The sequence below is a fragment of the Amycolatopsis sp. MJM2582 genome, from assembly GCF_000754115.1.
In the GTDB taxonomy this organism is placed as follows: Bacteria; Actinomycetota; Actinomycetes; order Mycobacteriales; family Pseudonocardiaceae; genus Amycolatopsis; species Amycolatopsis japonica.
The window spans coordinates 1,715,824-1,773,494 of record NZ_JPLW01000002.1 but is presented as its reverse complement, the minus strand read 5'-3'; the positions used below and the strand labels follow the sequence as shown (position 1 = coordinate 1,773,494).

Here is a 57,671-nt window from a genome sequence, read left to right as displayed (position 1 = left end):
CCCGTACGAACTGGTCGCGGACACGCTGGTGCCCGCTCGTGCCTACGAGAGCCAGCTGTACGTCGCGTACGCGAACCGGTGTGACACCGAACAGGAGCTGACCTACTGCGGCCGCTCCTGTGTCGTCGCCCCGACCGGCGAGGTGCTCGCCCGGGCGGGCGCCGGCCCGGAGCTGATCAGCGCCGATGTGACCCGTGACGCGCTCGCCGCGTCGCGGCTGGAGAACACCCACCTGGCCGACCGACGGCCCGATCTGTACCGAGGACTTTCCGCATGACCTCCGCCCTCCCGACCGCGATCCACCACGACGAACCGGCGGGCCGCCCGATCACCATGTTCGGCCCCGACTTCCCGTTCGCCTACGACGATTTCCTCGCGCACCCCGCCGGGCTCGGCAGCCTTCCGGCCGAGCGGCACGGCACCGAGGTGGCGGTGATCGGCGGCGGCCTCTCGGGGATCGTCACCGCGTACGAGCTGATGAAACTCGGGTTGCGCCCGGTCGTGTACGAGATCGCCGAGATCGGCGGCCGCCTGCGCACGGTGAACTTCCCCGGCTGCCCGGACGACGTCGTCGCGGAGATGGGCGCGATGCGCTTCCCGCCGGCCTCGACCGCGCTGTTCCACTACATCGACAAGGTCGGCCTGGAGACCACGCCGTTCCCGAACCCGCTGGCGCCGGGCACGCCGAGCACCGTCGTCGATCTCAAGGGGGAGAGCCACTACGCGCGCACGGCGGACGAACTCCCCGCCGTCTTCGGCAAGGTCGCGGCCGCGTGGGACAGCACGCTGTCCGAGCAGGCCGCGTTCACCGAGATGCAGAAGGCGATCCGCGACCGCGACGTGAAGACGATCAAGCGGCTGTGGAACGAGCTCGTCCCGAAGCTGGACAACCAGACCTTCTACGGTTTCCTCTGCGATTCGCCCGCGTTCGCCTCCTTCCGCGACCGCGAGATCTTCGGCCAGGTCGGCTTCGGCACCGGCGGCTGGGACACCGACTTCCCGAACTCCATCCTGGAGATCCTGCGGGTGGTCTACACCGGCGCCGACGACGAGCACCGCAGCATCGTCGGCGGCAGCAGGCGGCTTCCGTTGCGACTGTGGGAACACGCGCCCGAGGACATCGCTTTCTGGCCCGCCGGAACGAGTTTGAGCTCGCTGCACGGCGGGAGCCCGAACCCCGGCGTCGCCCGGCTGCACCGGACCGCGCCGAACAACATCACCGTGACCGACACCGAAGGCCGCATCCGCACCTATCCGGCGGCGGTGTTCACCGCGCAGAGCTGGATGCTGCTGTCGAAGATCGAATGCGACGAGGCGCTGTTCCCGATCGACCACTGGACGGCGATCGAGCGCACGCACTACATGGAGTCCTCGAAGGTCTTCGTCCCGGTGGACCGGCCGTTCTGGCTGGACAAGGACCCGGAGACCGGGCGCGACACGATGAGCATGACGCTGACCGACCGCATGCCGCGCGGCACCTACCTGCTCGGCGACGACCCGGACGCGCCCGCGGTGATCTGCCTGTCCTACACCTGGGCCGACGATTCGCTGAAGTGGCTGCCGCTTTCGGTGTCCGAGCGGGTCGAGGTGATGCTGCAGTCGCTGAAGGAGATCTACCCGGGCGTCGACGTCCGGCGGCACATCATCGGCGACCCGGTGACCGTGTCCTGGGAGGCCGAACCGCATTTCATGGGCGCGTTCAAGGCCAACCTGCCCGGTCACTACCGCTACCAGCACCGGCTGTTCACCCACTTCAAGCAGGACCGGCTGGAGGAGCGTTACCGCGGCCTCTTCCTGGCGGGCGACGACGTCTCCTGGACGGCGGGCTGGGCCGAAGGCGCGGTGCAGACGGCGCTCAACGCGGTCTGGGGCGTCCTGCACCACTTCGGTGGCGAGACGGATCCGGCGAACCCGGGGCCCGGCGACGTCTACGACGAGATCGCGCCCGTGGAACTGCCCGACTGAGCCCGGCGGCCCACCAGCCACGCCATACCCGCCGCGAGGAGGGCGCCGATGGTGTTCATCAGCCAGTCGTTGGTGTCGCAGGCGCGGCCGATCGCGGGCACGAACGCCTGCAGCGCCTCGATCACCGCGGACAGCGCCGAGCCTGCCGCGAACATCGTCACGGGCCGCCGGGACGCCAGTGCGGCGAAGTAGACCGGCGGCAGGAACAGCGCGACGTTGGCCAGGAGTTCCACCGAGCCGAGCGTGGGCAGGGAGAACTGGACCGTGCACAGGATCTCGTCGATCGTGTGCCGGGTGGGCACCAGCGTCAGCGCGACGACCGGCACCAGCGCCACTCCCGCGAGCGTCCAGAGGACTCGATGCCTGCCCGCGAACAGCTGGCCCAGGACGGCGCAGACGAGCGCGACCAGCAGGATCGCCGCCGGCACGAGGGCGGAGTGGTCGAGCAGGAAGTTCGTGATCATGGCGGGCCGATCCTACGAGGCGTCCGCCTGATCACCGGTGCCTAGGGCAGCGCGGCGGGTGACTCGGCCTCCGGGATGAGCAGCCGCGGCGCGCCCGAGCCGTCGGCGGAGACGGCCCAGACGTCGGAGTGTCCTTGAGTGCGGGGGAGGGCGTAGGCGACGGTGTGGTCGTCGAGCCACGCGGGCTGGTCGTCGACGTTCCTGGTCTCCGCCAGCGGCGTCACGGTGCCGCTCGCGAGGTCGAGCACCGACACCCGCCAGCCCTTCGCGGGATCGCCGTTGATGGCGGCCTTGTAGGCGACGCGGGTCTCGTCGGGGGAGAGGGACGGGCATTCGACGTTGTCCCGCAAGGTCTTCACGGTCCGGGCTGCCGAGTCGCCTTCGACGAGGTACCGGTGGGAGCCGGTCGACATGGTGGCGTAGAACCGGCCAGACTGACGGGTGAAGGTGACACCCCAGAAGTTGAAGTCGGCCGCCTTGTACGGCTTGCCGTCCACGGTCACGGCGAAGTCCTCCAGCGTGCCCTCGACGTTGTCGGTGGTGAGGTCGAGGGTGCCGGCGCGGGTCGAGAACCGGCCGCCGTTGTAGGAATCGCCGGTGACGAACACCGTCCACGCCAGCCGCTTCCCGTCGGGCGAGACCCGTGCCCGGTTGGGCAGGCCGACCAGCGGGATCTCCTGTGTGACCGCGAGACGGTCGTCGAGCACGGCCAGCTGATACGTGGTGAGCCCGGTTTCCGGCCGCAGGCAGATCCCCGTGCCGCCCGCCGCGTAGACCCGGCTGCAGGAGACGGTCGACACCGCCCGTGCGCCGCCGGGGTCGGCGGCGCTGACACTGGACACGTGCCCGCGGTCGGCGTCGGCGGTGCTGCGGAAGAGCAACCGCCCGCCTTCGAGGGTGACGGCGCCGCTGGTGCCCGCCGACGCGGTGTCCTGGTTGCGCGCGCCCGCCACCCCGACGTAGATCACGGCGGCCGCGGCCAGCGTGAGTACTCCGGTGACGGCGATCAGAACGCGGGTGCGGGTGTTCACGGTCGTGCCTTCCTGCGGGGAACCAAGAGAACGAAGGTGGCGGCGACGGCGGCGAGCACCGTCCCGGCGGCGATCGTGATCGCCGTGGTCGCGCCCCAGAACTGCCATGAGAGTCCGAAAAGGACGGACGAGACGAAGTACGCCAGCGCCTGCCCGCTCTGCACGATCGCGATACCGGTGGTGCGCAACGCCTCGGGCAGCAGCGGTCCGGCGAGCGCCATCAGCACACCGTCGGTCGCCGCGTAGAACACGCCGTACAGCCCGAGGGTGAGCGCGAACAACGCCCAGCCGGTGAGCGGGCTGAGCAGCAGCAGGTAGACGGCGATCAGGGCGCCGTAACCGCCGAGCATCACCGGCAGCCTGCCGATACGGTCGGCCAGCGCGCCGAGCGGCGCGGCCAGCAGCAGATAGCCCAGGTTGGTCCCGACGGCCAGCAGCGGGAACCAGCCGGTGGCGATGTCCTCCTTGTCCTGCAACAGGAGATAGACGAAGCCGTCCCCGATGGTGGCCAGGCCGAGGACGCACGCGGCGATCAGCAGCCGCCGTACGCCGGCGCCCCGCAGGAGCCCCGCCGCCGCTCGCAAGGACACGGTGCCGGACGGCGGTTTGGGCGCGCGGTGGTCGCGGACGAACAACGCCAGCAGCAGCACTCCGGCGGTGGCGATGCAGAAGCTGGTCACGAAGACCGCGTCGAAGCCCTCGATCCCGGTCGCCGAGCCCGCCACGGCCAGCACCGCGACCGCGGCGAGCGGGCCGAGGAACGCGCCGACGCTGTCCATCGCCCGGTGCACGCCGAACGCGCGGCCCAGCATGTGCTCGGGGGCCGACAGGGTGATCAGCGCGTCGCGGGGCGCGGTCCGCAGCCCCTTGCCCGTGCGGTCCGCGGTCAGCACCACGCCGATCGCGGTCGCCGACGACCCCGCGGCCACGAGCCCCAGTTTCGCCACGGCCGACATCGCGTAGCCCAGCCCGGCGACCGCCTTGCGCCGTCGCACCCGGTCGGCGACGTAGCCGCCGACCAGGCGCAGCAGCGCGGTCGCGCCGGTGTAAAGGCCGTCCACCACGCCGTACGCCGCCGGGCCGAGGTGCAGCCCGAGCACCAGGTACACCGGCAGCACGGCCGTCACCATCTCGGAGGAGACGTCCGTGACGAGGCTGACGGTGCCCAGGGCGAAGACGTTCCCGCCCAGCAGGGCGAAAGACTTCTTGGACACGCCACCGGGATGCTCCCGGCGGCCGATCGTGGACAGGTACACGCGACGAACCACCCTTCTCCGCCCGCGGGCGTGTCCACAGTGGACACGCCCGCGGGATTCACCCGATTACTGCCACACGCTGGTGATCGGCGCCTTGTTGGCCGCGTTGGCGATGCCCGGCAGGCCGAACGACGCCTCCATCGTGCGGAGGATCGAGTAGTGGTTGATGGATTCGCTGTAACTGCCCGGCTTCACGTGGGCGCCGACGAACGTCGTGAAGATCTGGTTCACCGACGTCCCGCTGTCCTCGTCGAAATTGACGATCAGCAGGCTGTTGTGCGTCTTGGCCCACTGCGCGTACGCGTCGAGGTTCTTCTTCAGCCATTTGTCGCCGGTGTCGACCGAACAGTCGTGCATGTCGCTGCACAGGTCCGGGGTCACGAAAGCGACGTGGGGGAGCTTGGTGAAGTCGCTCGGGAACGACGAGAACCTTTTGTTCGCCGACGACGGCACATTGCTGAAGCTGACCCAGCTGTTGTGCTTGCGGGCGTAATTGCCCTTCGTGCAGCCGGTGTAGCCGTCGGAAGGCATGCTTTCCGCGTAACCGACGAACTTCTTGCCGATCCCCGCCAGCTGGGACGCGATGTTCTCCTTGTTCCCGAGATCCTGGCATTTGTTGCTGTCGACCCCGTGCGTCGAACCCGCGAACTGGGCGATGTAGTTCGGCTGGCTGGGGTGCGTCGTCCCGTACGCCTTGGTGAACTTGGCGCCCTGTGAGGCGAGCTTGTTGAAGTACGGCGCCTTGGAGCTGCCGCTGATCTCCTTGTAGTCCTTGTTCTCGAACATCACGAGGACGATGTGGTCGAACGCGGGCACTTTCGCCGCGGCGGGCTCTATCGCGGCGGCGGGAGTGTCCTGATGGGACACCACCAGCGCCGTGGCCAAACCGGTCGCGGCCACGGCCGCGACCGCGATCCGTTTCCAGAACATGGAAACCTCCTGGGAAAAGGTTGAAACTTTGACGACCAACCATCGGGTTCAGCGGCGCTCCGCGGGCGTCGACAGAGTTGAGACATCGGATGTCTCTGGTGCATTTAAACGGCAAAGAAGTCCTCGGCCCATCAAGATCGCCTGACTGGAGTAACCGGGGGTGGTGGAACGCCCCAAATCCGGCATTGCTTGGCACGAAACCATGTAAACCGGCCGCCGACCTTGCGTTCGTTGCCGGGAACCGATGAACTTATGGCAACTCGCTGATTCAGCCGGTTGACAGTGGCGCTGCCATTGCCCCGGCTCTGTGGTGTACTCATCCGACCATTGGTTAAGCTGTCGGCGTGAAGCCCTTTTCGTCGAGGCCGGCCGGATACACGATCGAAGAACTTTCCACGATCGTCGGCATGTCGGCGCGCAATATCCGGGCCCATCAGACGCGGGGCCTGCTCGCCCCGCCGGTCCGGCACGGCAGGTCCGCCTACTACGGCCCGGCCCATCTGCGGCGTCTGCGACGCATCACGATGCTGCAGAAACAGGGCTTCAACCTGGTGTCCATCGCCGCGATGCTCGGAACGACCACAGTGGACCGTGCCGAGCGGCTGGACGAGGCGATGGCGGACATCGCCCGCGACCAGCCCGCCGTCGCCCTGTGCCTGGAACGCCACGGCGTGCTCGGCAGGGACGAGACGGGAGCCCCGGCGGTCGTGCGTCCGTCCGTTTCGCGCGTGGTGACGGACCTCGCCGTGGCCGGGATCCCGCCCGTCGCCGCCCTGCGCTTCCTCGGGCAGTTCATGGACCGTGTGGCGCCCTTGGCCGGCGAACAGCTGGGCGCGCTGAAAGCTCAGACGGGAGGGGGCTCGGCGGCTCCCCGAGCCTGTTTCGCGGACCTCCTTGTAAGCGCTTTCAAGATCGCTGTGGAAAACGCGGCCGAAGTCACTTTCCCAGTCGTGGAGCCAGGGACCTGGCCGCCGAAGTGACTGCCGCCGTCGCCGCGTCGAGACCGGTCCCCTCGGCGGAACCGGACAGGATGACGACGATGTAGCGGTCGCCTTCACCGACGAGCCCCGTCGTGTGCGCGTCCACCGAACCCCGTCCGGCCGCCCAGCCCTGTTTCACGGCCCACGGTCGGTCGCCGAAGGCCGTAGGGATGCCGAAGTGCTGGTCGAACCCGTCGGCAGCGGTGCGGCTCGCCTGGCGCAAGGGCGCGAGGATGACGTCCCGCTTGGCCTTCGGCAGCTTGAGGACGCGCCGGTACACCGCGGCGATGTCGTCCGCGGTGGACAATGTGTCGCCCCAGCGGCCCGCGTCGGCGGGCGGGGTGGTGTTCTTCAGACCCGCGGCCGCCACCGTCCTGGCGACGATCGCGGGGCCGCCGTTCCTGGTCCAGAGCGTGTTGGCGACGGCGTCGTCGCTTTTCGCCAGCATCCGGTGGAGCTGGGCTTCGTCGGCCTTGCTCGTCTTGCGGGTGACGGCGTCCAGCGCGATGAACAGTTTCACCACCGACGCCGTGCGGAACCTCTCCGAGCCTCGCTCCTCGATCACCTGCTCGCCCGCGGCGCGGTCGAAGACCACGGTCGCGACGCGTCTTTCCGGAGCAGGCCGGCTTTCCGCGACGGACTGGAAGATCACGTAGCCGAGGATCGCGACGATGACCGGGACGGCGATCACGATCGTCACGCGGAGTCGTGATCGCCGGTTCGCGCCGGGCACTGCGATGGGCCTGGTTCGTTCGTCGAACATGGTGCCGATGTTCAGAGACGATCATCGTGGCCCCGTCTTGTTCGTGTCATGACTCTGTAACGAGAGGAACAGCCGCCGGTCAGGAACGCTGCACGATGATCTGGTCGACGAGGGTGCCGTCGGCGCTGATCGCGCGAACGTCCATTTTGGGCGGTGTGGTGCCCGTCCCCGCGACGACGTCGACCGCGACGAGGCTGTAGCCGCGGAACCGGACCCGGGACCAGGTGACCTTCTTGGTGCGGTCCTGGCCGTCGCGTTCCGAGTACTTCATCGGGACGGGGGAGTCGTTGCTCGTCTCGTGGCCGAGGTACGTGTCGGGCGCCGGGAACTCGGAGACGCTGCCGCCACCGCCGCCCGCGGTGATGTAGGTGGTGCCGTCCTTGACCGGGTTGGTGGTCCCGCGGGAGGGCACCTTCTTGACGGCCTTGCCCGCCCGGATCGGGTCGGTGCGTTCGTAGATGTGGTTGTGGCCGTTGAGCACCAGGTCGACCTGGTACTTGTCGAACAACGGTGCCCAGTCCTTCTGCGCGCCGAGTTCGGCGCCGTTGGAATGGCAGGTGGAATACGTGCACTGGTGGCAGTAGACGACGATGAAGTCGATCGTGGGGTCGGCGCGGAAGGCGGCGAGCGTCTTGCCGAGCCATTTGAGCTGCTTGCCCTTGGTGTAGTCCAGATTGGACGGACTGTTGTAGCAGACGTCGTTGCCGTCCAGGCTGATCATGTCGACGTTCTGGTAGCGCCACGAGTAGATGCAGGTGGAGCCGTCCCAGGCGTTGTCCGGCATGGTGAAGCGCGCCCGCACGCCGCCGTAACCGTCCTCGGAGTACCAGCCCTCCATTTCGTGGTTGCCGAGCGCCATCATCCACGGGATCCCGGCGGTGACCGGTTCGTTCTGCACGAAGAAGGAGTCCCAGAGCCGCGCGTCGTACTGGTCTTCCTCCGGATGCCCGCCCTCGCCTTCGAGCGCGTAGCTCAGGTCGCCCATGGCGAGGTGGAAGGCCGGATCGAGGCCCGCGATCAGGCTGCTGGTCGCGACGGCGTTGTAGCCGACGCCCTGGTCGCCGAAAGCGGTGAAGGTGAACGTGCCGTCGCCTCCCGGTGCGGGGGCGGTGCGGAAGCTCGCCATCTCGCCGAGCCGGGCGGCGGGGTCGTAGCCCTCGTGGCCGACGACGTAGTAGTACGTGGTGTTGGGCAGGAGGCGGTCGATCCGGGCGTGGAGGTAGTACTGGGTGATCGACTTCGGGCTGTTCGGCGGGACCTCCTCGACCGGGTGCTGCCAGGACATCTGGCTGGTCAGCGCCCGGACCTCGGCCTGGATCGGCGGGCTGAAGTCGCCGGGCACGGTGCCGATCCGGATGAACGGCGCGGTCACCGCCGCGGGTACCTGCCAGGAGACGACGACCTGCTGGGACGGGTCGGCCCCGTAGGCGATGTGCCGTCCGAACGGCCGCAGCGCCGAACCGGCGACCTTGTCGGCGTTGAGCAGCACCATCGGCCCGGGGGAGGCCGCGGCCGCGCCCGGGAGCAGGACGCCGCCGGCGGCGAGTGCCGCGCCGCTCACCGCGCCCACCCGGAACAGGGTCCGCCGCGAGTACTGATTGACGAACTTGTCGTGTTTCTCGGCCAAGCTGAGCCGACGATAGGCTTGGGACCTGCTGTTTCGGGGAGTTTCGGCCATGAAATCGAAGTTAAGAAGGCTTCTTAACTAAGTCAAGGGGCCGATGGTCGTTGGATGACCGGCTGCATGGAACCGTGCAAGTGACTCCGGGCATAGGGGACTTTGTGCCCGAACGGCGATCATGCGTGATTGAGCGGCGATCACGCGTGATCAGAGACGGAACTCGCGTGATCAGGCGGCGATCATCGTGATCGCCGTCCAATCACGCAAGATCGCCGTCTAATCACGCGTGTTGCGGGTTTCGGGACTGTCAGACCAGTTCGGCCGAGACGACGGAGGTCAGCTCGCGCAGCCGGGCCAGCAAGGGCTCGACCTCGGCGGCGTCGATCAGGACGGCGCAGGTCATGGTGCTTTCCCGGACGCCGTCGCGGACGTCGACGGACAGGTCGTGGACCAGGCAGCCGAGCGCCTCGAGCAGGCCGGGGATCCGTTCGACGCCGCCGACGAAGTACGTGGCGATCCGGCGGCGGACCAGCATGGACGAGCGAGGGGCGGGAACCTGGAAAGCGGTGATCGACATCGTGGTCTCCGAAGGCGGGAAAACGTACAGGCCATGGAGGGCCAGGTCCCGGGAGATGCCCCGTATCGAGGGGTCGCCGGAATGCGCGCCGGCGACCTGGTTCAGCCGGCGCGCTTGACTACGAGTCGGGTCCAGCGGCGCACGGCGACAGGCTAGCACGTCACGAGAGGCGCAGCCGAGAACCTTGCTCACGGACGTGCGCGGCGGAACCGCAGCCGAGGTCCAGCTGCCGCTGCCGCTCGGCCACGAACGCCCGGCCGAGGCCGGTGCGATCCGAAGTGGACAGTGTGCGCCGGAGCTCGTTCAGCAACCCGCGTTCCTCCGCGCGGATATGCGCGTCCACCGAATTCTCCAGCGCTGCCAACGCCTTCTCGGAGTCGGCCGACTCCAGCACGGCCAGCAGCTCGTCCGCGAGCCCGCTCTCCGTCGCATCGGGACGGACGATCCGCTCCGTCGCGGTCGCATGGGCGACCAAGGACGCCGAGAGCTCCGCGATCAGCGCCGGACGGTCGGCCTCGTCGTTGCGGAGGTCGCGGAAGAGCTGTTCGATCCGGCGGTGATCGGCCAGGACGACCTCCACCAGGTCGGAGCCCGGGGGAGCGGCCGTCGGGCCGGGACGCATCCAGCCGAACGTCAGCTCCACGGCCTGACGCCAGTGCGAGTACTCACTGTCGCGGCGGGCGGGGTCCATCGTCGGCAGCCACTGCCCGGCGCGGTGCCAGTTCCGCCGGAGTCCCTCCAGGTCCGGCCAGTACCCGACCGACAATCCGGCCGCGTACGCCGCGCCCAGCGACACCGTCTCGGCGACCATCGGGCGCACCACCGGCACGTCGAGGACGTCGGCGACGAACTGCATCAGCAAGTTGTCGGCGGTCATCCCGCCGTCCACCTTGAGCGTCGAGAGCGCGAGCCCGGAGTCGGCGTTCATCGCGTCGACCACCTCGCGGGTCTGCCAGCCCGTCGCCTCCAGGACGGCCCTGGCCAGATGCCCCTTGGTGATGTACGACGTCAGCCCGGCGATCACGCCGCGCGCCTCGCTGTGCCAATGCGGCGCGAACAGACCGGAGAAGGCGGGCACGATGTAGCAGCCGCCGTTGTCCTCGACCGTCCTCGCCAGCGTCTCGATCTCGGGTGCGCTGCCGATCAGTTCGAGCCCGTCGCGGAACCACTGCACCAGCGAGCCGGTGACCGCGATCGACCCTTCGAGCGCGTACACGGCGGGCTCGTCGCCGATCTTGAACCCGACGGTGGTCAGCATGCCGTGCGCCGAGAGCACCGGCGTCGGTCCGGTGTTGAGCAGCAGGAAGCTGCCGGTTCCGTACGTGCACTTCGCCTCGCCGGGGGCGAAGCATGTCTGGCCGAACAGCGCCGCCTGCTGATCGCCGAGCGCCGCCGCGATCCGGATGCCAGGGACCACCCGCGACGTCGTCCCATACACCTCGGTCGACGGGCGGATCTCCGGCAGCATCGCGCGCGGGACGTCGAAGAACTCCAGCAGTTCGTCGTCCCACGACAGCGTGCGCAGGTTCATCAGCATGGTGCGCGAGGCGTTGGTGACGTCGGTGACGTGGACGCCGCCCTCGGGGCCGCCGGTCAGGTTCCAGATCAGCCAGCTCTCCACCGTCCCGAACAGGACGTCGCCGCGTTCGGCGCGTTCCCGCAGGCCAGGGGTGCGTTCCAGCATCCACCGGATCCGCGGCGCGGAGAAGTACGTGGCCAGCGGCAGCCCGCAGAGCCGCCGGACGCGGTCGGCGCCCGGCTCGCGGGCGAGGTGTTCGAGCATCGCGTCGGTGCGGGTGTCCTGCCAGACGATCGCTCGCCCGACCGGGTTGCCGGTGTGCCGGTCCCACAGCACCGTCGTCTCGCGCTGGTTCGCGATGCCGAGCCCGACCACCTGGCCGGCTTCGACACCGGCGTCGGCCAGCGCCTGCGGCACGATCCGGCCGACGTTGCGCCAGATCTCCGTCGCGTCGTGTTCGACCCAGCCCGGCCGCGGGAAATGCTGCTGGTGTTCGCGCTGCGCGACCGACACCAGCCTGCCGCGCGCGTCGAACAGGATGCACCGCGTCGAGGTGGTGCCCTGGTCGATCGACATCACGTAGCGCTGGACCACGCGAGCACCTCCATCACCATCGGGACGCGCCGAGATCGCGGGAGACCGCCCGTGCCGCGTCGCGCACGTGGCCGAGCAGCCGCGGGATCGGGCTGCCGTCGGCTTCACAGATCCGTTCCGCCGCGCCGGAGACCCCGATCGCGCCGACCACGATGCCGCCGTGGCCGCGGATCGGCGCGGCTATCCCGGCCTCGCCGGTGATCATCTCGCCGTTCTCGCTCGCCCAGCCCGCCTCGCGCACCTTGCCGCAGGCGCGTTTGATCGCGGTCTGGGTGACCAAGGTCCGGCGGGTGTAGGCCTCCGGTCCGCCGGTGCGCAACGATGCCACGAGACCGGTGTCGTAGGCCAGAAGGACTTTCCCGAGCGCCGTCGCGTGCAACGGCAGCAGCGTGCCGACGTCGAGCGTCTGCAGGCTGTCGTCGGGCCGGAACACGTGGTGCACCACCAGGACCCGGCCCTCCAGCGGCGCGCCGATGCGGACGGCCTCACCGCTGCGCGCGGCCAGCGCGTCGGCCCAGTTGATCGCGCGGGAGCGGAGTTCGTTGACGTCGAGGTAGCTCGTGCCGAGGTGCAGGAGCGCCGCGCCCAGTTGGTATTTCCCGGTGTCGCGGTCTTGTTCGACAAAGCCGACCCCTTGCAGGGTGCGGAGGATCCCGTGCGCCGTTCCCTTGGCGAGTTCGAGGGAATCGGCGATCTCGCCGACCCCGAGACGACCTGAACCGCGCGCCAGCAACCGCAGGATCGCGGCGGCGCGCTCGATGGACTGGATCGGACCGGGCACGGCCCAACCGTAGCCCGACCGGCCCTGATTCGACAATGTCGAACATCGTCTCCGGGCGTTCGACAATGCCGACCGGTGTCCGTTGACCCCGCGTTTCCACGAACTTAACTTCGGCCTCAACAGGGCAACGGTGTCCTTTGTGGAGGAAGCAATGGTGCGAAACCTCAAGGCTCGCGGACTGGCGGGCGAACTGGCGGCGGAGTTCGTCGGGACGATGATCCTCATCCTGTTCGGCTGCGGGGTGGTGGCTCAAGTCGTCGCCGCGGGCATCGGGGACCACGACAGCATCGCGTGGGCGTGGGGAATCGGTGTCACGCTGGGTATCTACGTGGCTTCACGGATCAGCGGCGCGCATCTGAACCCCGCCATCACCGTGGCGCTCGCGGTGTTCAAGGGCTTCTCGTGGCGCAAGGTCGCCCCGTATGCCTTGGCGCAGACCGCCGGCGCGTTCCTCGCCGCGCTGCTGGTGCGCTGGAACTACACCGAGGTGCTCAACGCCGCGGACCCCGGCCTGACGATCAAGACGCAGGGCGTGTTCTCCACTCTTCCGGGTAACGGAACCCTGCCGGTGGGTGACTGGGGCGCCTTCCGCGACCAGATCATCGGAACGGCCATCCTCGCCTTGGTGATCTTCGCCATCACCGACCTGCGCAACACCGCGCCCGCCGCGAACCTGGCCCCGGTCGTCGTCGGTTTCCTCGTGGTCGCCATCGGCATGGCCTGGGGCACCAACGCCGGCTACGCGATCAACCCCGCCCGCGACTTCGGTCCGCGCCTGATGTCCTGGCTCACCGGGTACGACACCGCGTTCACCGATCAATACGGCTATCCGTACTGGTGGATCCCGATCGTGGCGCCGGTGATCGGCGCGGTCATCGGCGGGGCGATCTACAAGTTCTTCATCGAGCGTTACCTGCCCGCCGAACCGGCACCGGAAGCCTTGCCCGCCAAGGACATCGAGCGCGTTTCCTAAGGAGAGAAACCCATGTCTGACTATATCGGCGCCGTCGACCAGGGCACCACCAGCACGCGTTTCATGATCTTCGACCACGGCGGCAACGAAATCGCCCGCCACCAGCTCGAGCACGAGCAGATCCTGCCGAAGCCGGGCTGGGTCGAGCACGACGCGACCGAGATCTGGGAGCGGACCCGCTCGGTCATCGCCACCGCGCTCAACAAGGCGAAGCTGACCGCCGCCGACCTCGCGTCGCTCGGCATCACCAACCAGCGTGAGACCACCGTCGTGTGGAACCGCCGCACCGGGCGGCCCTACTGCAACGCCATCGTGTGGCAGGACACCCGCACCGACCGGATCGCCTCGGCGCTGGAGCGCGAGGGCAAGGGCGACGTCATCCGCCGCAAGGCCGGTCTGCCGCCCGCCACCTACTTCTCCGGCGGCAAGCTGCAGTGGATCCTGGAGAACGTCGAGGGCGTCCGCGAAGACGCCGAAAAGGGTGACGCGCTCTTCGGCACCACCGACACCTGGCTCATCTGGAACCTCACCGGCGGCGCAGACGGCGGCGTGCACGTGACGGATCCGACCAACGCGTCGCGCACCATGCTCATGGACCTGGAAACGCTGGAGTGGGACGACGAACTGCTGTCGTTCTTCGGTGTCCCCAAGCAGATGCTGCCGTCGATCGCGCCGTCGTCGAACAACGGCCGCTTCGGCGTGACCCGCGCGGACGGCCCGCTCGGCGGCGAGGTCGCCATCACCGGCGTGCTCGGCGACCAGCAGGCGGCGACCGTCGGCCAGGTGTGCTTCCGCCCCGGCGAGGCCAAGAACACCTACGGCACCGGCAACTTCCTGCTCCTCAACACCGGGCACGAGGTCGTGCGGTCGAAGCACGGGCTGCTCACGACGCTGGCCTACCAGTTCGGTGACGAGAAGCCGGTGTACGCGCTGGAGGGCTCCATCGCCGTCACGGGTTCCGCCGTGCAGTGGCTGCGCGACCAGCTGGGCATCATCAGCGGCGCGTCCCAGAGCGAGAGCCTCGCGCGTCAGGTCGAGGACAACGGCGGCGTCTACTTCGTCCCCGCCTTCTCCGGGCTTTTCGCCCCGTACTGGCGTTCCGACGCCCGCGGCGCGATCGTCGGTCTCACCCGCGCCACCACCAACGCGCATCTGGCGCGGGCGACCCTCGAAGCGATCTGCTACCAGACCCGCGACGTCGTCGAGGCCATGCAGAACGACTCCGGCGTCACGCTCGACGTGTTGCGTGTGGACGGTGGCGTGACCGCCAACGAACTCTGCATGCAGCTGCAGGCCGACATCCTCGGCGTGCCGGTGTCGAAACCGGTCGTCGCGGAGACCACCGCGCTCGGCGCCGCCTACGCGGCCGGGCTCGCCGTCGGGTTCTGGAAGAGCACCGACGAGCTGGAACAGAACTGGAACGAGGACAAGCGCTGGGAGCCGTCGTGGACGGACGAACAGCGCGCCGAGGGCTACGCGGGCTGGCAGAAGGCCGTCGGCCGCACGCTCGACTGGGTCGAGGTCGAGTGAGCCCGATGAACAGGAGGAACAAGGTGACACCCGTACCGCTTTCCCCGGTCTACCGTGCCGAGACGCTGCGCAAGCTCGCTCGTGAGGAGATCGACGTGCTCGTCGTCGGCGGGGGAGTGACCGGTGCCGGCGTCGCACTCGACGCGGCTTCGCGCGGGCTCTCCGTCGCGCTCGTCGAGGCCCGCGATTTCGCCGCCGGAACGTCGAGCCGATCGTCGAAGCTGATCCACGGTGGGCTGCGCTATCTGGAGAACCTGGACTTCAAGCTGGTCCGTGAGGCGTTGAAGGAACGCAGCCTGCTCCTGCAGACCCTCGCGCCGCACCTGGTCCGGCCCGTGAAGTTCCTGGTGCCGCTCAAGCATCGCGTCTGGGAACGCGGCTACATCGGCGCGGGTGTCACGCTTTACGACACCCTCGGCGGAGCACGGGCCCTGCCGCGGCACCGGCATCTGTCGAAGCGCGGCGCGGGCAAGGTCGCGCCCGGCCTCGCGGACGACGCCCTGATCGGCGCCATCCAGTACTACGACGCCCAGGTCGACGACGCCCGCCACACGATGACCATCGCGCGGACCGCGGCCGAGCAAGGTGCTTCCGTTCTCACCCGGGCGCGCGTGACCTCGCTGATCCGCGATGGCGAACGTGTCGTCGGGGCCAAGGTCGTCGACCGCGAGAGCGGCGCGGAGATCGAGGTCCGGGCGAAGACGGTCGTCGCGGCGACCGGCGTGTGGAGCGACGACATGGCGGAAGCGGCGGGCATCCCCGCGCCGTTCACCGTGCGCGCTTCGAAGGGCATCCACCTGGTGGTGCCGCGCGAGAAGATCGACCTGGACACCGGGCTGATCCTGCGCACCGAGAAGAGCGTGCTGTTCGTCATCCCGTGGGGGCGGCACTGGATCGTCGGCACGACCGACACTGAATGGGACCTCGACCGCGAGCACCCGGCGGCCAGCCAGGCGGACGTCGACTACGTGCTCGATCACCTCAACGCCGTCCTTCGCACGCCGATCACCGCCGACGACATCGAAGGCGTGTACGCCGGGCTTCGGCCGCTGCTGGCCGCGAAGGCGACGTCGACCACGAAGCTGTCGCGGGAGCACGCGGTCGCGCATCCGGTGCCGGGGCTGGTGATCGTGGCCGGCGGCAAGTACACGACATACCGGGTGATGGCCGCCGACGCGGTCGACGTCGCGGTGGAGGACCTCGGCCGCCCCGCGCCGTCGTCGTGGACCGAGCGGCTGCCGATCGTCGGCGCGACCGGCTATCACGAGATGTGGGGCGCGCGGCATTCGCTCGTGCAGCGCACGGGGCTGCCGATCGCCCGCATCGAGCATCTCCTCCAGCGCTACGGCACCGCGATCGAGGACATCCTGGAGTCGATCTCGGAGCGTCCCGAACTGGGCGAAGCGATCCCGGGGACCGCGGAGTACCTGAAGGCCGAGGTCGTTTACGCGGTCTCGCACGAGGGCGCGCTGCATCTGGAGGACGTCCTGACGCGGCGCACCCGGATCTCCATCGAGGAGCGGGATCGCGGCGTGACCGCGGCGCCGGTGGTGGCGGAGCTGATGGCGCCGCTGCTGGGCTGGGACTCGCACAAGCAGGAGCGCGAGGTGGCCAACTACCTCGCGCGTGTCGAGGCGGAACGGTCCGCACAGGCCCAGCCGGACGACGAGGCGGCGAACGCCAGCCGTCTCGCGGCTCCGGCGCTGCTGCCCAGCTGATCGCGGGCTTGAAGCGCGTGAAGGCCCCCTTCCCTCGGCTCAGCCGCGGGAAGGGGGCCTTCACGTCTACTTGAGCCAGTCGAGATAGCGGGTCTCGGCGATACGGGCGCCGTCCTTAGTGGTGAGCACGTCACCCTTGACGGCGGCGAACATGCCCGCCGTGTCGTCGACGGTCACCGGACGCGTGTCCCCCTTGGCGGACAAGGTGATCCGGCCCAGCTCGGCCAGCGGGTAGACGTCCGGGCCGCCGACGTCGAGGGTGCCGTTCAACGGCTTCCCCGCCGAGACCTCGGAAACCGCGGCGGCGACGTCGGCGGCGGCGATCGGCTGGATCGGCGTGCTGGGCAGCCGTACGGCGGTCTCGTCCGAGGTCCAGGACAGCACCGCGTCGACGAATTCCATGAACTGGGTGGCGCGGACGATCGAGTAGGGGACACCGCTCTGCTTGAGGATGTCCTCCTGCAGGGTCTTCGCCCGGTAGTAGTCGAGCTGCGGCACCTGGTCGACGCCGACGATCGACAGGATCACGAAATGCCCGGTGCCCGCCTTCTTCGCGGCCGCCACGAGGTTGTCCATCGACGTCCGGAAGAACGCGGGGGAGGCGTCGTCGAAGGTCGGCGAGTTCGTGAGGTTGACGACTACGTCGGCGCCGTCGAGCGCGCTGTCCAGGCCCTGGCCGGTGAGCAGGTCGACCCCGGTGGACGGCGAATGCGGCACCGCCTCGTGTCCCGCCTCGTTCAGGTTGCGCACGACCTGCGAGCCGATCAGCCCGGTCCCGCCGATGATCGCGAATTTCATGACCCAGTGCCCCTTCGTCGGCGGCGCCCGCAAACCCGGACACCGAATGTCCGAGATATTACTCGGATAGATTGTGTCCGAGTCAAGAGGCGGGTTAGAGTCATCCGGGTGAAGATGTCCGGTGGGGTCGAGTGGGCCCTGCACTGCTGTGTCGTGTTGACCTCCGTCGACGAGCCCGCGCCCGCCGCGCGCCTGGCGCAGCTTCACGACGTCTCGCCGAGCTACCTCGCGAAGCAGCTCCAGGCGCTTTCCAGGGCCGATCTCATCCGGTCGGTGCAGGGGAAGGCCGGCGGCTACGTCCTCACCAGGCCGCCTTCGGAGATCACGGTGCTCGACGTCGTCGAGGCCATCGACGGACCCGGCCCGGCCTTCGTCTGCACCGAGATCCGGCAGCGCGGCCCGATGGCGACGCCGCCCGAGGCGTGCACGACACCGTGCGCCATCAGCCGCGCGATGGCGAATGCCGAGTTTCAGTGGCGGGCGGCGTTGCGTGCCGTCACCATCGCGGATCTGGCCGACGACGTCCGGGGCGACTACGGTCCGGGCGCGCTCGCGGGGATCGGCGCGTGGTTCAGGGCCGCCGAGGGGTAGCGAGAGCGCCGGTCCGGGGCATCAGCGCGGTCGCGACCACGGTCGCCACCACCAGCACGGCCGCGAGTGAGAACGCCCGCACCACGGAATGACCGTGCAGGAAGACGGTGCCGAACACCGCGATGCCCAGCGTCGCACCGATTTGCTGCACCGCGTTCAGCAGGCCCGCCGCGGAGCCGGTCTCCTGTGGACGGACGACGGACAGCGCCGCGGTGAAGAACGGCACCGTGAACAGCCCCAGGCCGAGTCCGCCGAGCCCGAGTGCGATCGGCAGTGTGCCACCGAAAGCCAGCAGGATTCCCGCGAGAAGCAGTGCCAGTCCGGCGAAGGCGACACGCGATCCGTGCCGCGGAACGAGCCATTTGCCCGCCACCCACGAGGAAATCGCCAGTCCGCCCGACCACGGCAGCAGTGTCAGCCCGGACGCGAGTACGCCGAGACCCTCGTCGAGTTGCTGGTGCAGGACCACCACGAGCATCAGCCCGTTCATCACGGCGAAGAACAGGGTCGACGCCACCAGTGCAGCGGGGAAACCGCGGTGTTCGAACAGACTCGGCTCGACCAGCGGATGACGTCGGTTCCGCTGATGGAACCCGAACAGCACGAGCACCGCGGCGCCCGCGCCGAAGAGCGCCCAGTTCCACCTGTCTAGCAACGGGTACACCACGAGTCCCATGCCGAGCGAAGCGAGCAAGGTGCCCTGCACATCCAGCCGGACCGAATGCTCGGCGCGGTCTTCCGGCAGCAGCCGTCCCGCCATGAGCACCGCGAGCGAGATCGGCACGTTCACCAGGAACGCCGCCCGCCACGACACCAGATCCGTCAGCAGGGCGCCGAGCAACGGCCCGCTCACGGCGGACAGGCCGACCACCGGCCCGTTCCAGCCCAGCGCCGACGCCAGCGCCGGGCCGGAGAACATGGCCTTGATCAACCCGAAGGTCTGCGGGATCACCAGCGCCGCCGCCATACCCTGGACTGCTCGCGCGCCGATGAGCACGCCCGTGCCCGGTGCGAGCGCGCAGCACAATGAGGCCAGAGCGAACATCGCGACACCGCACAGGAACACGCGGCGGCGGCCCAGAAGGTCGCCGAGTCTGCCGCCGGTGATGAGAAGCATCGCGAACGGCAGCGTGTACGCGGCGCCGAACCAGGGGATGGCGGAAGCGGGGCCGCCGAGGTCGGCGTGGATCGCCGGGCCGGCGACCTGGGTGATCGTCGCGTCCAGCACGTTCATCGCCTCCGCCGCGAGCAGCGTGGCGAGCGGAACCGATCCGGTCTTCGTCAGTTGCATGAACAGGATCGTGCGGCGAAGATGAATTTTGTTCCCTGTACCCTGGATCGAATGGACGAAATATTCCATGCTCGACGACATCGACCGCGCTTTGATCCACGCGCTGCAGATCGACGCCCGTGCGCCGTTCAGCCGGATCGGGGCGGTCCTCGGTGTCTCGACCCAGACCGTCGCCCGGCGCTATCAGCGGCTCCGGGCCGAATCCGGGTTACGCGTGGTGGGCCTGCCCGATCCCGACCGGACGGGGCTGACGCAGTGGCTCGTCCGGCTGAGCGCGCAGCCCACCGCCGCACGGACGCTCGCTCGTTCGCTGGCCCGGCGGCCGGACACGTCGTGGGTCAAGCTCACCTCCGGCGGCACGGAGATCGTGGCGATCGCGCACACGCCGCGGCACGCGCAGAGCGCCATGCTGTTGCACGACATCCCGCGCGCCGCGAGCGTCACGGCGGTGTCCGCGCATTTCATCCTGCACACCTACCTCGGCGGCCCGACGGCGTGGCGCGGCCGGGTCGCCGCGCTGACCGAGGAGCAGCAGGAAGCGTTGCGGCCGCCGGAATCCGTCGGCGAGGAGAGCCCGCTGACGGCGGCTGATCACGCGTTGATCGCCGCCCTCCGCCACGACGGCCGGGCAAGTGTCGCGGACCTGGCCGCGGCGGCGGGCCTCGCCCCGGCGACGGCAGCACGCCGCCTGGCGGATCTGCGCGCGCGAGGCGCGCTCTTCTTCGACGTCGAGATCAGCGCGGCCTTGTACGGCGTGACCACCCAGGCGTTCCTGTGGATGGCCGTCGCGCCGGCGGATCTCGACGAGGTGGCGACGACGCTGGCCACTCATGAGGAGCTGGCCGTCGTCGTCGCCACGACCGGGCCCACCAACCTGGCCGCGCAGGCGTTGTGCCCGGATCCCGCCGCGCTGCACCACTACCTCACGCACCGGCTGGGCGCGTTGCGGGCGATCCATACGGTGCACACCGCGCCGGTGCTGGAAATCGTGAAGGCAGTCGGGCCACTCACGGCTTGAAACGGTCGGCGTGCTCGGCGACCCACTGCGCGAACGTGCGGGCGGGCCGTCCGGTCACCTTCTCGATCGTGTCGACGACAGTGCGCGCCTCCACGGGCGGATCGCTGTGCCAGCCGACGACGTACTCGGCGTCCGCTACCGAGACGCCTTCGGCCAGCAGCCGGTCGATCGCCTGTTGCCGCGTGATCGGCTTCAGCGTGATGTCACGGCCGACCGCGGAGCCGAGGATCGCGATCCGTTCGCTCGTGGTCAGGGCCTGCGGCCCGGTGAGGTTGTAGACCTTGCCCGAATGCCCGTCCTCCACGAGTGCGGTGGCGGCGACGGCGCCGATGTCGCCCTCGTGCACCACGGCGCTCGGAAGGTCGAACGGCTCCCGGATCACGCCCTCGGCGCGGACCGAGTCGACCCAGGTCATGGCGTTGGACATGAACTCCTGCGGCTCCAGGCGCGTCCATTCCACCCCGGATTCGGTCATGGCCTGTTCCGTCGGCCCGACGTAACCGCCCCACACGATGGTCATCCGGCGCACGCCCGCGTCCACGGCGCGTTTGACCAGATCGGCGCCGACGTCGGCGAGTCCCGCCGTGACGGTGATGTGCAGCTTGGTGACGCCTTCCCAGGCCTCGGTCAAGGTCTCGGGCGCGGTGTGGGTGCCTTCCACGAGTTCGACACCCGCCGGAAGCCGGGCTTCGGCGGGGTTCCTGGTGAGTGCCCGGACGCGTTCCCCGCGGCGGAGGAGTTCGGCCACCACGTGGCGGCCGGTGTTCCCGGTGGCCCCGGTTACCAAGACGGTCATGAGTGATTCCCTTCGTTTTCCGCGAAGGTAAAAGCTCAAGTAATGTGGAGGTCAAGCGGACCGATCAGGAATCGAGAAGCATCGGTGCCCACGGGATCCCTAGCGTCTTCGCCACAGGCAAAACGACTCCAGGAGGTTCTCGTGAGCAAGCGGATCCGCACGTTCCACCGGTGGACGTCGCTCGTCTTCGTCGCCACCGTCGTCGTCTGCTTCGTCGTGGTGGCGCAGGGCGACCCGGTGCAGTGGGTGCTCTACACCCCGCTGCCGCCGCTCTTCCTGCTGATGTTCAGCGGGCTGTACCTGTTCGCGCTGCCGTACACCGCCAAGCGGCGCAATCGGCGACGGGTGGCCGGGTGACTCTTAGTTCACGGCAAAAATTAACAGGCGGCTTATCGCCCGGAAACCCTTGACGTCGCCGCCGGGTCCGGTGAGGATCGGCCGGTCCCCGCCTCCCGCAGAATGGACCAGACCATGGCAAGACGTGCTCGCGCGCGCCGAAGTCCGCTGATCGCCTTGATGAGTCTCACCCTGCTCGGCGGGGCCGTGGTGGCCACGCCCGCCGCCGTCGCCGCCGAGCAGCCGGTGATCGGGAAACCCGCGCTCGACCGGGACGGCTGCGCCCGCATCGAGAAGAGCCTGCCGACGCTCGCCGACTGGCCGAAGGTCGAGAGCCGGTTCAAGGGCAAAGCAGGCGACGAACAGCGGATCGCCAGGATCCTCGCGGGAATGACCTTGGAGGAGAAGGTCGGGCAGATGACGCAGCCCGAGATCGCCGCGATCACCCCGGACGAGGTCCGGCAGTACTCGATCGGCTCGGTCCTCAACGGCGGCGGCTCGTGGCCGAACAAGGACAAGCACGCCTCCCAGCAGGACTGGCTGAAACTCGCGGATTCCTATTGGGACGCCGCGAAGGGCAGCAGGACGAAAATCCCGGTGATCTGGGGCATCGACGCCGTGCACGGCAACAACAACGTGTACGGGGCCACCGTCTTCCCGCACAACATCGGGCTCGGCGCGGCGCACGACCCGTGCCTGGTACGCGACATCTCCGCGGCGACGGCCAGGCAGATCCGCGCCACCGGCCAGGACTGGGCCTTCGCGCCGACGCTGGCCGTCGTGAAGGACGACCGCTGGGGACGCACCTACGAAGGGTTCTCCGAGGACCCGCGGATCACCAGGGCCTACGGCTACGAGGCGATCAACGGTCTCCAGGACGGCTCGACCAAACGCATCGGCTACAACGGCGTGATCGGCACCGCCAAGCACTTCATCGGTGACGGCGGCACCCTCAAGGGCCAGGATCAGGGCGTCAACCCGTCGTCCGAGGCCGAGATGATCAACGTCCACGGCCAGGGCTACTACGGCGCGCTCGCCGCGGGCTCCCAGACGGTGATGGTGTCGTTCAACAGCTGGACCAACGCCGAGCTGGGCATCGACGAGGGCAAGCTGCACGGCAGTGACAAGGCGCTGAACCAGATCCTCAAGGGCAAGATGGGCTTCGACGGCCTCGTCGTGTCCGACTGGAACGGTATCGGCCAGGTTCCGGGCTGTACCAACGCTTCCTGCCCGCAGGCGATCAACGCCGGCATCGACATCGTGATGGTGCCGAACGACTGGAAGGCGTTCATCACCAACACCGTCGCCCAGGTGAATTCCGGCCAGATCCCGGTCTCGCGGATCGACGACGCGGTGACCCGCATCCTGCGCGTCAAGCTGCGCTCCGGGCTTTTCGAGTCGCAGAAGCCGTCGGACCGGTCCTACGCCAACTCCGACGAAGCGCTCAAGGAGACCTGGCTGGCACGCGACGCGGTCCGCTCCTCGCAGACGCTGCTGAAGAACAACGGCAACGTGCTGCCACTCAAGCCGAAGTCGAAGGTGCTCGTGGTCGGCAAGAGCGCGGACAGCATCCAGAACCAGACCGGCGGCTGGACGCTGAGCTGGCAGGGGACCGGCAACACCAACGCCGACTTCCCGAACGCCACGTCGATCCTCGCCGGGCTCAAGCAGCAGCTCGGCGACGTCAACGTCACCTTCGACGAGAAGGGCGACACCGACCCGAAGGGCTACGACGCGGTCATCGCCGTCATCGGTGAGACCCCGTACGCGGAAGGCGTCGGCGACCTGACGCGCAAGACGCTGGAGGCGTCGAAGCTCTACCCCGAGGACCTGGCCGTGCTGGACAAGGTCCACGGGAAGGGCGCTCCGGTCGTCACCGTCTACGTCGGCGGCCGCCCGCTGTACATGAACAAGGAGATCAACCGCTCCGACGCGTTCGTCGCGGCCTGGCTACCGGGCACCGAAGGCGGCGGCGTCGCGGATGTCCTGGTCAAGGGCGGTTTCAAGGGCACGCTCCCGTACTCGTGGCCGAAGAGCGCGTGTCAGACTCCGCTGAACGCGGGTTCGGCGGACTACGACCCGCTGTTCAAACTGGGCTACGGGCTCAAGACCGGGCAGCGCGTCACGGTCGGGCAGCTCGACGAGACGGCGGGGCCGGTGACGTGTGGCTCGACCGGTGGCGGCGGTACCGCGACCGAGGATCTCGAGGTGTTCAACCGCACCGATGTCGCGCCGTACAAGGGTTTCATCGGCTCCGCGGAGAACTGGGGCGGTACCGAGATCGGCCCCGACGGCACCGCTTCGCACGCCGAGATCAACGTCGTGCAGTCGGACGTGAACGTGCAGCAGGATGGGCTCAAGTCGACCTGGACCGGCACCGGCCCGGCGCAGATCTACTTCCAGAACCCGGCCGGTACCAACGATCTGCGGGGTTACCTCAACGCCGACGCGGCGCTGGAGTTCGACACGGTCGTGCACGAGGCGCCGGCGAATCGGACGGTGATCAGCATGCACTGCGTCTACCCGTGCTTCTCCGAGGTGAACGCGACCAAGCTGTTCACCGACCTCGCGGGCGCGCCGAAGTCGACGGTGAAGATCCCGGTGTCGTGCTTCGCGAACGGGCTGGATCTGGAGAACGTCAACACGCCGTTCCTGGTGTACACGGACGGCCGGTTCTCGGCTTCGTTCGCGAACGTGCGGTGGGTGCCCAAGGGGGCGCAGGATCCAGACGCGAGGCCCTGCTCGAGTCTGAACTGATCGCCTCGTGAGTGGTAAGGACGCTTTCGCTCACGCCCTTGCAGTACGTGAAGGCCCCCTTCCCTCGGCTCAGCCGAGGGAAGGGGGCCTTCACGCGCCGCCGCTGTAACTGCTGGGGCTTGTGTTGTTGCTGAGGCTGCGGTTTGGCGATCGCGTAGTCCGTGAAGGCCTCCTTCCCTACCTTGAGGGTAGGCAAGGAGGCCTTCACGGACAGCTGCGGTCGTGGGTGCCTGAAGCCGCGTGGGTCATCCCGCTGTCGCCTTCACGCGCCGCCGCTGTGGCTGCTGGTGCACATGGGGCTTATGTGACACAAGTCCGTCCGTGAAGGCCTCCTTGAGGGACCCAGAGTCCCTCAAGGAGGCCTTCACGGACTTACGACGACAGGGGCGTCAGGTGGTCGCCGGAGGTGACCAGGTCAGCCGCGGATCCGTCTGCACGAAGCTGCCCAGCAGGTGATCGATCCGCGTCAGCGCGTCGAGGTCCAGCACCACGCCGGCCGCCTTCGCGTTCTCGGTCACCTGGGCGGCGGTGCTCGCGCCCATCACCACCGAAGCGACGGTGTTGTGCTGCAACGTCCACGCGAGCGCCAGCTGGGCCATGGTCAGTCCGGCTTCGTCGGCGACGCCGCGCAGCATGCCGACGCGTTCGAGGAGGTCCGGCAGGAGCAGCGGCCGCGTCTCGACCGCCTTCGCGCCCCGTGATCCCGGCGGGATCTCGCCCGGCCGGTACTTGCCGGTCAGCACGCCCTGCGCGAGGGCAACCGACGCGAACTGGCCGATCCCGGACCGTTCGCACACCGGCATCACCTGGGCCTCGGCGACCCGCCAGAGCATCGAGTAATGCGGCTGGTTCGCCACCAGCGGGACGCCGTGCCGTTCGGCGATCGGCCGCGCTTCCAGCAGCTGTTCCGCCGTCCATTCTGCCGTGCCGGCGTAGAGGATCTTCCCCTGCCGCACCAGATCCGACAGCGCGAGGAACGTCTCCTCCAACGGCGTGCGGTAGTCGAACCGCAGCAGCTGGTAGACGTCGATGTAGTCGGTGCGCAGCCGCCGCAGCGAGCCGTTCACCGAGGTCACCAGGTGCTTGCGGCTGAGACCCGCGTCGTTGGCACCCGGGCCTTCCGGCCAGAAGACACCGGTGCACAGGACGAGATCGTCGCGACGCGCGTGGCTCAGGGCCGCGGCGAGGTTCTCTTCGGCGGCACCGCCGTCCCAGGCAGCCGCGGTGTGGAAGGTCGTGACGCCCGCGTCGAGCGCGGCCTGCACGCATTCCGCGCCGTCGGGGTGGGTGAGCCAGTTGCCGTACGAGATCTCGCTGACGGACAGCCCGCTCGCGCCGAGCCTGCGGTATTCCATGGTCACCTCTTCCGCGCGCCGGTTTCGAGGATGGTGCGGTCGATCCATTCGTCGAGCCCGGCCGCCTTGCGGGCGTAGGTCTCCCGCACCGACTCGTGCGGCAGGATCAGGAACTCCTCCGACGCCAGCCCGTGCACGACGGACTCCGCGACGTCCTCCGGTTCCAGCAGCGGCGCGGCGGCGGCGATCGCGAGCGCGGCGGGATGACCGGCGGCGATGCCGGGCTCCAGCAACGCGGTCCGCACGCCGAGCGGGCACAGCGCGCTGACCCGCACCCCTCGCGGCCGATAGGTGATGGCCAGCCATTCGGCGAGCCCGACGGCCGCGTGCTTGGTCACCGAGTACGGCGCGTCGCCGGGAGTGCCCAGCAGGCCCGCGCCCGACGCCGTGATCAGCAGATATCCGTGGCCGCGGCTCAGCATCGAGGGGAGCGCGACCTGCGCGGCGTGCACATGCTGCATGACGTTGATCGCCCACGACCGCGTCCACTGCTCGTCCGCGGCGTGTACACCCGTCCCGAACGCGGCACCGGCGTTGGAGCAGAAGAGGTCCACCGGGCCGAACGCCGCGCGGGCCTCGGTCACCAGCATCTTCAAGTCCTCTTTGGACGACGCGTCGGCGCGGCGCGCGATCGCGGCGCCGCCCGCGGCGGTGATCCCGGCGACGACCTCGTCCGCGGCCTCGAGATCGAGATCGGAGACCACCACCCCGGCCGCGCCCTCGGCGGCGAACCGCCTGGCCATGGCGGCGCCGATACCGTGTGCCGCGCCGGTCAGCACGACGACCCGTCCTGTCACTTCCACATGCGCTCCATGGTTATCGATTCTGCGTTCAATGACAATTCTTCTGTTTTGTCATGCCGGTGAGCAATGATTTCTTCAAATCGCCGACGGTCGTGATAAAAGTGCAGGTCAGAGGCTCGTTCTGGATGTGTCGACATATTTGTTTCCGGCGCCGGACTTTAGCATGCGTTCCCTTGTTTTCCGAGTTTTCACACGAGAGTATTGCGCTCTCTGCGGCAAGTAGGTTATTTCTTGGGAATCCCGCTGAAAGATCGCCGAACCCGGCGAGGTTCGACCAGCCCCAGCCGAACAGGAGGACCGCCGGTGAGTCATGCGACGGCGCGCACGCGGGTACTCGGCGTCAACCCGCTCGGACGGCCCGATCCGGGGCTGGCGGCCGCCGTCGCCAGGGGCGGCGGCCTCGGGATCGTCGACATCGGGTCCACAGTAGACCGACGTTTCCCGTTCGGTGTCCGGATCCCGGCCGGCCGCACCGTGCGGGACGAAGAAGTGCGGGAAAGCGGCGCGGGGCTCGTGCTGCTGGCCGAGGGGGCGGTCTGGCGGGGCAGGGCCGGCCTCCCCGTGCTGGCCGAGGTGACCGGTGTCGACCAGGCCGTCCGCATGCTCGACGCCGGCGCCTCCGGTCTGGTGGCGAAGGGAGCCGAAGCCGGCGGCTCCGATCTCACCACGTTCGTCCTGCTGCAGCGGTTGCTGGAGCGGTTCGGCGAGGACGTCCCCGTGTGGGCGTACGGGGGCATCGGGCCGCGTACGGCGGTGGCCGCGATCGCGGGCGGCGCGGCGGGCGTGGTGCTCGACGGGCTCGGCCTGTTCCCCGACGCCGACGTGCCCGAGGCGGCCCGGAACGAGCTCGCCAGGGCGGACGACGGGCTCAGCGCGTTGTTCGCGAAACGCTTCGAGGCCGCGGAAAGCGCTGTCCGTTCGGTCGTGCGCTCGCTCGCGGCGCCGTCGGCGATTTCCTCGGACCAGGGCGTACGCCTGCGCCGCACGTTGGGGACCCGGCTGCCGGTCGTGCAGGGGCCGATGACGCGGGTGAGCGACCAGCCCGGTTTCGCCGCCGCGGTCGCCGCGCACGACGGTTTCCCGTTCGTCGCGGTGGCCACCGCGAACGGCCCCAAAACCGCCGAACTGCTCGCCCGCACCGCCGAAGCGCTCGGTGAACGGCCTTGGGGCGCGGGCATCCTCGGGTTCGTCCCGGAGGCCCTGCGTGCCGAGCAGCTCGCGGCGATCCGGGCCGCGCACCCGCGCTGCGTGCTGATCGCGGGCGGGAAACCCGCGCAGGCCAAGGCGCTGGAGGCCGAGGGCATCGCGACCTTCCTCCACGTGCCGTCGCCGATCCTGCTGCGTCAGTTCCTCGACGCCGGGATCCGCCGGTTCGTCTTCGAGGGCGCCGAATGCGGTGGGCATATCGGCCCGCGGTCGAGTTTCGTGCTGTGGGAGCAGCAGCTGGACGTCTTGCGCGAACACGGCGCCGACGACGTCGAGGTCCTGTTCGCGGGCGGGATCCATGACGCCCGCTCCGCTGCCATGGTCTCGGCGATGGCGGAGCCCCTGAGCGGCGGCGTCGGCGTCCTGATGGGCACCGCGTACCTGTTCACCGAAGAAGCCGTGACCCACGGCGCCATCACCGAAACGTTCCAGGATCGCGTGCTCGACGCGGGGTCCACGGTCACCCTGGAGACCGCGCCCGGCCATCTCACCCGCTGCCTGCCCAGCCCGTACACCGACGAGTTCGCCGCGCTGAAGGCCGGGCTCCGCGCGGACGGCGTCCCACCGCAGGAGACGTGGCAACGGCTGGAGGAGCTGAACACCGGACGGCTGCGGATCGCCAGCAAGGGCATCAAGCGGCAAGGCGACGCGCTCGTCGAGGTCGACACGCTCGGGCAGCTCGCCGAGGGGATGTACATGGCGGGACAGGTGACCGTCCTGCGCGAGGACCGCACCGACATCGCCGCCCTGCACCGGGAAGTCACCGAAGGCGCGGCGGAGCTGCTCGCCGGCCGCGTTCGCGACGAAGAGTCCGTTGTGGACAGTGACATCGCGATCGTCGGGATGGCGTGCGTGTTCCCCGGCGCACCCGATCTCCCGGCGTTCTGGTCGAACATCCTGCACGGCGCGGACGCCGTCACCGAGGTGCCGGATCAGCGCTGGGACAAGGAGGTCTACGCCGACCAGTCGACGTCCAAATGGGGCGGCTTCCTGCCGCCGGTGGACTTCGACCCGCTCGCGTACGGCATCCCGCCCAAGTCGATGGGCAGTATCGACCCGGCCCAGCTGGTCTCCCTGCAGACGGCGCGGCGAGCCCTCGAAGACGCGGGCTACGGCGAAGGCGGCTTCGACCGCGAGCGCACCAGCGTCATCTTCGGCGCCGAGGCCGGGGGAGACCTGGCCAACGCCGGTGTCCTGCGCGCGCTGCTTCCCAGCTACCTCGAAGACGTCCCGGAGGAGCTCCTTGCGCAGTTGCCGGAACTGACCGAGGACTCGTTCCCCGGCACGCTCGCCAACGTCATCTCCGGCCGGATCGCCAACCGGCTCGACCTCGGCGGCACCAACTACACCGTGGACGCCGCGTGCGGCTCGTCGCTGGCCGCGCTCGACCTCGCGGTGAAGGAACTCCGGGCGGGCACGAGCTCGATGGTCCTGTGCGGCGCCGTCGACCTGCACAACGGGGTCAACGACTACCTCATGTTCACCTCGGCCGGTGCGCTGTCGCCGACCGGGCGATGCCGTCCGTTCGACGCGTCGGCGGACGGGATCGCGCTCGGCGAGGGCGTCGCGTGCCTCGTGCTCAAGCGGCGGTCCGACGCCGAACGCGACGGCGACCGGGTGTATGCCGTGGTCAAGGGTGTCGGCGCCGCCAGCGACGGCAAGGCGCTCGGCCTCACCGCGCCGCGCCCCGAGGGGCAGCGGCGAGCCCTGGAACGGGCCTATCGCGACGCCGGGGTGTCGCCGGCGGACGTCTCGCTGGTGGAGGCGCACGGCACCGGCACGGTCGTCGGCGACGCCACGGAACTGACCACGCTCACCGAGTTCTTCCTCGCCGCGGGTGCCGGGCCGGGCACCTGCGCGCTGGGTTCGGTGAAGAGCCAGATCGGGCACACGAAATGCGCCGCGGGGCTGGCGGGCCTGATGAAGGCGGCGCTGGCGCTGTGGCACGAGGTCGTGCCGCCCACGCTGCATCTGAGCAGGCCGAACCCCGCCTGGGACGCCGAGAGCAGTCCCTTCACCTTCTCCACCGGAGCCCGGCCGACGCCGGTGCCGCGCGGCCGCGAGTTCGCCGGAGTGAGCGCGTTCGGGTTCGGTGGGACCAACTTCCACGCGGTGCTCGCCGCCCCGGGGATCCCGCCGGCCCGGCGGCACGGCCCGCGCGACTGGGACGCCGAGCTGGTCCTGCTTCGCGGCGCCGACGTGGAGTCCGCTCGTGCCACGCTGCGGGACCTGCTGGCGGCCAACGAAGGACGTCCGCTGCGGGAGATCGCCGCCCTCGCCGCCGAACGAGGCGGATCCGACCCCGTGCGGCTCGCGATCGTCGCGAGCGATCTCGCGGAGCTGCGTGAGGCCGCCGCGAACGGTGGGATCGTCGCGGACGACACCGAAGCCGGTGCGGTCGCGTTCTTGTTCCCCGGTCAAGGCAGCCAGCGGACGGGGATGCTGGCGGAACTGTTCGTGCACTTCCCCGAACTGGCGGACGTCCTGGGGCTCGCCCCCGACGTCGCCGCCACCACGTTCCCGCCGCGCGCCTTCACCGAGGACGCCCGCGCCGCGCAGGACGAGGCGCTCAAGGACACGCGGGTCGCGCAACCCGCGCTCGGCCTCGTCGAATCGGCGGTCTGCCGCCTGCTCGCCGACCTCGGCGTCCGGCCGGATCTGCTGGCGGGGCACAGCTACGGCGAACTGACCGCGCTGTCGGTGGCGGGCGCGTTCGACACCGCGACGTTGGTGGCGCTCAGCCGGGCCAGGGCCCGCTCCATCGCCGAAGTGGCGGGCGCCGACCCGGGCGCGATGGCCGCGGTCAAGGCGTCCCGTGAGGAACTGGCCGCCGCCCTCGACCACCCGGATGTCGTACTGGCCAACCACAACGCACCCGGCCAGACCGTCCTTTCCGGACCGACGGCCGCCATCGAAGAGGCGGTCCGCGAACTGCGGGCACAGGGGATCGGCGCCAAACGGATCCCGGTCGCGTGCGCCTTCCACAGTCCGCTGGTGGCCGGGGCGAGCGACGTGTTCGCCGTCGACCTCGACAACGCCGAGATCGGAGAGCCGGGGGCGCCGGTGTGGTCGAACCGCACCGCGCGGCCGTACGAAGCCGGCGCCGTGCGCACCCAGCTCGCCGCGCAGATCGGCTCACCGGTTCGCTTCGTGGAACTGATCGAGGACATGTACGCGGCGGGCGCGCGCACGTTCGTCGAGGTGGGCCCCGGGCAGGTGCTTTCCCGGCTGGCCAGAGAGATCCTCGGCGACCGGCCGCATACCGTGATCGCCTGCGACCCCGGCGGCCCGGGGTTGCGCGGGTTCCTGACCGCGCTCGCGCGCTTGGCGGTCACTGGCGTCGATGTGCGTACCGAACGGCTCTTCCGCGGCCGTGTGCGCGTCGGCCCGCTTCCGAAACCCGCCTGGACCGTGGACGGCCAGACCGTCCGCGCGCCCGGCGGCGAGGTCCCCGCCCATGGGCTCGTGCCCGCCCGACGAATCCCGAGGACGACCATGAACCAGCCCGCGCCCGGTCGTGACCAGGCCGTCGTCGAATTCCTCCGCACCAGCCGCGAACTGCTGGCGGCGCAACGGGACGTGATGCTGGGATACCTCGGCACCGCGCCGCTCGCCCCCGCTCCGGTGCAGGCGCCGGTCGTGCCCGCGTTGCTGCCGCCGGTCGAAGCCCCGGTCGTCGTGCCCGAGCCGGAACCGGTCGCGGAGGCCCCCGTCACGGACGTCCTGGCCACCGTGATCGGTGCGATCAGCGAACGCACCGGCTATCCGGCCGAGATGATCGACGCCGATCTGGATCTGGAAGCGGATCTCTCCATCGACTCGATCAAACGCACCGAGATCGCGGGCTCGCTGCTCGCGAAACTCGGCCTCTCCGGCCGGGTGCACGACGACGCCCAGGATCAGCTCAGCCGCGACCGGACGGCGAGCGCGCTGGCCGCGCGGCTGCGGAAGTGGCTCGAACCGGCCGTTCCGGTCACCGTGGTGGCGACTCCCGATGAGGCCCCCGCCGGAACCGCGCCAGGCCGGTACCTGCTCGATCGCGTGTCCGCGCCGCTCGGCACGCCCGACCTCGCCAAGGTGGCGGGCAAAACGGTTTCGGTGAGCTTTGAGCCCGGCCAGGAGGAACTGGCCGAGTCGGTCCGCGCGGTGTTCGCCGACGCGGGTGCCCTGCCTGCCGACCAGGAGGCCGACGTCCTCGTCGTGCTGAATCCCTTGACGGACGCCGAAGAACCCGTCGCGGCGCAGGTGTTCGGCCTCGTCAAGAGTGCCAAGGGCGCGGTGGTCGTGGTGGCGGGGACGGGTGCCGGGCACACCGCCGGGCTGCGCGGTCTGGTCCGCGCCGCCGCGCGGGAACGGAGCGAGCCGACCAGGCTGGTCGAGCTGGAGTCCACTGTGGACCTCGGGAGGATCGTGCTGGAGGAGGCGATCGCCGACGGGCCGTCCGCCGTCCGCTACGACACGGCGGGACGCGCGGCGTTCGAGCCGTCCGCGGGTTCACTCGGTTCCGTCGCGTATGCGGGCGCGGGGCCCGGCGGTGGAGAGGTCAAGGCGCTCGGCCTCGACGCGGATTCCGTGCTGCTGCTGATCGGCGGCGCCCGCGGGATCACCGCGCGGGCGGCGGTCGCGCTGGCGGCGAGCGGATGCCGGATCGAGCTGGCAGGCCGCACCCCGTGGCCCGCCGAACCGGGCGACGAGGACCTGCCCGGTGACGCGCCGGCCATGCGTTCGGCGCTGGCCGCGCGGGGCGGTTCGCTGGCGGATATCGAACGCCGGGTGCGTACCGTGCTGGCCCAGCGTGAGATCGCGCGGACGCTCGACCAGATCGCCGCGGCGGGCGGCACGGCTGCGTACCGGCAGCTCGACGTGCGCGACGCCGCCGCCGTCCGGCAGGTGGTCAAGGATCTGCACACCCGCTACGGCCGCATCGACGGCGTCGTCCACGCGGCGGGGGTGATCGACGACAAGCTGATGGCCGACAAGGACGAACAGTCGTTCCGCACGGTTTACGGGACCAAAGTGGACGGTGCGCGGGCCCTGCTCGACGCGCTGGAGCATTTCGGCGTGCGACCCGGTTTCGTGACCTTCTTCGGCAGCATCGCGGCGGTGCTGGGAAACCGGGGCCAGACCGACTACGCGGCGGCGAACGACGCGCTCGAAACCCTCGGTGGGCAATGGGCGGAACGCACCGGCTGTCGGGCGCTGACCGTCCATTGGGGACCGTGGGCACCCTCGGACGATCACGCGGGCATGGTGTCACCGGAACTCGCGCGCGAATACGAGCGCCGCGAAGTGGCGCTGATCGATCCGGACGAAGGCACCGCCGCGCTCCTGCGCGAGCTGGCCTACGGCCCGGCCGACGTCCGCTCGGTGCTGTACACGGCGTCGCTGTGGTGAACCAGGAGCCGGTCGCGATCGTCGGGATGGGCGTCTTCCTTCCCGGCTCGTCCACTGTGGACGAATATTGGCAGAACATCGTTTCGGGTACCGACGCGATCACCGAGATCCCGCCGCACCGCTGGGATCCGAGCTTCCACGACGGCGACGGCCGCACGCCGGACCGCACCTACGGCAGGCGCGGCGGATTCGTCGCCGACAGCCTGGACTTCGACGCGACGGCGCTCGGTATCGCGCCGAGCACGATCGCCGGGATGGAGCCGGACCAGCTGGTCGCGCTGGCCGTGGCAGCCGCCGCGGTCGAGGACGCCGGCGGTCTCCGGCGGCTGGGCGACCTCGAACGCGTGGGCGTCATCCTGGGCAGGGGCGGCTATCTCTCGCCGGGGCTCCAGCGTTTCGACCAGCGGGTCCGGTCGGTCCGCCAGATCACCGGCGCCGTCCGGGATCTCCTGCCGTCGGCGCGTCCGGAGATGCTGGACAGGCTCCGGGACGCGTTGCTGGAACCGCTCGGCGAGTTCCGGCCGGACACCGCGATCGGGCTGGTGCCGAACCTCGCCGCGTCGCGGGTCGCCAACCGGCTGGACTTCGGCGGGCCCGCGTACACGGTGGACGCCGCCTGCGCGTCTTCGCTGCTCGCCGTGGACCAGGCGATCGGCGAACTCGCCCGCCGCCGCTGTGACGTCGTGCTGGCCGGAGGCGTGCACCACTGCCACGACGACACGCTCTGGTCGATGTTCACGCAGCTCGGTGCCCTCTCGCCGAGCCAGCGGATCAGCCCGTTCTCGCGCGATGCTGACGGTCTCCTGATCGGCGAGGGCACCGCGATGGTCGTGCTGAAACGGTTCTACGACGCGCGTCGCGACGGCGACCGGGTCTACGCGGTGCTGCGCGGCTCGGGGACGTCGAGCGACGGGAAGGGCGCGAGCCTGCTCAGCCCGGCCGTCGCCGGTCAGACGCTGGCCCTGCGGCGCGCGTGGGCCTCGGCGGGCCTCGACCCCACCGCTCCCGGCGCGCTCGGTCTGCTGGAGGCGCACGGGACCGCGACCCCGACCGGGGACGCCGCCGAACTGGCCACCCTCGCCGAGGTGTTCGGCCCGCCGGACGGTCCTCGTGCGGCGATCGGCGCGGTGAAGGCGATGATCGGGCACACCATGCCGACCGCCGGCGCCGCCGGTCTGGTCAAGGTGGCGCTCGCACTGCATCACGCGGTCCTGCCACCGACGCTGAACTGCGCCGACCCGAGTCCGCTGCTGGACAAGACCCGTTTCCGCACCTTGTCCGACGCCGAGCGGTGGCGGTCGGGTGACGTGCCGCGCCGGGCGGCGGTCAACGCCTTCGGTTTCGGCGGGGTCAACGCGCACGTGGTGCTGGAAGAGGCCGACCCGGCGCCTTCGCGGCCGAGGCGGGCCAAGGTGACCGGGGAACCCGAGCGGGTCCTCCTGCTCGCGGCGCCCACGCTCGACGGATTGCGCATCCTGCTCGATCGCCCGGAACCGGAATCCGGCGGGCACGGCCCGTGCCGGATGGGGATCGTCGGGCCGACCGGGAAACGGCTCGAAGTCGCGCGGAGGGTGCTGGCGAAGATCGCGGCGGAGGGCGGTTCCTGGCACGGGCCCAACGACATCTGGTGCACCACGGCGCCCTTGCTGGAGCAGGCCGGGGCGAAGACCGCGTTCGTCTACCCGGGGCTGGAAGCGGACGCGGAACCGCGCTGCGCCGACGTCGCCCGGCATTTCGGCCTGGAGCGGCCCGAATGGTCGACGGCGAGCGTGCTCGCCCGCGCCTCCAGTGTGTCCCAGGTCGGGTTGCTGCTCGACACCGCGCTGCGGCGGCTCGCGATCAAACCGGATCTGCTCGCCGGGCACAGCGTCGGCGAATGGACCGCGATGCAGGCGGCGGGGATGTACCCCGGACAGTCCACAGAGGACATGTTGAACCGGTACTGGCCGCAGGGATTCACCCTGCCGGACGCCGAGTTCCTCGTGCTCGGCTGTTCGGCGGAGCAGGCCGAGGCGCTGCTCACCGCCGAGCCGGAGCTGATGATCTCCCACGAGAACGCGCCGCGGCAGACGATCGTCTGCGGTGACCCGGCCGCCGCGGCGCGGCTCGCCAAACTGTGCGCCCAGCACGGTGTCGTCGCCAGGACGCTGCCGTTCCGGTCCGGTTTCCACACCCCGCTGATGCGGTCGCGGCTCGGCCCGTTCACCCGGCTCGCCGCGGAACTGGACCTGAAGCCGCCGCGCGTCCCGGTGTGGTCGGCGACCACGGCCCGGCCGTATCCCGCGGATCCGGTCGAGGTCCGGGAGCTTTACCTGGCCCACCTGGTGCGCAAGGTCCGGTTCCGGGAGCTCGTCGACGCGCTCTACGCCGACGGCGCCCGGGTCTTCGTGCAGGCGGGTGCCGGTCAGCTGGGTTCGTTCGTGTCGGACACACTGGGCTCGCGGCCGCATCTGGTCATCCCGGCGTCCTCCGGTACGAGGGCGGGCCTCGCCCAGTTGCGCCGGGTCGCGACCGCGGTCTGGGTGGAGGGCGGGCGGCCCGCGTTCGACGCGCTGGAGCCGCGCCGGACCCGGATCGACACGGCGGGCACGCTGCTCTCGGTCGAGGGCGACGTCAAGGGCATGTTCGCAGGCGCCGGTGACCTGCCCGAACTGGCCGACGGGATCCCGGACGCGATCGTCGCGGAGTTCACCGCGCTGCTCGCCGAGACCCGGGAAGCCGCGGCGAGTGTCGCCAACGCGGCGGCCCGGCGGACGGTCGAGTCCACTGTGGACGTCTCGCTCGCGACGATGCCGTATCTGGTCGATCACCGGTTCTTCCGTCAGCGCGAGGACTGGCCGGAGGAGGCGGACTTCCGTCCCACCGTGCCCGCGACGACACTGGTGGACCTGGCCTGCCGGGAAGCGGAACGGGCCTGGCCGGGCACGATCGCGACCGGGGTGAGCAACGCGGCGTTCTCCCGCTGGCTGATCGCCGCCCCGGCGGTGCGCGTACCGCTTTCGATGACCCGCGAGGGCGACCGGATCAGTGTCCAAATCGGACCGCACGCCAGCATGGACGTCCACCTGGCGCAGCGGTATCCCACGGCCCCGCGACCGTCTCCGCCGCCGGGTCCGGAAACGGCGCCGCCGCTGAGCGCCGCCGAGATCTACACCCGCCGCGAGATGTTCCACGGCCCCGCGTACCAGGGGCTCGACAAACTGATCGGGCTCGGCGAGCGGCACATCCGCGGCGACCTCGTCGTACCGCCGGCGCCCGGCGCGCTGCTGGACAACGTCGGCCAGCTGCTGGGCTGCTGGCTGATGGCGACCAAGGCGGACGCGCTGCTGGCGTTCCCGACGTCGATGGGCCGGGTCACCTGGTTCGCACCGGAACCGGCGCCGGGAACCAAGCTGCGCTGTGTCGTCCGGGTCCGGCTGCCGCGGCCGGACGTGCTGGAGATGGACGCGGAACTGGTGCTGGACGGCGTCGTGCTTGCCAGGATCGAACAGTGGCGGGACATCCGGTTCCCGTGCGACCGGCCCGCCCATCGCGTCTACGCCTTCCCGGACCGGCATCGGCTTTCCGAAGATCACCACGGCGGCTGGACGGTGGTCACGGACCGGTGGCCGAGCCCGGCCGCACGGGACATCTACGCCGGCGTCTACCTCGGGACGGAGGAACGCGCCGAGTTCACCGCCTGCGCGCCGCGACGACAGCGCGGCTGGCTGCTGGAACGGATCGCGATCAAGGACGCGGTCCGCGCGAAGCTCGGCCTGGACGGCGTGTACCCGGCGGAACTCCGCGTGAGCGCCGACGGGGCCAAGGTGACCGGGCAGCACGGCCTGGTCGTGCCGCCGCTTGCGGTGGCCGTCGCGTCGGCGGGTGAGGTCGCGGTCGCGCTGGTGCGGGAAGAGTCCGCGACGCCTCCCCGGATCGCGGTCCGGGCCGAAGGCGAGCTGGCGGGGCTGGCCGAGGAGATCGGTATCGGGGCGGAATTCGCCGGAATCCCCGGGCACGTGGTGGCCTGGAACCGCGGGTAAGAATCAGGAGGAGAGCAATGACCATCGAACAGCAGAGTCCGGCGTCGGTCTTCGGCACCGTGGCCGAGTTGCTGAAGGAACTGGTCGGGGACACCGACGTCCTCGGCATCGAGATCACCCCGCAGACCACCTTCCACGAGGATCTCCAGCTGGAGAGCATCGATCTGGTGACCTTCGCGAGCATCCTCGCCGAGTTCTTCGGCGCGGACGTCAACCTCGCGGAGTTCCTGGCGGAGAAGGATCTCGACGACGTGATCGAGCTGCGGGTCGGCGACATCGCCGACTACGTGGCCGCCCGCCTCGCCGAACGGGGCTGAGCCGGTGCCGACCATGACCGTCAACGGGCTGCGCACCAACGTGCAGCTCGTCCCCGGCGGGGGCACGGAGACCGTGGTGTTCCTGCACGGGATGGGCACCGACAGCCTCGCGAGCTTCTACCTCACGCTGGCCCCGCCGGTCGCCGCCGCCGGGGTGGACGTGGTCAGCTACGACCTGCGCGGGCACGGCAAGACCGAACGCCCCGAACGCGGGTACACGATCGCGGATTTCGTCGCCGATCTCGACGACCTGCTCGACCAGCTCGACCTCGACCGGCCCGTGCACCTGGTCGGCAACAGTTTCGGCGGCACCCTCGCCTACAGCTACGCCGTCGCGAAACCGGAGCGGGTGCGCAGCATCGTGTGCATCGAGTCGGAGCCGGCCACCGAACTGTGGGCGGACAAGATGTCGCAGATCCTCGAACACACCGTGCGGTTCTTGAAGGTCGAGGAGAGCTTCGACTGGATCGAGGCCAACTACAGCGCGCATCACCGGCGGCTGGCGAGAATGGCCGCCGAGCGGATCATGTCGACGTCGATGGCCGAAGAGGTCCCGCTCGGTCCCTTGCTGACGCTGGACCAGGTCGCGGGGATCGGCTGCCCCGTACTGTCCATTTTGGGCAGTCACGGCTACCAGGCCGACGATCTCACCGCGCTGACCTCGTTGCTGCCCCGGGGCGAGCTGCACGTGTTCGAGGGCCAAGGGCATTCGGTGCTCGTCGAGCAGCACCGCGAGGTCCGGGAGCTCCTGCTGAACTGGATCGACCGGCACGGGAGGCCACGCGGATGAGCCGGTTCCTGCTGGTCGTCCCGCCGCTCACCGGACATGTGGCGCCGTTGCGCGCGGTGGCCGCCGAGCTGGTGGGCCGCGGTCACGACGTCGCCTGGTGCGGTCCGGAACCCACGACGTCCGAACTGACCAGGGCGGGCCGGGTGTACGCGGCGGGGGACGCGCTGGAGTTCGCCGTCGAGCGACGTCCCGAGGGCCTGCGCGGGTTCGCGGCGCTGAAGTACCTGTGGGAGCAGTACCTGGTTCCGCTGGCGGACGCGATGGTCCCGGGTGTCGAGAAGGCGGTGGAGGCCTTCCGGCCCGATGTCGTGCTCGCCGACCAGCAAGCCTTCGCGGGCGCCCTCGTGGCGAGCCGCCGCTGCCTGCCGTGGGTGACGTCGGCGTCGACGTCCACCGAACTCGGCGATCCGCTGGGCGCGATGCCGAAGATCGCCGCCTGGGTCGACGCATTGCAGGAGGGCCTGCGCGCCCGGCACAAGGTGTCGTGCGGGGACCTGCGGTTCTCGCCGGACCTCATCCTCGCGTTCACCACCGTGTCCCTGACGGGCCCGATCGCCGACGTCGGCGCGGTCCGGTTCGTCGGTCCCGCGCTGGCTCCCGCGCCGCCGGTGGGTTTCTCGTGGGACCGGCTCGACGGCCGCCCGCTCGTCATCGCCACCCTCGGCACCGCCAACGCCGCCCTCGGCCGCCGCTTCCTGTCCGAATGCGCCGACGCCCTCGCCGGGATGCCGGACGTCCAAGGCCTCATCGTCGACCCGACCGGCGAACTGCTCAGCGACGAAGTGCTGATCGTCAAGCGGATCCCGCAGGCGGAAGTGGTCCGGAAAGCGGCGGCGGTGATCTGCCACAGCGGGCACAACACCGTCAGCGAGACCCTGGCTTCCGGGCTGCCACTGGTGATCGCGCCGATCCGGGACGACCAGTCGATGCTGGCGCAGCAGGTCGAGGCGGCAGGCGCCGGGCTGCGGCTGCGGTTCGACCGCGCGAAGGCGCCCGACATCCGCCGCACGGTCACCGAAGTGCTGACCGATCCCGCCTACGCCGCGGCGGCCGCGCGGGTGCGGGCCTCGTTCGCGGCGGCCGGGGGAGTCGTGGCCGCCGCGGACCACCTCGAGTCCCTGCCGCACTGACGGCTACCCGTATCTCGCGTGATTGAAGGCGTAACTCGCGTGATTGAAGGCGTAACTCGCGTGATTGAAGGCGAAACTCACGAGTTACGCCCTCAATCACGTGAGTTTCGCCCCTGATCACGCGAGTGACGGGTTCGGCTCAGGTCATCGGAGTGACGTCGCGCGGGGTCCGGAAGGTGCGGGCCGCGATCCACCCACCGGCGGCCGCGGCGACGGCGGCGATCGCCAGCGACACCGGGATCGACCAGCCCGACGGCCGTCCGAGCGCGAGTGCCCGCGTCGCGTCGATCGCGTAGGTGAGCGGGTTCAGCGCCGAGACCACCCGCAGCCAGGACGGCATCGTCTCCAGCGGCATGTACGCGCTGGACGAGAACATCAGCGGGAACATCACCACGAACGACGCCATCTGCAGGGTCTCGGCCTTGCGCAGCCAGGTGGTGATGGCGACGAAGATCCAGCTCAGGCACCAGCCGACGACGAGCGTGAGCAGCAGCGCCGCGGTGATCCCGAAAACGCCGCCGGTCGGCCGGAAACCCAGCAGCACCACGCTGGCGAGCGTGGTCACCAGCAGTTGCACGCCGAGCCGGGCGGAATCCGAAATGGTGCGCGCCACCAGGACGGCGGAAAGGCTGATGGGCATGCACCGGAGACGTCCGGTGAAACCGCTGTAGATCTCCGCGAGCAGGCCGGCGCCCGAACTCATCGCCGTGGTCATCGCGATGTTCACCAGCGTCGCCGGGACGAGGAAGTTCACGTATCCCTCGTACGCCGCGACTCCGGGCAGCGTGCTGACCCCGGTGAAGACCTGGCTGAACAGCAGGAGCAGCACGATCGGTTGCAACAGCCCGAAGAACACCAGCCTGCGGTCGCCGAACGCCGTCTTCAGCGAGCGGACCGCGAGCACCCGGACCTGGGTGGTGAACGTGCTCGGCGGCCAGGTCGCCGGATCGGTCAGCACCGGCTGCGACGGTGCGCGGTGCCGTGCCTCGGTCATGGCGTGGCCGCCGGATTCCGGTGCAGCGAAAGGTAGACGTCGTCGAGGGTCGGCTCGGCGACGGTGAGGTCCTTCATGGGCGCGCCCGCCGCGTCGAGCGCGCGGACCAGCACGGTGATGTCGGCGGGCCCGGACAGCGCGACACCGACCACGAGCCCGGAGGCCGACGTCGTGCAGCCCATGCCGAGCCGGTGCAGCGCGGCCAGCGCCCGGCGGGCGGCCAGATCGGTGCCGAAGGTCAGCGTCGCGGTCCTTTCCCCGAGCCGCGCCTTCAGTTCCGACGGCCGCCCGGACACCGTGACGTGCCCCAGCCCCAGCACGATGACGTGATCCGCCAGTCTGTCCGCCTCCTCGAGGTACTGCGTGGTGAGCACGACGGTGGTGCCGCGCGCGGCGAGCCGTTCGACGCCGTCCCAGAGCCCGGCCCGGCTGAGCGGATCGAGCCCGGTGGTCGGTTCGTCGAGGAAGAGGACGTCGGGGGAGCCGACCAGGCCGGCGGCCAGATCGAGCCGCCGTCGCATCCCGCCGGAATACGTCCGCGCGGGGCGGTCCGCCGCGTCGTCGAGGCCGAACATGGCGAGCAGTTCGGCCGCGCGGGCCCTGGCCTGGCGCCGGTTCGCGCCCAGCAGCCTGGCGACGAGTTCGAGATTGCCGCGGCCGGAGAGCGCGTCGTCGACCGCCGCGAACTGGCCGGTGACCCCGATCCGCCGCCGGACGTGGTGCCCGGCGCGCACGACGTCGAAACCGCACACCTTCGCGCTTCCGCCGGTCGGCTTGACGCGGGTGCTGAGGATGTCGATCAACGTCGTCTTGCCCGCGCCGTTGTGGCCGAGCACCGCGAGCACGGTGCCGCGGCCGACCCGGAGACTGACGCCGGCGAGGGCCGTCACTTCACCGTAGTGCTTGGCGAGGCCGGTCACCTCGATGGCAGCCTGCTCCATTCGCCGAACGTAGCGGGGATTTCGGTGCGGCCGCAATGAAAGCAAGAGGACTCAGGACGTGCGTGACAATTCCACGACCACAGCGGCTGATGGGGGTGACAAAAGCGATCACCTGCGGTCTCGTGAGTGGAAAGGACGGTTAGAACCGTCATTAGCACTCACGAGACACAACGCAAAACAGTTACCGTCGTGACAACCTTGGCCCCTCATCGCCGCGCCATTGTCGAATTACTTGTATCGCCGATCTTCCGCCAGTAGCGTGCAGCCAGAGTTGGCCGTTCGGCCGGAGAAGTAGAAGTGAGGAAGCCCGAATGTCAGTGCTGACCGGGCGCGTTCCGCGCGCCTTCCCGCGCCCGGCGATGCCGGGACCGGAGGCGCTTTCCTCGGCTTCCGTCGACGGATGCGGAGCCTGACGATGGCCAATCCAGTCGCCCTGCTCGCCCGCGCGCCGGAGAAGGCCGCCGCGGGGTTGCGCGAATTCGGCCGTATGTGCGCCATGGGGATCGACGTCGTCCTCGCGATGTTCCGCCGTCCCGTGCAGGTTCGCGAGTTCATCCAGCAGTTCTGGTTCATCGCGAGTGTGTCGATCACCCCCGCGATCCTCGTGTCGATTCCGTTCGGTGCGGTCATCTCGCTGCAACTGGGGTCGCTCACGAGCCAGATCGGCGCGCAGCAGTTCAACGGCGCCGCGAGCGTTCTCGCGGTGGTGCAGCAGGCCAGCCCGATCGTGACCACGCTGATCATCGCGGGTGCGGGCGGGTCGGCGATCTGCGCGGACCTGGGCGCCCGCTCCATCCGCGAGGAGATCGACGCGATGGAGGTGCTCGGCGTCTCGCCGATCCACCGGCTGATCGTGCCCCGCGTGCAGGCGGCCATCGGTGTTTCGGTGCTGCTGAACGGTTTGGTCAGCGTCGTCGGCGTGCTCGGCGGCTATTTCTTCAACGTCATCGTGCAGGGCGGCACCCCGGGTGCGTACCTCGCGAGCTTCAACGCGCTGGCGCAGCTGCCCGATCTTGTCGTCAGCTCGATCAAGGCGTTCATCTTCGGTTTCCTCGCCGGTGTCGTCGCGGCCTACCGGGGACTGAATCCCAGAGGCGGCCCCAAGGGGGTCGGCGACGTCGTCAACCAGTCGGTGGTGATCACGTTCCTGCTCCTGTTCTTCGTCAACACGATCCTGACCGCGCTGTACCTGCAGCTCGTCCCCGCGAAGGGAACCTGATCCCGTGACCAGCGTCCCCGAACGGGCCCGCGAGGCGTTCAAACGCCCCGGCAACAGTCTTTTCGAGCTGGGCGACCAGTTGCTGTTCTACATCCGCGCGCTCGCGGCGATCCCGATGGCCGTCACCCGCTATTTCCGCGAAGTGGTGCGCCTCCTCGCCGAAGTGACCTTCGGCAGCGGAGCGCTCGCGGTCATCGGCGGCACCGTCGGGGTGATGGTCGGTCTGTGCGTGTTCACCGGGATCACGGTGGGGTTGCAGGGTTTCAGCGCGCTGAACCAGATCAACATCTCCGCGATGACCGGCTTCCTCACCGCGTACTTCAACACCCGCGAGATCGCGCCGCTCTCGGCCGGGCTCGCGTTGTCCGCCACCGTCGGCGCCGGATTCACCGCGCAACTGGGCGCCATGCGGATCTCCGAAGAGATCGACGCGCTCGAAGTGATGGCCGTGCGCAGCATGCCCTATCTGGTCACCACCCGGATCGTGGCCGGGTTCATCGCGATCATCCCGCTCTACGTGATCGGCCTGCTGATCTCGTACCTGGGCTCGCGGGTGACGACGGTGGTCTTCTTCGGACAGTCCGGCGGAACCTACGACCACTACTTCTCCCTGTTCTTGCCTCCCGAAGACGTGTTGTGGTCGTTCGGCAAGGTGCTCGTGTTCAGCGTCGGCGTCATCCTCACGCACTGCTTCTACGGGTATCGCGCCGCCGGCGGCCCGGCCGGTGTCGGGGTCGCGGTCGGCCGCGCCGTCCGGACGTCGATCGTGCTGATCAGCGTGCTCGATCTCTTTCTCAGCCTGGCTATCTGGGGCGCGACGACGACGGTGAAGGTCTCCGGATGAGCGCGCGGGCACGGACACAGGCGGCGGGGGTGATCTTCCTCGTCATCCTGGTGCTACTCGGTTGGCTCGCCGTCGCGATCTTCAACAAGGACTTCGAGCGGGCGGAAATGGTCACGCTCAAGGCCGATCGCGTCGGCAACCAGCTGGCCCCGCCCGCCGAGGTCAAGGTCCGGGGTGTCCCGTTCGGCGAAGTCAGGGCGGTCCGGGGTACCGCGGAAGGCGCGGAGATCGATCTGGCGATCGACCCGGCGAAGATCGATCAGCTGCCGCGCAACGTCTCCGCCCGGCTGCTGCCGAAGACGGTGTTCGGTGAGCGCTACGTCAACCTCGTGCTTCCGGAGCGGCCCGCCGGCGGATCGCTGCGGGACGGCGACGTCATCGGGCAGGACCGGTCGGCCAACGCGATCGAACTGGAACGCGTACTCGGCGACCTGCTGCCCCTGCTGCGGGCGGTGCAGCCGCAGAAGCTGAACAGTTCGCTGGGCGCGATCTCGCTCGCACTCGACAACCGCGGGAAGTCCTTGGGGGACAGCATCGTCCAGCTCAACGACCTTCTCAACCAGGTGAACCCGCTCATGCCTCAGTTCAAGGCCGACATCAGTGGTCTCGCCGACGTGGCGGATCTGTACACCGGTGCGGCGCCGGACATCCTCAAGGCCCTCTCGGATCTCTCGACGACCGCGAAGACCATTGTGGACACTCGCGCGGACCTCGACAAGCTGTACACGAGCGTCACCACCGCGAGCGGCGACATGAACAAATTCCTCGTGCAGAACAAGGACAACATCATCGGTGTCAGTGTGAAGAGCAGGCCGACCCTGGAACTGCTGTCCCGGTACTCACCCGAGTTCCCCTGCCTGTTCGACGCGGTCAACCGGCTCAAGCCGGTGATGGAGAAGGCCTTGGGCAAGGGCACCGGTGAACCCGGGCTGCACGTGACGCTTTCCGTCCACGACCCACGCGACAAGTACGTGCCGGGCCGGGACGATCCGCGGTTCGACCAGAAGGGCGGGCCGCGCTGTTATGGCGGCGGCGGGTCTTCGGCGGCGGTCGCGTTCGCCGCCGATGGGGACCTCGGTCCGGCCAATTCGAAGGGGGAGCGGGGGCTGGTCGCCGAGATCCTGGCGCCGTCGCTCGGGATGAAGCCGGCCGAGGTCCCGGACTGGAGCAGTGTGCTCGTGGGCCCGGCGTTGCGCGGTACGGAGGTGACCGTCCGATGAGGAGTGTCGCGGGCCCGGCGATCAAGGGCCTGATCTTCTTCGTGATCACCGCGGTGGCGACCGGGATCCTGGCCATCACCATCGCCAACTCGGGGGTCGGCACGACGGTCGGCTACACCGCGCGGTTCACCGACGCGACGTCGGTCAACCCCGGCGACGAGGTCCGGATGTCGGGTGTCCGCATCGGCCAGGTCGATTCGGTCGGGGTGGTCGAGCGGCGGCTGGCGGACGTGCGGTTCTCGGTCGAGAGCAAACGCCGTCTCACGGCCGGGGCCACGGTCACCATCCGGTACCGCAACCTCGTCGGCCAGCGGTATCTCTCGATAGACCCGGGTCCGGATGGGCCTGCCGCGCTCGACGAAGGCGCGCTGATCCCGCCGGAACGGACTCATCCCGCGCTCGATCTGACGGCGTTGTTCAACGGGTTCAAACCGCTGTTCCAGGCGCTTTCGCCGAGCGACGTCAACCAGTTGTCGTTCGAGATCGTCCAGGTGCTGCAGGGCGAGGGGAGCACCATCGACAGCCTCATCGAGCACACCGCGTCGCTCACGAACACCTTGGCGGGCAAGGACCAGGTGATCGGCCAGGTGATCGGGAACCTCAACACGGTGCTCGACACGCTCAACTCGCAGGGCGACCAGTTCGACAAGCTCGTCGACGTCACGGCGCAGCTGGTCTCCGGGCTCGCCGGCGACGCGAAACCGATCGGGCAGGCGATCGGCGGGCTCGGCGAACTCACCACGGCCACCGCGGATCTGCTCCAGGACGGCCGCAAGCCGTTGAAGGACAGCATCAACACCCTCGGCGACCTGTCGAAGAATCTCGCGGACAACACCCCCGTGTTCGAGCAGTTCTTGGCGAACCTGCCCAAGAAGCTGGACCGGATGGGCGCGATGGTCTCGTACGGTTCCTGGTTCAACTTCTACCTGTGTTCGGTGAAGTCGGACGCGCCGCCCGCACCCGGCGGCCCGCCGGTCGGTATCCCGCCGACCCAGGGACGGTGCCGATGAAAGCGCCGAGGATCAAACCGTTCCGCAGCCGCAACCCCATCGTCGTCGGCGCCGTCACGGCCCTGCTGATGACCATCGCGGGTTCGGCGGTGTTCTTCTCCGACGATCTCCCGCTGATCGGCGGCGGGACCACGTACGCGGCGGAATTCACCGAAGCGGCCGGGCTCAAACCCAACGACGAGGTCCGGGTCGCCGGGGTGAAGGTCGGCGAGGTCTCCGACGTCCTGTTGGACGGCGCCAAGGTCAAGGTCCTGTTCCGGGTCAAGGACACCTGGGTCGGCAACCGCACCACCGCGGCGATCAAGATCAAAACCTTGCTGGGGCAGAAGAACCTCGTCCTCGATCCGGTCGGCAACGCGGAACTGGACCCGGACGAGCCGATCCCGGTGCAGCGCACGAGCTCCCCGTACGACGTCACCACGGTCTTCAACGACCTCGCGAACACGGTGGGCGCGATCGACACCGATCAGCTGGCGAAGGCATTCGGCACCCTGTCGGAAACCCTCGGCGCTTCCACCCCGCAGGACGTCCGGACCGCTTTCGACGGCATCACCGCGCTGTCCAAGACGCTCGCCTCGCGAGACCAGGAACTGGTGAAACTGTTCGCGAACACGAACAAGGTGTCCAAGACCCTCGGTGACCGCTCGCAGCAGATCGAGGCGCTGATCCGCGACGGCAACACGCTGCTCACGGAGCTGAACGCGCGCAAGGACGCGATCGCGAAGCTGTTCAGCGGGGTGAAGAACCTGTCGATCCAGCTCAAGGGGCTGGTGGCGGACAACCAGAAGACCCTCGGGCCCGCGCTCGACCAGCTCGACCGCGTCGCCACCGTGCTGCTGCGCAACCAGGACAAGCTCAACGAGAGCCTGCGGCTGGCCGGTCCCTTCTATCGGCTGCTCGGCAACGCGGTCGGCAACGGCCGGTGGATCGACACCTACATCTGCGGGCTCGTCCCGACCGGCGGCACGCCGGGCAGCTGCATGCCTTCGAGGCAGGGAGGACGCTGATGGGACGCCACTTCACGCTGACGGATCTCGGCGCCCACGCCCGGCGGCGGGCCTGGCTGCGGCGGCTCGCGGTCGCCGTCGTCGCGGGCCTGCTGGTGACGGCGGCCTGGCCGCTGCTCACCCGGCAGGCCGACCGCGTCGTGACCGGGTTCTTCACCGCGACCGTCGGCGTGTACCCGAACACCGAGGTGCGGGTGCTCGGCGTCCCGATCGGTTCGGTCACCAAGGTCGAACCGCGCGGCACGAACGTCGAAGTGACCATGACGGTGCGGGCGGGAGTCAAGCTGCCCGCGGACGTCGGTGCCGTCGTGATCACGCCGAGCCTGGTCGCCGACCGGTACGTGCAGCTCACTCCGGTGTACCTCGGCGGACCGGAGCTGGGCGGCGACGCGCGGATCCCGCCCGAGCGCACCGTCACCCCGGTCGAGGTCGACGAACTCCTGGGCAGTCTCAACCAGCTGATGACCGCGCTGGGACCAAAGGGCGCCAACCGGGACGGCGCCGTCAGCGACGTCCTCACCAAGGCCGCGACCTACCTCGACGGCAACGGCGGCAAGCTCGGCGAGGCGATCAAGAACCTCGGCGAGTTCGCCAGGACGGCGAGCGACTCCAAGAACGACCTGTTCACTTCGGTCGACAACATCAGCAAGTTCACCGCGATGCTCGCCGCGAACGACGGCAAGGTGAAACAGGCGATCCAGCAGATCTCGTCGCTCAGCAAGATCCTGGCCGATCAGCGGGACCAGTTCTCCGGCGCGATGGCCGAACTCACCGAGGCGCTCAGCGTGGTGCAGGGCTTCATCAAGGACAACCGGGGCAAGGTCAAGTCCGATGTGGACAAACTCGCCGAGATCACCAAACTCCTCACCCAGCAGAAGGCGTCGCTGAGCGAGGCGCTCGACGCCGCGCCGAACGCGCTGGCGAACGTGCTCGGCGCGTACAACCAGGGCGCGGGAACGCTGGACGGGCGAGGGAACATCACCGAATTCTCGGGGGCGAAATGAAGATCCGGATCGCCGCCGTGCTCGTCCTCGTGCTGGCCGCCACCGGCTGCAGCGACGGTGTCGACGTCTACGACATCCCGCTTCCGGGCGGGGCCGCGCTGGGGCAGCGCCCGATCCACGTCACGGCGAGTTTCACCAACGTGCTGGACCTCGTGCCCCAGTCCGGGGTGAAGGTCAACGACGTCCCGGTCGGCCAGGTGCGGACCGTCGATCTGGCGCCGGACGGCCGCAGCGCGGTGGTCGGCCTGCTGATCAACGGGGACGTGAACCTGCCGGCCAACGCCGTCGCGCGGCTGCGGCAGGCGAGCATCCTCGGCGAGAAGTTCGTCGAGCTCGCGCCGCCGCCCGAGGGCACGCCGAGCGGACGGCTGGCCGACGGTGCGGTGATCCCGCTGGCCAGTTCTTCGCTGACCCCGGAGATCGAAGAGGTCTTCGGCGCGCTTTCCCTGCTGCTCAACGGCGGTGGGGTTGCGCAGGTGCAGAACATCACCCGTGAACTCAACGCCGCGCTCGGCGGCAAGGAGAGCGCGGCACGCAGCCTGCTGTCCAATTTGGACGTGTTCGTCCGCGGGCTCGACGAACACAAGGCGGAGATCACCCGCGCCATCGAGAGCGTCAACAAGCTCGCGGCGACGCTGAACGCGAACACCGAAGAGATCAAGGCGACGCTGAACGGGCTCACCCCCGGGATCGAGGTCCTGAATCAGCAGCGTCAGACGCTGGTCGGGATGCTGAAGTCGTTGGACGGGCTCACTTCGGTCGCGGTCGAGACGGTGAATCGCAGCAAGGACGACCTCGTCGCCGACCTCAAGGCGCTCGAACCATTGCTGCGGAAGCTGGCCGAGTCCGGGGACAAACTGCCGAAGGCGATGGAGATGATCTTCACCTTCCCGTTCCCCGACGCCGCGCTCGAAGCCATCCGCGGTGACTACCTGAACACGTTCCTGACCTTCAAGAACAATGGTGGCCGCTGATGTTGACCAAGTTCGTCCGCGCGCAGCTGGTGGTCTTCGTGACCATCGCGGTCCTCGGCGTCGCGTATGTCGGCGCGACGTACGCGGGGCTGGACAAACTGGTCCTCGATCGTGGGTACACCGTCAAAGTACGGCTCGCGACCGGTGGCGGCATCTTCAGCAACGCCGAGGTCACCTACCGGGGCGTGCCGATCGGCCGGGTCGGAGACCTGCGGCTGACCGCCTCCGGGATGGAAGTGGACCTCGAAATCGAGCCGGGCGGCCCGGAGGTGCCCGCTGACACCGAAGCCGTCGTCGCCAACCGGTCCGCCGTCGGCGAGCAGTACGTCGACCTGCGGCCGCGCCGCGACAACGGAGCCATGCTGCGAGACGGTTCGGTGATCGCCGAGGCGGATACGAAGATCCCGCTGCCGGTGGACGTCGTCCTGTCCAGTGTGGACTCTTTCGCGAACTCGGTGCCGAAGCCCGCGCTGCGGACCGTGGTTGACGAGCTGTACAACGCGACTTCCGACGCCGGCCCGGCGCTGGACCAGCTCGTGGGCAGGGGGATCGAGTTCGTGCAGGCGGCGAGCGCGCACGTCGGCCCGCTGACGAGGTTCGTGGCCGACGCGCAGACCGTGCTCGACACCCAGGTCTCGCAGGCGGACGCGATCCGCTCGTTCGGTGCGAACGCGAAACTGCTCGCCGCGACGTTGAAGAGCTCCGACGGCGATCTGCGCCGCCTGATCCCGGCCGTCCCGGCGGCCGCGAACGAGGTCAGCACGCTGCTGCGGGAAACAGGTCCGAGCCTCGGCATCCTGCTGGCGAACCTGCTGACCACCGCGGACGTCCTGGAAACGCGGCAGGACGGCATCGAGCAACTGCTGGTCACCGCGCCGAAAGCGGTCGCCGCCGGACACGCGATCATGGGGCCGGACGGCGCGCACGTCGGCCTCTCACTGACGTTCTTCGACCCGCCGCCGTGCGTCACCGGTTACGGGACCGGCTATCGCGACGGACTTGACACGTCGCCGCGTCCGCTGAACACCGCGGCGCGTTGTGCCCTGCCGAAGGGCAACCCGACGAACGTGCGCGGTTCGCAGAACGTGCCCAGGAGGTGAAAGCCATGACTCGGATCGCCGCGTTTCTCGCGGCCGTCGCCACCGTGGCCGCGGCCTGGTTCGGCTACTCGTGGTGGGACGCGAGCCGCGACGACGGTGTCGCGCGGGCCACGGTCCGCGACGAAGCCTTGCAGGTGGGTAGGAAATCGGTCGCCGCACTGACCACTTTGGACTATCGGCAGGCGGAACAGGGCTACCAGAATTGGCTGAACCTCTCCGGTGGCGCGTTGCACGAAGAGCTGGCGCGGGACCGGGAAGGCGGCCTCGGCCGGATCGGCCAGGCGAAGACCGTCACCACCGGCCGGGTCGTCGACGCCGCGGTGACCGAAGTGGACAGTGGCGGCGGGACGGCCGAGGTGATCGCTTCGGTCGAACTCGAGGTGCGGCCCGAAGGCGGGGAAGCCGTGACCAAGCACAACCGGTTCCGCGCCGGCCTGAACCGGACGCCGGACGGGTGGCGCGTCACGTCACTCGGCCAGGTGCCGGTGACCGACACCGGAAAGCCCTGACGGAGGACGCGATGACCACGAAACGAGCCGACAAACCGGCGCGGCGCGCGGTGAAGGTGGCCGGGAAGATGGGCGGGAGCACCCGGGTTCTTGAACCTCCTGTCGAGGAAACCCCCGTCGTTGCTCCCGTCGCCGCTCCGGTGCGGCGGCGGGGCGCGGTGGTGTTCGGCGCCGTCGCGGTGGTGATGGCGGGCCTCGCGGGGTGGTTCGCCATCGAGGCGCGGGACGCGACGGCGGCGCTGACGCACAACGCCGCGCTGACCGACGTCGCCACCACTGCGGAGGTGAGCGACCAGATCGGCAAGGCACTCGGCACGGTCTTCTCCTACCGATACGACGATCCCGCCAAGAGCGAGCAAGCCGCGAAGGCGGTCCTCACCGGGCCGGCGCTGGGGCAGTACGACCAGCTGTTCGCGCAGGTGCGGGGTCTCGCGGCGGAGCAGAAGCTGGTCGTGACCTCGACCGCGGTGGTCTCGGGCGTCAAGGTCCTCGACGGGGATCGGGCTTCGCTGCTGGTGTTCCTGGACCAGACCGGTGTTCGGGGGGACGGGCAGCGGAGTACGGGGGCGGCTCAGTTGAGCGTGAGTGCGGAACGGGTCGAGGGGAAGTGGCGGGTGACCGCTTTGGCGGCTGCCTGAGGTCGGGGAGCCACCTCGGTGAGGGGTGTGTGGAAATAGGGACATTCAACGTCCCTATTTCCACACACCCCTCACTCAACGCAACCAAGGTCCCCCAACCGCTTCCGTGAGTGACATCCCCGTCCTGCCGGCATCCGCAACGTCGACCGCGTCGCGGAACCTGAGACCCCAGCGCGTGAAGGCCTCCTTCCCTCGGCTCAGCCGAGGCAAGGGGGCCTTCACGCGCAAACCGTCAAGAAGGAGCAGCCCGCAAAGCCAGGATCATCTCGAACCGCCGCTCAGGATCCCGCAGCCCGTCCGCGAACAGCGCCTCCAGTTCCTGAGCGCGAGAACGCACCGTCTGCGGATGCACCGCCAGCCGTTCCGCCACCTCGCGCACGTTCCCGCAGGTCTCCAGCCACGCCAGCAGCGTCCCGGCCAGCCGCGAATGTTGCTTGCCGGTCAATCCGGCCAGCGGCCCGAGCCGTTCCCGGACGAGCTCGGCGGCCAGGAACGGCTCCTTGAGCAGCCACAGGCGCGAAAGATGGTCGACGCACCACGTCACGGGTTCGTCCACGAGCCCGCCGGAGTCGACGAGTCGCAGGGCCTCTTGGGCGGCGCGCAAGGAACGGGCGGCGAAGACGGGCGGGACCGCGGGGCCGATCGCGGCCCGCGTGCCCGCCAGGGCTTCGGCGAATCGCTCCCGTTCGTCCGGTTCCGGAGCAGGCAGCAGCAGGCAGGGTGAGGTGCTTTCGAAGTCGGTGAGCGCGGCCGGCGGGGCCTCGTCCGGCGGCTGGTCGAGGGCGACGGCGACGAGCAGGTCAGGCAGTTGCCAGCGGGCCAGGTCGGCGGCGTGTTTGACGACCTCGGGAGGCGACGGGGGTTCGGCGAGCAGGAGCTCCATGAGCCGGTGCCGCCGGCGCTCCAGTGCGCCGGCGGCCTTTTCCCGTGCCTCCGCGTGACCCTCGACCGACAGGGCCGAAAGCTCGTCGATGTAGGCGAAGATGGCCTCCGCGAGCAGGCACAGCGTCGCGGAAGGCACCCCGGCGCGGCGTCCGATTTCGGCCATCCGCCGCCAGGTCACCCTGGCGCCCACCCGGTAGGCCGCCTGGAGGACGTCGACGTTGCGGCCCTGATGGAACTCCTGGACGCCCAGGCTCACGAACACGCTCCGCCGGTCCTCCGACGGCGCCTCGGGGTTTCCGAGGCGTTCCAGGAACTGCACGAACGCCATCTGCACGCCGGTCTTGAGCGCCTTCCCGAACGCGCCGTCCAGCGGCCGCGCGTACTCGGGGATGGTCCGCTGGATCTCCCGGACCACCTCCCCGGCCGTATCGCCCAGCCCCGGCCGGAACACGGTCGCCAGTTCTCTCGGCAGCAGCGCCCAGAGCTGGACCGGACGCCCGCTCGGCCCACCCGGCCGGGCGGGCGTGAGCAGCGGTCCGTACGTCGCCTCGACCCCGCTGCGGGCGTCCTGCGGTCGGGTCACCTCGTCACCTCGTTGTGAGTGGGAAACGCTGAGCTGGTCAGTCGTCGGCGAGCAGGGCCTCCGCGCGCAGGGCGATCTCCATGTCGAGCCGGTCGTCGGCGTTGTTCAACCGGTCGCCGAAGAGATCGATGAGCTGGTGCATGCGGTACCGGACGGTCTGCGGGTGGACCTTGAGCTTCTTCGCGATCTCCGGAGCGCTGCCCCGCGACTGGAGCCAGATCAGCAACGTCTCCCCGAGCCGCGCCCGCTGTTTGGGCGTGAGGTCGTCGAACGGCGCGAGGCTGCGCGTGCACAGCTCACGGACCAGGAACTCGTCGGCGAGCAGCCACAGGGTGGACAGGTGATCGCTGTACCGCGTGACCGGATTGTCCGGCAGGACCCCGCGCTGGACCAGCCGCAGGGTGCGGCGCGCCCACAGCAGGGACCGCGGCGCTTCGGTGAGCCGCACGGCCGGGCCGATCACCGCGCGCCAGCCGGGAAGCCGTTCGGCGAGATCCTTCAGGTGCTTGTCCGGGTCGCCGGTCACCAAACAGGGCTTCGGACCTTCGAAGTCGACCAGGACGTCGGCGTCCAGATCGGCGCTGTCGGGGTCCAGCGGGCCGAGCCGTCGTTCCAGTGCGACGACCGTGACTTCGGTGGGCAGTGCCCACTGGGCGTTCGCGGCGTGCGACGCGATCGACTGCGGTGAGGAGGGGGGATCGGAGAGCATCAGTTCGAGCAACCGGCGCCTGCGTCTCGCCCTGGTGCCCGCGGCCCGTTCCTGAGCGGCCGTGTAGCCCTCGATGGACAGTGCGGAAATCTCGTCCACGTAAGCGAAAATCGCTTCGGCCGCGGTGCACAGGAGATCGGCGTCCGCTCCGATCGCCTGCCCGAATTCCGATACGTGCCGCCACGCGACACGGCCGCCGACGCGGTAGGCCGTCTGCAGGCAGTCGAGACTGCGGCCCTCGCTGAATTCGACCTTCCCGAGGTTGCGGAAGACCGCCGACCACTTGTCGAGCGGCGCCGTCCCCTGACCGACGGTATCGAGGCAGTGCAGGATCGCCTGCCGGATACCCTGCGTGATCATCTGTCCGAACGCGCCTTCCAACGGCTGCGCGTATTCGGGAACGGCTCGTTGCACCTCCTGCAGGATGGCTCGTGCCAAGGGGTCGGCCCGCGGCCGGAACCGCTCGCCCAGGTCTCTGGGCAGTGACGCCCACAGTCCATTCGCACCGGTGCTGCGCACAGGTCGGTTCTCCACTGGGGTTCTCGGTGCCGGCGTGAAGGCGCGCGGTCGCTGGACCGGACCCGGTGGCTGGCGGTGCGGGGTGGCGGGGTGGCGCACGTCGGGGTCGGGTCGTGCGGTCCGCAGATCGTGCCGCGAGAATCCGGTATCCAAGTCGGTCATGTTTTTATCCTTGCTGGCAACAAAATCAGCCTCTTCAACGGTGAAGCCGATCCAGATTTTGTGGCTCACGCAACATAAAATCCGGCCGAGAGGACTGTCAACGGCTGGCGGGAGCTTGATCGGCCACCTGGATGGACTACACCCGAACGGGTGGTCGGATCCGGTGGCGAGTGACATTTAGGCGGGCTTGAGATGGCGTCCGGATGACAACTTTTCCGGGACGTTTTCGGGCGCTTCCGCCGCCTCGCTGGCGCGGATGAGCACCTCGACGACCTCGTCCAGGCTCAGCCTGGCGGGTGCGGTCGCGGCGAGGAAGCGTTCGAGCTCGCCGGCGAACCGGGCCGGGTCGGCCACATGTGGAAAGTGTTTCGCATTTTCGAACACGGTCAATCGGCTGTCCGGCAGCACTTCGGCGGTCTTCCGGCCGTGCGCGACGGGGATGAGCGGATCGTGCGCGCCCCAGACAACGAGTGTCGGCACCTCCTTGGCGAGATAGAGCTTGTCGATCGCGCTCGCGCGCTGGCCGCGGAGGTCGATCAGGCTGCGGGCGATGAACAGGAACGCGCGCCGCCTGCCCGGGTCGGCCAGTGACGCAAGGTGACGGGTCAGCTCGCGGGTCTCGGGGGCAAGTTTCCCGCCGAGGGACCGGCAGGCCGCGGCGAGCCCGCGCGCGATCGCGACGGTGGCGGGGTTGACCGCCAGGGAAAGCGTCGCGTTGGCGCCTGGCAGCGCCGTCGCGCGCAGCACCGGGGTCACCTGCGGGCCGAGCCCGGCGCTGCCCACGAGAACCAGCCGGGCGCACATCTCGGGGAATTGGTAGGCGAACTGCATCGCGATCCCGCCGCCGAGGGAGTGCCCGACGATGGTGGCGTGCCGGTTCCCGGTGAGCGCGAGGACGTCGCGCACCACGCTGGCCATCGCGCCGAGGCCGTAGTCGGCCCGCGGGGCGGCCGAATCGCCGTGTCCGGGAAGGTCCGGGACGAGGACGCGGCGCCCGAACCCGCTTCGCTCGAAGTGGTCGAGCAACGGTACCCAGGTCTCGCCGCTGCCCGAGATCCCGTGCAACAGCACGAGTGGCTCGCCCGCCGCGTCCTTTGTGGACGGAACGTATTCCCGCAGCCGGATTTCCCGGCCGTGCAGGGTCAGTGTGCGCGCTTGGAGGGCCATGTCCCGCCTTTCCGTTGTCAGGCGTCAAAATAACGTGTGGAACGCCGGGTTCGTCAGCGTGTCGCCGGACACGTCCGGCGATTGCGACCCGGATGACAAGAATGCCGGGACCGACCCCGAGGCGGATGCCAAAAGCGGGGACGACGGCCTATTGCGCATCGACATTTTCCCACCGTCCCGGTATTCAGGAAAGCGTCGGTAAACACCCGTCACCACGGGGAGAAACGCGATGGCCTGCCGGGCTGACTTCCACGTCGACCAGCCGAGGGCGAAGCACGCCCGCCGCGGCCTCCGCTGGGTGCTCCCCACCGTGCGGCCACCGGAACGGCGAGTGCGGCGCATCAGGTCCCTTCGTCGCGCCGGTGAGCGCGCATGAGGCGTTGCGCGCGCAGGGCGAGCTGCATGTTCAACCGGTCGTCGGCGTCCCTGAGGCGGTCGCCGAACAGATCCTCCAGCTGACGGAGGCGGTTCCGCACGGTCTGCGGGTGCACGCCGAGCCGCTGCGCGATCTCCGGTGCCCCGCCACGGGTTTCCAGCCATGCCAACAGGGTGTCGCTGAGCCGTTCCTGTTGTTTCTCGCTCAGCGAGGTGAACGGGTCGAGGCTCTGCTTGGCGAGTTCGGCGCCGAGGAAGTCTTCGGCGAGCAGCCACAGCGTGGCGAGATGGTCCCGGCACCAGATGACCGGGCCGGGCGCGTCCTCGCCGGTCAGCAGGAGCGCGCGGCGGGCGGTGCGGAGCGCGGCAGGGGCGTCGACGAGCGGTACGACGGGGGAGACCGCCACCCGCCAGCCGTCCAGCGCGTCCTTCAGCGGGGCGAGGTCGGTGTCGGGATCCGCGGTGAGCAGGTACGGCTCCGCGGCGTCGAGGTCGGCCAGCACGGTGTCGGGGAGGAGATGGGCCGGAAAGGCGGGCGCACCCGCGGCGCGCCGCAGCGCGACCATCGCGGCGGCGCGCGGAACCCGCCAGCCCGCGCCGTCGGCCAGGCTGGCGATACTGCACGCCGAGCCTTCCGGCGCCTGGGCGATCAGCTCCAGCAGCCGTCGCCGCCGGAGCGGGATCGCCCCCGCCGCCCTCGCTTCCGCCTGCTGATAGCCCTCGATCGTCGTGGCGCAGAGTTCGTCGACGTAGACGAAGACGGACTCCGCCGCGAGCGCGATGACGTCGAGGCCGACGCCGAGCCCGCGCACGATGGGCCGCATCGCCCGCCATGCCGCCCGCGCGCCGACGGTCACGCTGTCGTGCAACGGTTCCAGGCTCCGGCCCTCGGCGAACTCCATCCGCCCGCGCATGCGGTAGAAGTCGATCCAGCGGTCGTGGGGGAGGTCCGGATCGCCGATGCAATCCACGTAATGCCGCACCGCCCGCTCGCACGACACGACCAGGACGCGGCCGAAGACACCGCGCAGCGGCTGCGAATACGCGGTGACCGACCGCTGCACCTGTTTGACCATGGCGGCCGCGGCGTGCCCGGTATACGGACGCAGTTCTTCGCCGAGCGAACGCGGCAACGTCGCCAGCATGCCGAAACCGCGGTACTCGACCACCAAGACCACCCTTTGATTTTCTTCGAACCGGGGAGAGAAACATGAATCCGTTTGCATAACCACGTCGGATCGACGGGAACGGTGCGGGGCCGTTTGTACTGGATCGGCAGACGGCCTGTACCCCGAATGTGACGTTGAATTTGCAACGGAAAGTCGCGGGGCTCACCGAGGTGACAACGGACGGGCGTTTCGGTGTGACGTCTTTTGACACGGATGTGTCGGCGGTTCTACGCTCCGTGCATTCGAGTGCGCCGGTGGCGCGCGGACGAAAGGGAATTGGTGCCCGTAATCGTCGGCCTACTTCTCAACGGGGGATCGCACACGTGAGCTGGCAGCCCGTCGGCGCCCTGTGGGCACGCCTGCCGAGGGAACTCGGCGACGCCGTCCGCCCGCGTATCCCGGCGATCGCCCGGCACTGCGTCGAAGGCGTGGTGTCCGAGATCGGTGAATGCGCCGAGGTGTTCAGTGACGGCGAGGCCCGCGCGGCGGCCGTCGAGCTGACCAGGCGCAGTATCGAACGCGCCATCGACCGGGTCGGCGTCCCCGAACTGCTGCAGAACGACCTCCTGGCCGATTTCCGCGCACAGGGCCGCATCGCGTTCCATCAAGGACTCAGCCGGGAAGCCGCGCAGGCGGCGTTCAGGGTCTCGAGCCGGGTGCTGTGGCGTTCGATCGCTTCGATCGGCCGCCAGCTCCAGCTGCCCGGTGACGTCCTCTATGGAGCGGCCGAATGCCTGTTCGGCGACGTCGTCGAGGTGACGATGGCGCTGGCCGACGGCTACAACGCCGCGCAGGCGGAGGCGACGGGCCCCGCGGAGCAGCGGGCGCGGTTGTTCCGGCTACTGGCCGGCGGCACCGGGTACAGCCAGGCCGACGCGGGCGCGCTCGCCGTCGCCATCGGCTGGCGGATCCCGGAGCGGATCACGGCGGTCGTCTTCACCGCGGCACCCGGTGCGCCCTCGTTCCCGGCCGGTCTGCTGCCCTCGGCGGTGCCCGTCGATCTCGTCTCCGACGTGCCCGGCGCGCTGGTGGCCTGCCCCGAAGCCGACCTGAGCGGTCTGCGGGAGCTGCCGTCCGGCTGGACGGCGACGGTCGGGGTGTCCGTTCCGACCGCGCAAGCCGCCGAGTCGTACCGCATCGCGCGCCGCGCGTCCGAGCTCGCCCAGCGGGGCATGATCACCACGGTCGGCCCGGTGCTGTGGTGCGAGGAGCACATCACCACGCTGCTGTTGCTCGCCGACGAGTTCCTGCTCGACCGCCTGGCGGGCGAGGCGCTGGAACCGCTGTCGGGGCTGGCGCCACGTCAGCACGACGAGCTGTCCGCGACCCTGCTCAC

The 57,671-nt window shown here is 69.6% G+C and carries 46 protein-coding genes (2 of these 46 only partly in view); 26 read left to right on the top strand and 20 right to left on the bottom strand.

From position 1 onward, the window contains the following. Nucleotides 1–277: the 3' end of a carbon-nitrogen hydrolase family protein gene (locus ED92_RS18295; RefSeq protein WP_037339553.1), read on the top strand. Its footprint begins 479 nt before the window's first position; 277 of the gene's 756 nt are visible here — the last part of the coding sequence; its start codon lies beyond the left edge, outside the window; the stop codon is at nt 275–277. Continuing rightward, entirely contained in the window at nt 274–1,965 is a 1,692-nt protein-coding gene (locus tag ED92_RS18290; protein ID WP_037339552.1) for an NAD(P)/FAD-dependent oxidoreductase, read from the top strand. The genes ED92_RS18295 and ED92_RS18290 overlap by 4 nt, the downstream gene beginning before the upstream one ends. Here the strand turns inward: ED92_RS18290 and ED92_RS18285 are convergent. The 4 genes from ED92_RS18285 to ED92_RS18270 all read right to left on the bottom strand — a co-directional run bounded on the left by ED92_RS18285 (nt 1,929) and on the right by ED92_RS18270 (nt 5,646). After that, the gene (locus ED92_RS18285; RefSeq protein ID WP_037339550.1) at nt 1,929–2,429 is read right to left on the bottom strand and encodes a VanZ family protein; all 501 of its coding nucleotides are present in this window, start codon (nt 2,427–2,429) and stop codon (nt 1,929–1,931) included. The two genes, ED92_RS18290 and ED92_RS18285, sit on opposite strands and share 37 nt — an antisense overlap. A gap of 41 nt (nt 2,430–2,470) precedes the next feature. Continuing rightward, nucleotides 2,471–3,460: a PD40 domain-containing protein gene (locus ED92_RS18280; RefSeq protein ID WP_037339546.1), complete on the bottom strand. Its 990-nt coding sequence runs from the start codon at nt 3,458–3,460 to the stop codon at nt 2,471–2,473. Next, entirely contained in the window at nt 3,457–4,716 is a 1,260-nt protein-coding gene (locus ED92_RS18275; RefSeq protein WP_052120672.1) for an MFS transporter, read from the bottom strand. The genes ED92_RS18280 and ED92_RS18275 overlap by 4 nt, the downstream gene beginning before the upstream one ends. A 66-nt stretch (nt 4,717–4,782) precedes the next feature. Further along, nucleotides 4,783–5,646 (bottom strand): alkaline phosphatase family protein, encoded by an 864-nt coding sequence (locus ED92_RS18270; protein WP_037339543.1) that lies wholly within the window; start codon nt 5,644–5,646, stop codon nt 4,783–4,785. Between the two features lie 344 nt (nt 5,647–5,990). On the opposite strand from ED92_RS18270, the gene ED92_RS18265 reads away from it, so the two are divergent. After that, nucleotides 5,991–6,626: a helix-turn-helix domain-containing protein gene (locus tag ED92_RS18265; protein WP_037339540.1), complete on the top strand. Its 636-nt coding sequence runs from the start codon at nt 5,991–5,993 to the stop codon at nt 6,624–6,626. On the opposite strand, the gene ED92_RS18260 is transcribed toward ED92_RS18265, so the two are convergent. From ED92_RS18260 to ED92_RS18240, 5 genes are all read right to left on the bottom strand, one after another. Further along, on the bottom strand, nt 6,583–7,389 hold the full coding sequence (locus ED92_RS18260) for a serine hydrolase (protein ID WP_037339537.1): 807 nt from the start codon (nt 7,387–7,389) through the stop codon (nt 6,583–6,585). The genes ED92_RS18265 and ED92_RS18260 overlap by 44 nt on opposite strands. Before the next feature lie 79 nt (nt 7,390–7,468). Next, nucleotides 7,469–9,016, bottom strand: coding sequence for a metallophosphoesterase family protein (locus tag ED92_RS18255; RefSeq protein ID WP_235213310.1), 1,548 nt, complete (start codon nt 9,014–9,016; stop codon nt 7,469–7,471). A 301-nt stretch (nt 9,017–9,317) separates the two neighbouring features. After that, nucleotides 9,318–9,587 (bottom strand): hypothetical protein, encoded by a 270-nt coding sequence (locus tag ED92_RS18250; protein ID WP_037339532.1) that lies wholly within the window; start codon nt 9,585–9,587, stop codon nt 9,318–9,320. A 160-nt stretch (nt 9,588–9,747) separates the two neighbouring features. Further along, nucleotides 9,748–11,700 (bottom strand): glycerol kinase GlpK, encoded by a 1,953-nt coding sequence (gene glpK / locus ED92_RS18245; RefSeq protein ID WP_037339530.1) that lies wholly within the window; start codon nt 11,698–11,700, stop codon nt 9,748–9,750. 13 nt (nt 11,701–11,713) lie between these two features. Further along, on the bottom strand, nt 11,714–12,481 hold the full coding sequence (locus ED92_RS18240) for an IclR family transcriptional regulator (protein WP_016335197.1): 768 nt from the start codon (nt 12,479–12,481) through the stop codon (nt 11,714–11,716). Nucleotides 12,482–12,632: 151 nt separating this feature from the next. On the opposite strand from ED92_RS18240, the gene ED92_RS18235 reads away from it, so the two are divergent. The 3 genes from ED92_RS18235 to glpD are packed head-to-tail and all read left to right on the top strand — an operon-like array spanning nt 12,633 to nt 16,702. Further along, nucleotides 12,633–13,454, top strand: coding sequence for an MIP/aquaporin family protein (locus ED92_RS18235; RefSeq protein WP_037339527.1), 822 nt, complete (start codon nt 12,633–12,635; stop codon nt 13,452–13,454). Between the two features lie 12 nt (nt 13,455–13,466). Further along, entirely contained in the window at nt 13,467–14,984 is a 1,518-nt protein-coding gene (gene glpK / locus ED92_RS18230; protein ID WP_037339524.1) for a glycerol kinase GlpK, read from the top strand. A 5-nt stretch (nt 14,985–14,989) separates the two neighbouring features. Further along, nucleotides 14,990–16,702, top strand: a complete 1,713-nt coding sequence (glpD, locus tag ED92_RS18225; RefSeq protein WP_037339522.1) for a glycerol-3-phosphate dehydrogenase — start codon at nt 14,990–14,992, stop codon at nt 16,700–16,702. Nucleotides 16,703–16,768: 66 nt separating this feature from the next. Here glpD and ED92_RS18220 read toward each other — a convergent pair whose 3' ends face one another. Next, entirely contained in the window at nt 16,769–17,500 is a 732-nt protein-coding gene (locus ED92_RS18220) for an SDR family oxidoreductase (RefSeq protein ID WP_037339519.1), read from the bottom strand. Nucleotides 17,501–17,614: 114 nt separating this feature from the next. Between ED92_RS18220 and ED92_RS18215 the strand changes: the two genes are divergently transcribed. After that, nucleotides 17,615–18,091: an Rrf2 family transcriptional regulator gene (locus tag ED92_RS18215; RefSeq protein WP_037340332.1), complete on the top strand. Its 477-nt coding sequence runs from the start codon at nt 17,615–17,617 to the stop codon at nt 18,089–18,091. Here the strand turns inward: ED92_RS18215 and ED92_RS18210 are convergent. Beyond that, entirely contained in the window at nt 18,072–19,382 is a 1,311-nt protein-coding gene (locus ED92_RS18210; protein WP_037340329.1) for an MFS transporter, read from the bottom strand. The two genes, ED92_RS18215 and ED92_RS18210, sit on opposite strands and share 20 nt — an antisense overlap. 67 nt (nt 19,383–19,449) lie before the next feature. Between ED92_RS18210 and ED92_RS18205 the strand changes: the two genes are divergently transcribed. Continuing rightward, nucleotides 19,450–20,400, top strand: a complete 951-nt coding sequence (locus ED92_RS18205) for an Lrp/AsnC family transcriptional regulator (RefSeq protein WP_037339517.1) — start codon at nt 19,450–19,452, stop codon at nt 20,398–20,400. Here ED92_RS18205 and ED92_RS18200 read toward each other — a convergent pair. Beyond that, nucleotides 20,390–21,196 carry an NmrA family NAD(P)-binding protein gene (locus tag ED92_RS18200; RefSeq protein ID WP_037339514.1) on the bottom strand — a complete coding sequence of 269 codons (807 nt, stop codon included), beginning with the start codon at nt 21,194–21,196 and terminating at the stop codon, nt 20,390–20,392. The two genes, ED92_RS18205 and ED92_RS18200, sit on opposite strands and share 11 nt — an antisense overlap. A gap of 141 nt (nt 21,197–21,337) precedes the next feature. On the opposite strand from ED92_RS18200, the gene ED92_RS18195 reads away from it, so the two are divergent. Both ED92_RS18195 and ED92_RS18190 read left to right on the top strand, forming a co-directional pair. Next, nucleotides 21,338–21,553 carry a hypothetical protein gene (locus ED92_RS18195; RefSeq protein ID WP_037339512.1) on the top strand — a complete coding sequence of 72 codons (216 nt, stop codon included), beginning with the start codon at nt 21,338–21,340 and terminating at the stop codon, nt 21,551–21,553. A gap of 159 nt (nt 21,554–21,712) precedes the next feature. Next, nucleotides 21,713–24,289: an exo 1,3/1,4-beta-D-glucan glucohydrolase gene (locus ED92_RS18190; protein ID WP_037339510.1), complete on the top strand. Its 2,577-nt coding sequence runs from the start codon at nt 21,713–21,715 to the stop codon at nt 24,287–24,289. Between the two features lie 389 nt (nt 24,290–24,678). Here ED92_RS18190 and ED92_RS18185 read toward each other — a convergent pair whose 3' ends face one another. Continuing rightward, nucleotides 24,679–25,644, bottom strand: a complete 966-nt coding sequence (locus ED92_RS18185; RefSeq protein ID WP_037339506.1) for an aldo/keto reductase — start codon at nt 25,642–25,644, stop codon at nt 24,679–24,681. 2 nt (nt 25,645–25,646) lie between these two features. Then, a complete protein-coding gene (locus tag ED92_RS18180; RefSeq protein ID WP_037339503.1) occupies nt 25,647–26,447 on the bottom strand; it encodes an SDR family oxidoreductase in 801 nt (266 codons plus the stop codon). Nucleotides 26,448–26,750: 303 nt separating this feature from the next. Between ED92_RS18180 and ED92_RS18175 the strand changes: the two genes are divergently transcribed. The 5 genes from ED92_RS18175 to ED92_RS18155 are packed head-to-tail and all read left to right on the top strand — an operon-like array spanning nt 26,751 to nt 39,306. Further along, nucleotides 26,751–33,047 (top strand): type I polyketide synthase, encoded by a 6,297-nt coding sequence (locus ED92_RS18175; RefSeq protein WP_037339502.1) that lies wholly within the window; start codon nt 26,751–26,753, stop codon nt 33,045–33,047. After that, nucleotides 33,041–37,069, top strand: a complete 4,029-nt coding sequence (locus ED92_RS18170; RefSeq protein ID WP_037339499.1) for a beta-ketoacyl synthase N-terminal-like domain-containing protein — start codon at nt 33,041–33,043, stop codon at nt 37,067–37,069. The genes ED92_RS18175 and ED92_RS18170 overlap by 7 nt, the downstream gene beginning before the upstream one ends. A gap of 17 nt (nt 37,070–37,086) precedes the next feature. Beyond that, the gene (locus tag ED92_RS18165; protein WP_016335182.1) at nt 37,087–37,386 is read left to right on the top strand and encodes a phosphopantetheine-binding protein; all 300 of its coding nucleotides are present in this window, start codon (nt 37,087–37,089) and stop codon (nt 37,384–37,386) included. 4 nt (nt 37,387–37,390) lie between these two features. Continuing rightward, nucleotides 37,391–38,176, top strand: coding sequence for an alpha/beta fold hydrolase (locus ED92_RS18160; protein ID WP_037339496.1), 786 nt, complete (start codon nt 37,391–37,393; stop codon nt 38,174–38,176). Beyond that, a complete protein-coding gene (locus ED92_RS18155; RefSeq protein ID WP_037339492.1) occupies nt 38,173–39,306 on the top strand; it encodes a glycosyltransferase in 1,134 nt (377 codons plus the stop codon). Before ED92_RS18160 ends, ED92_RS18155 begins: the two co-directional genes overlap by 4 nt. Nucleotides 39,307–39,445: 139 nt before the next feature. Here ED92_RS18155 and ED92_RS18150 read toward each other — a convergent pair whose 3' ends face one another. Together ED92_RS18150 and ED92_RS18145 are read right to left on the bottom strand one after the other, a co-directional pair. Next, on the bottom strand, nt 39,446–40,300 hold the full coding sequence (locus ED92_RS18150) for an ABC transporter permease (RefSeq protein ID WP_037339489.1): 855 nt from the start codon (nt 40,298–40,300) through the stop codon (nt 39,446–39,448). After that, on the bottom strand, nt 40,297–41,241 hold the full coding sequence (locus ED92_RS18145) for an ATP-binding cassette domain-containing protein (RefSeq protein WP_037339486.1): 945 nt from the start codon (nt 41,239–41,241) through the stop codon (nt 40,297–40,299). The genes ED92_RS18150 and ED92_RS18145 overlap by 4 nt, the downstream gene beginning before the upstream one ends. Nucleotides 41,242–41,656: 415 nt before the next feature. On the opposite strand from ED92_RS18145, the gene ED92_RS18140 reads away from it, so the two are divergent. From ED92_RS18140 to ED92_RS18095, 10 genes are read left to right on the top strand one after another with little or no spacing between them, the layout of a single operon-like run. Beyond that, a complete protein-coding gene (locus ED92_RS18140) occupies nt 41,657–42,460 on the top strand; it encodes an ABC transporter permease (protein WP_037340326.1) in 804 nt (267 codons plus the stop codon). A gap of 4 nt (nt 42,461–42,464) precedes the next feature. After that, nucleotides 42,465–43,304, top strand: a complete 840-nt coding sequence (locus ED92_RS18135) for an ABC transporter permease (RefSeq protein WP_007033208.1) — start codon at nt 42,465–42,467, stop codon at nt 43,302–43,304. Continuing rightward, the gene (locus ED92_RS18130; RefSeq protein WP_037339484.1) at nt 43,301–44,524 is read left to right on the top strand and encodes an MCE family protein; all 1,224 of its coding nucleotides are present in this window, start codon (nt 43,301–43,303) and stop codon (nt 44,522–44,524) included. The genes ED92_RS18135 and ED92_RS18130 overlap by 4 nt, the downstream gene beginning before the upstream one ends. Next, on the top strand, nt 44,521–45,534 hold the full coding sequence (locus ED92_RS18125; protein WP_037339482.1) for an MCE family protein: 1,014 nt from the start codon (nt 44,521–44,523) through the stop codon (nt 45,532–45,534). The genes ED92_RS18130 and ED92_RS18125 overlap by 4 nt, the downstream gene beginning before the upstream one ends. Further along, the gene (locus ED92_RS18120; RefSeq protein WP_037340324.1) at nt 45,531–46,541 is read left to right on the top strand and encodes an MCE family protein; all 1,011 of its coding nucleotides are present in this window, start codon (nt 45,531–45,533) and stop codon (nt 46,539–46,541) included. The genes ED92_RS18125 and ED92_RS18120 overlap by 4 nt, the downstream gene beginning before the upstream one ends. Beyond that, a complete protein-coding gene (locus ED92_RS18115; protein ID WP_037339479.1) occupies nt 46,541–47,545 on the top strand; it encodes an MCE family protein in 1,005 nt (334 codons plus the stop codon). Before ED92_RS18120 ends, ED92_RS18115 begins: the two co-directional genes overlap by 1 nt. Then, a complete protein-coding gene (locus ED92_RS18110; RefSeq protein WP_037339477.1) occupies nt 47,542–48,519 on the top strand; it encodes an MCE family protein in 978 nt (325 codons plus the stop codon). Before ED92_RS18115 ends, ED92_RS18110 begins: the two co-directional genes overlap by 4 nt. Then, nucleotides 48,519–49,619, top strand: coding sequence for an MCE family protein (locus ED92_RS18105; RefSeq protein WP_037339474.1), 1,101 nt, complete (start codon nt 48,519–48,521; stop codon nt 49,617–49,619). The genes ED92_RS18110 and ED92_RS18105 overlap by 1 nt, the downstream gene beginning before the upstream one ends. 5 nt (nt 49,620–49,624) lie before the next feature. Next, nucleotides 49,625–50,128: a hypothetical protein gene (locus ED92_RS18100; protein ID WP_037339472.1), complete on the top strand. Its 504-nt coding sequence runs from the start codon at nt 49,625–49,627 to the stop codon at nt 50,126–50,128. Nucleotides 50,129–50,139: 11 nt separating this feature from the next. Further along, the gene (locus tag ED92_RS18095; RefSeq protein WP_037339470.1) at nt 50,140–50,766 is read left to right on the top strand and encodes a hypothetical protein; all 627 of its coding nucleotides are present in this window, start codon (nt 50,140–50,142) and stop codon (nt 50,764–50,766) included. 232 nt (nt 50,767–50,998) lie between these two features. Here ED92_RS18095 and ED92_RS18090 read toward each other — a convergent pair whose 3' ends face one another. From ED92_RS18090 to ED92_RS18075, 4 genes are all read right to left on the bottom strand, one after another. Further along, nucleotides 50,999–52,234, bottom strand: a complete 1,236-nt coding sequence (locus ED92_RS18090; RefSeq protein ID WP_037339467.1) for a CdaR family transcriptional regulator — start codon at nt 52,232–52,234, stop codon at nt 50,999–51,001. A gap of 37 nt (nt 52,235–52,271) precedes the next feature. Continuing rightward, nucleotides 52,272–53,462 carry a helix-turn-helix domain-containing protein gene (locus ED92_RS18085; RefSeq protein WP_016335166.1) on the bottom strand — a complete coding sequence of 397 codons (1,191 nt, stop codon included), beginning with the start codon at nt 53,460–53,462 and terminating at the stop codon, nt 52,272–52,274. Nucleotides 53,463–53,801: 339 nt separating this feature from the next. Next, nucleotides 53,802–54,791 (bottom strand): alpha/beta fold hydrolase, encoded by a 990-nt coding sequence (locus ED92_RS18080; protein ID WP_037339463.1) that lies wholly within the window; start codon nt 54,789–54,791, stop codon nt 53,802–53,804. A gap of 341 nt (nt 54,792–55,132) precedes the next feature. Then, a complete protein-coding gene (locus ED92_RS18075) occupies nt 55,133–56,344 on the bottom strand; it encodes a CdaR family transcriptional regulator (RefSeq protein ID WP_152610952.1) in 1,212 nt (403 codons plus the stop codon). 314 nt (nt 56,345–56,658) lie between these two features. Here ED92_RS18075 and ED92_RS18070 point away from each other — a divergent pair, with 314 nt between their 5' ends. Continuing rightward, on the top strand, nt 56,659–57,671 hold the 5' portion of the coding sequence (locus ED92_RS18070) for a CdaR family transcriptional regulator (protein ID WP_037339460.1). 184 nt of this gene lie beyond the right edge of the window; the window shows 1,013 of its 1,197 coding nt (coding positions 1–1,013); its start codon is at nt 56,659–56,661; its stop codon lies off the right edge, out of view.

Coding starts and splice junctions, on each gene's coding strand:
- ED92_RS18290 (WP_037339552.1), top strand. CDS start 274: ATGACCTCCGCCCTCCCGACCGCGATCCACCACGACGAACCGGCGGGC.
- ED92_RS18285 (WP_037339550.1), bottom strand. CDS start 2,429: ATGATCACGAACTTCCTGCTCGACCACTCCGCCCTCGTGCCGGCGGCG.
- ED92_RS18270 (WP_037339543.1), bottom strand. CDS start 5,646: ATGTTCTGGAAACGGATCGCGGTCGCGGCCGTGGCCGCGACCGGTTTG.
- ED92_RS18260 (WP_037339537.1), bottom strand. CDS start 7,389: ATGTTCGACGAACGAACCAGGCCCATCGCAGTGCCCGGCGCGAACCGG.
- ED92_RS18250 (WP_037339532.1), bottom strand. CDS start 9,587: ATGTCGATCACCGCTTTCCAGGTTCCCGCCCCTCGCTCGTCCATGCTG.
- ED92_RS18235 (WP_037339527.1), top strand. CDS start 12,633: ATGGTGCGAAACCTCAAGGCTCGCGGACTGGCGGGCGAACTGGCGGCG.
- glpK (WP_037339524.1), top strand. CDS start 13,467: ATGTCTGACTATATCGGCGCCGTCGACCAGGGCACCACCAGCACGCGT.
- glpD (WP_037339522.1), top strand. CDS start 14,990: ATGAACAGGAGGAACAAGGTGACACCCGTACCGCTTTCCCCGGTCTAC.
- ED92_RS18220 (WP_037339519.1), bottom strand. CDS start 17,500: ATGAAATTCGCGATCATCGGCGGGACCGGGCTGATCGGCTCGCAGGTC.
- ED92_RS18215 (WP_037340332.1), top strand. CDS start 17,615: ATGTCCGGTGGGGTCGAGTGGGCCCTGCACTGCTGTGTCGTGTTGACC.
- ED92_RS18210 (WP_037340329.1), bottom strand. CDS start 19,382: ATGCAACTGACGAAGACCGGATCGGTTCCGCTCGCCACGCTGCTCGCG.
- ED92_RS18205 (WP_037339517.1), top strand. CDS start 19,450: ATGCTCGACGACATCGACCGCGCTTTGATCCACGCGCTGCAGATCGAC.
- ED92_RS18200 (WP_037339514.1), bottom strand. CDS start 21,196: ATGACCGTCTTGGTAACCGGGGCCACCGGGAACACCGGCCGCCACGTG.
- ED92_RS18190 (WP_037339510.1), top strand. CDS start 21,713: ATGAGTCTCACCCTGCTCGGCGGGGCCGTGGTGGCCACGCCCGCCGCC.
- ED92_RS18185 (WP_037339506.1), bottom strand. CDS start 25,644: ATGGAATACCGCAGGCTCGGCGCGAGCGGGCTGTCCGTCAGCGAGATC.
- ED92_RS18165 (WP_016335182.1), top strand. CDS start 37,087: ATGACCATCGAACAGCAGAGTCCGGCGTCGGTCTTCGGCACCGTGGCC.
- ED92_RS18155 (WP_037339492.1), top strand. CDS start 38,173: ATGAGCCGGTTCCTGCTGGTCGTCCCGCCGCTCACCGGACATGTGGCG.
- ED92_RS18150 (WP_037339489.1), bottom strand. CDS start 40,300: ATGACCGAGGCACGGCACCGCGCACCGTCGCAGCCGGTGCTGACCGAT.
- ED92_RS18145 (WP_037339486.1), bottom strand. CDS start 41,241: ATGGAGCAGGCTGCCATCGAGGTGACCGGCCTCGCCAAGCACTACGGT.
- ED92_RS18140 (WP_037340326.1), top strand. CDS start 41,657: ATGGCCAATCCAGTCGCCCTGCTCGCCCGCGCGCCGGAGAAGGCCGCC.
- ED92_RS18130 (WP_037339484.1), top strand. CDS start 43,301: ATGAGCGCGCGGGCACGGACACAGGCGGCGGGGGTGATCTTCCTCGTC.
- ED92_RS18125 (WP_037339482.1), top strand. CDS start 44,521: ATGAGGAGTGTCGCGGGCCCGGCGATCAAGGGCCTGATCTTCTTCGTG.
- ED92_RS18120 (WP_037340324.1), top strand. CDS start 45,531: ATGAAAGCGCCGAGGATCAAACCGTTCCGCAGCCGCAACCCCATCGTC.
- ED92_RS18115 (WP_037339479.1), top strand. CDS start 46,541: ATGGGACGCCACTTCACGCTGACGGATCTCGGCGCCCACGCCCGGCGG.
- ED92_RS18110 (WP_037339477.1), top strand. CDS start 47,542: ATGAAGATCCGGATCGCCGCCGTGCTCGTCCTCGTGCTGGCCGCCACC.
- ED92_RS18105 (WP_037339474.1), top strand. CDS start 48,519: ATGTTGACCAAGTTCGTCCGCGCGCAGCTGGTGGTCTTCGTGACCATC.
- ED92_RS18100 (WP_037339472.1), top strand. CDS start 49,625: ATGACTCGGATCGCCGCGTTTCTCGCGGCCGTCGCCACCGTGGCCGCG.
- ED92_RS18095 (WP_037339470.1), top strand. CDS start 50,140: ATGACCACGAAACGAGCCGACAAACCGGCGCGGCGCGCGGTGAAGGTG.
- ED92_RS18080 (WP_037339463.1), bottom strand. CDS start 54,791: ATGGCCCTCCAAGCGCGCACACTGACCCTGCACGGCCGGGAAATCCGG.